The sequence below is a fragment of the Brevibacterium sp. S111 genome, assembly GCF_004745075.1.
Lineage (GTDB): Bacteria > Actinomycetota > Actinomycetes > Actinomycetales > Brevibacteriaceae > Brevibacterium.
This window is the reverse complement of the sequence record NZ_RHFH01000003.1, coordinates 1-57,671: the sequence shown is the minus strand read 5'-3', so window position 1 is coordinate 57,671 and position 57,671 is coordinate 1. Positions and strand designations below refer to the sequence as shown.

Below are 57,671 nucleotides of genomic sequence, written 5' to 3'. Positions count from 1 at the left end.
CTGGGCAGGTTCCATTCCGCTCCTCTTCGTGCTCGATCTGGTCGTATGAATCAGCAGAACGGGAACAGCGGCCCCGGCCACGCCCAGTCGGGCTCCCGGATCCTCATCATCGCCGACGACCTCACCGGAGGAAACGCCTGCGGTGCGCTCTTCGCCGAGGCGGGTCTGCGCACGATGACCATCACGGGCACCGGCCGGGCCGTCTCCATCACTGCGGCTCTGGATGAGTACGATGCCATCGTCGTCAACGCCAACAGCCGGCATCTGCCGCCGGCCGAAGCGCAGGCGATCACCGAGGAGATCATCCGCGCCGCCGGTGAGGTCGACATTCTCTCGTGTCGAATCGACACGACTCTGCGCGGCAATGTCGGCACCACCGCCGAGGCGGCCCTGCGCACACAATCGGACCTGCAGACCGCACGTCGGTCGCTCGAACCCGAGGCGACGAGCACCGGTGGTCGGGCTGCCGATCGTGTCGTCGGCATGTGCATTCCGGCCTTCCCCTCCTCGGGACGCGTCACCGTCGGCGGCCGGCAGCTCATGCATGGTCGGCTGCTCGAAGACACGGAGCTGCGCCACGACGTCCGCTCCCCCGTGACGACCTCGCTTGTCGCCGACGTCCTCGCGACCGGAACCGACCTCGAATGCCGCACAATCGACCTGTCGACCGTGCTCTCCGGCCGGATAGCGATCCGCTCCGCGCTCCTTGGCGCAATCGCTGCCGGAACCGAGGTGATCATCGTCGATGCTCTCACCACCGAGCACGTCGATCTCATCGGGGACGTCGTCGCCGAACTCACGCGCGAGATCGCGAACAGTCCGGCCGAAGCGACGGCAGGCAGCGCACGGGCGGCGGCCGGGCTGAATGCCGGCGAAGGGCTCCGGTGGGTCGCCATCGACCCGGGTCCGGGCACCCTGGCCCTGGCGCAAGCGCTCCTGCCCGACCGCACCGGCAGCATCCTCTTCGGCGTCTCGGGGTCGGCCACCGAAGTCACCCGCAACCAGCTGGCCGAACTCTCCGAAGACCCTTCCGTCACCGTCATGCGAGCAGTCCTCGACTCCGAGGGTCTGCCCGACGTCGAGGCCACCTGTGCCGCCGTCGGCTCCGTCACCTCGGCGCGTGCGATCATCGTCGCCACCGTCGTCGATGCCACGGACCTGCGCGAACTCAGCGACGAGCAGTCTGAGCTCATTCCGCTGCGGCTGGCCCGCATCGCCTCTGAGGTCATCGACTCGCACGCCGTTGCCGGCCTGTACACCACGGGCGGAGACGTCACCGCTGCGGTGCTGAGCGAACTCGGCGCTGTCGGGATGGAGATCGATGCGGAGATCATCCCCCTGGCCGTCGGCGGGCGCATCGCCGGTGGCTCAGCCGCGGGGCTGCCGATCGTGACGAAGGGCGGGCTCATCGGCGACTCCTCGACTGCCGCGATGTGTCTTGACCACCTGAGCACCGTATCCCGAACCACGCGTCCCTGACCATTGATATCCCGATCCGTCCACAACAACACTGAGGAGTACGACATGACCCCACCAGCACTCGCCGTCACGGTAGGCGACCCGGTCGGAATCGGACCGGAGATCACCGCCCAGGTCCTCGCCGAATTCGCCGGCCGCGACGATCAGCATGGAATCGCCGTCGCCGATCTGTCGGTGATGAAGCGCGCCGTCGAGGTGCTCGGCCTCGATGTGGAGCTGCGCGCCATCTCCGACTGGTCCACTCCATCCGCCGGAGAAGGAGTCATCGACGTCTTCGACATCGGAGTCCTCGGCGATGACCTGCCCGATTGGGGCGTCGTCGATGCCCGTGCCGGTCGGGCCGCGGTCACCGCCATCGAGCTCGCGACCGAAGCGGCGATGGCCCAGCAGATCGCCGGCATCGTCACCGGCCCCATCAACAAGGAGGCCGTGTGGGAGTCCGGGTCGAAGCACCTCGGGCACACGGAGATGCTCGGCGAGCTCACGGGAGTGACGAAGCAGGACACGATGTTCGTCGTCGAGAACACGAAGGTTCCCGACCACAAGCTGCAGATCTTCTTCGCCACCCGTCACATGTCGCTGCGCAAGGCCCTCGACGCGCTTACCGTCGACACCCAGGTCGATTCGATCGAACGCGCCCACCGGGCCCTCCAGCTCTACGGAGTCCCTTCGCCGAGGCTGGCCGTCGCCGCTCTCAACCCGCACGGTGGTGAGAACGGGGCCTTCGGGGATGAAGAGATCGAGATCCTGCGCCCCGCCGTCGAGAAGGTCAACAGCGCCGGAGCCTTCGAAGTCGCCGGACCGGTTCCTGCCGATTCCGTCTTCCACCAAGGACTGACCGGACGGTACGACGGCATCCTCTCCCAATACCACGATCAGGGCCATATCGCGTCGAAGACCTGGGACTTCGACGGGACGATCTCGGTCACCGTGGGGCTGCCGATCCTGCGCACCTCGGTCGATCACGGCACTGCCTTCGACATCGCCGGGCAGGGGCTCGCCGATGCGGGAACCATGCGCTCGGCCTACCGGGCTGCCATCGGCTACGCGCCCTTCGTCGACGGCATCCGAGCGGAGTACCTGCCGAGCTGAGGAGTGCATCATGGCGATTCGCACAGGCACGCAGAAGAGGCGCGAGGAGATCCTCGCTCTGCTCAAGACCGGCTCGTGGACGATCTCCCGTCTGGCGCGAGAGCTCGACACCTCTGAGTCGACGATCCGCAGGGACCTGCGCGACATGGACGACGCCGGGGATGTCATCCGCACCATCGGCGGTGCCACCGCCGCCGGTTACGTCGAGCCACCGCTGGGCCAGCGCATGGAGCTCCAGGCCGAGGCCAAAGACGCGATCGCCACATGGGCTCTGGCCCGGTTGAGCGATCCGAGTGTGCGCACCATCTTCCTCGACGCCGGGTCGACCACGGTGCGTCTGGCCGAGCGCATCCGCAGTCGGGGCGATCTCACCGTGGTCACCCGCGGTTTGGAGATCGCTCTGGCGCTGGCCGTGCCGATGGGCCCGAAGGTGATCATGGTCGGCGGCGAGGTCTCGACCAAGTCGCATGGAACGACGGGGGCGCTGAGCGATCATGCCCTCGGCAGGATCCACGTCGATATCGCCTTCCTCGGCGCTGATGCCGTCGATCCTGCCAAGGGGCTCGGCGAACCCACGCTCGACGAAGCTCATACCAAAGAGCTCATCGCCGAACACGCCCGCAGCGTCATCGTGCTTGCCGACAGCTCCAAGGCCGACCGCGATGTGCCGGCCTGGGCACCCATGCCCGAAGGCTGGGTCTGGATCGATGAGGACGGACCGCGCACTGTGCCATGACGGCTGTCAGCCGAGCTCGAACGCGGTGCCACCCAAAAGGAATGGTGCGGCTGAGCTCCTCGGCGGCAGTCGAGAGGCAGCCGCGCAGCCGCGTCAACCTGTGAAGGACATGGTCAGTCGCCGCGAATTGAGGAAGAAAGCACCAAGACCGGCGCCGATGAGCGAAGCACCGATCGTGACGACCCAGGACAGGTGCCAGCCCCCGGCCGCCGCGGCGATCGAGGTGAGCACGACCGGTCCGATGAAGTTCGCCGCGTTGTAGACCTGGATCATCAGCCCCATCACCGCAGAGGCGGATCCGTCTGCCGGCGCCGCATCCACGGCGATCCGGGTGACGGTCGCCGGGATCAGCGCGGCGACTCCGGAGAACACCACGGCCGCCGCCAGCTGGATCCAGACTCCCCCGGACACAGCTGACCAGTCCGGAGCGAAGATGACCACAGTGGTGATGACCATGCTGGTCATACCCGTCATCACCATCGCGCGAGGTCTCACGCCGCGATTGAGCATCTGTCCGGCGATCACATTGCCCACACCATTCACTCCGCCGACGACGGCCGTGGCCAGGCCGACGACGAGGCCGCTGTGCCCACCGACGATGTCCGGCAGGAATCCGATGATCGCACCCCACTGCAGCGTGTAGCAGGCGAAGATCAGGGACATGATCCACGGCATCAGCGTCTTCAGGGTGTGTCCGATCTTCGACAGCGCCGGCCCGAGATCAACCGAATGCGTCGAATCGCCGGGCACCGTCCGCAGACTGATGGGGATCATCGCCGCGGTGAGCACCCCCATGACCATCCACCAGAACTGCCAGTTCACCCAGCCCATGCCATCGAGGAGAACTGTGGAGACGAGCACGGCGAGGAACACGGCGATGCCCTGGAACGCCGACCACCATCCCATCGCCACCGAGGCCCGGTCCTGACTCGTGTTCTGACGGATCAGTGGTGGTGCGACGAGGGTGACGAGCAGGAATCCGATGCCTTCGAAGCCGCGAGTGGTCATCAGCTGCCAGGTCTGCTGCGAGAGGGCACCGACGAGTGAGCCGAGCGAGAGCATGGACAGCCCCACGAGCATCGTCGTGCGCAGACCGATGCGTTCGGAGAGGATGGAGCCGCTCAGTCCCAAGACCATCGCTCCGACCTGGACGATCCCCAGCAAGGTCCCGGATTGGACCAGGCTCATCCCGAGATCCTGGCGGATGAAAGTCAACGCGCCGGGCAGCTTCCACACATGCATCGCCGCGACGACGCCGCATGCCACGATCGCGATCCAGGTCCGGTCGTTGCCGGGCACTGGCGAAACGGCATCGGTCCGGTGAGGAAGAGTGGGCATGGGGAATACCCTACTCGGCTCGGTTCTGCTCCTTGGCGTGGTCCTGCTCTTTGGCCATCTGCCTGACATAGATCGGCGCGGCGAGCAGCGACGGCAGCATGACGAAGGCCACCGGGACGGCCGTGATGACGATCGCCGACTGCAGGGCGTCGACCCCGCCGTCGCCGAGGCTGATGAGCACTGCGGCGGTGATGCCGATGAGCAGCGCCCAGGTCGCCCGCAGCTTCGGAGACGGCTCACCAGTCCGCATGCACGACTGCGACATGGCAAACGACATGGAGTCCGTGGTCGTCGCCACGAACGTCATCGTCAGAAGGAGGAATCCGAGGCTGATGAGCAACGACAGCGGCAGGTTGTCGCTGATGGCCATCACTGCGGCGGGCAGTCCTCCGTCCGTCAACGGTCCGGAGATCGACCCGGCGGACTGCTGCTCGAGGAAGATGCCGGTTCCTCCGAGGACTGTGAACCAGAAGGTCGTCGCGATCGGAGGCAGAACAGTGGTGCTGATGAGCAGGTCCCTCACGGTGCGCCCCTTGGAGATGCGGGCGACGAAGATCGACATCAGCGGCGCATAGCCGAGGAACCAGCCGAAGAAGAACACCGTCCAGCCCGAAAGCCACTCGGTGTCACCGCGATAGAGCGTCATGCTGAAGAAGTCGGTCATGTACAGAGCGAAACCGCCGAAGAAGCTCTTGATGACGAACCAGGCCGAGCCGAGCACAAGGACTGCGGCCATGAGACCCAGAGCCATCCAGACGTTGGCGCTTGACAGGAATCTGATTCCTCGGCTGACACCGGAAAAGACGCTGACCCCGGCAACGGCCGTGAGCACAGCGATGACGACCAGCTGCACCGGGTAGATATCGGGAATGCCGAACAGGGAGTTCAGTCCGTAGGAGACCTGCAGGCCGAGGAAGCCCACGGGACCGATCGTTCCGGCAGCCACGGAGATGATGCAGACGACGTCGACGACGGCGGCGATGGGTCCGGTGGCGGCACGCTTGCCGAGGACGGGGTAGAGCAGGCTGCGCGGGCGCAGCGGCATGCCCTTCTCTGCGGCACGCATCATCACGATCGTTCCCAGTGAGCCGAGGATCGCCCAGGCGAGGAACCCCCAGTCGATGAAGCTCGTGGCCAGTGCGGCGGCCACGGCGTCGAAACCGCTGCTGCCGCTGTCGGTGAAGTACGGCGGGGTCGTCGCGTAATGGTACATCGGTTCGGCCGCCGCCCAGAAGACTCCTCCGGCAGCGAGCAGGGTCGTCATGATCATGGCGATCCAGCTGAAGCGATTGAAATCCGGCCGTTCCTGACTGCCCAGCCTCGCCTTGGCCCAGGGGGTGAAGATGAGGACGAGAGCGATGAGGAATGTCGCCAGCAGAAGGAACTGCCAGTACATGCCGAAGATGTCCGCGCACGCAGCGAATGCGGTGCCGACCCACGATGACATCTGCTCGGGGAGGATGAGTGCGAAGACGACGAAGAGCCCGATGATGCCGACGCTGGCGCCAGCCACGGGAAGGTCGATGCGTCCGCGCGTCCTCACCTCGGGAGCCGCACCGTCCTCGACCGCGGCCGGCGGCGTCTCCTGCTCGACTGATCGCGGCTCTGCTTCGGTCCTGTCCATGTCTCTGCTGCCTTTCGGGCTCCACCGAACCGCTGTTCGAGGTGGGGCCGCACGTTGCCATCGATCGTTCTGCCGGGATTCGCAGCGGCCCAGTCTAGGGCCTGCGTTTCGCATTCGGGCAACGAAGGCGCCGTGATGTGTCCCTCACTCCGGCGTTTTCAGACGACTGTCAGGACGAGCTTGCCTGCCGTGCGATTGGTCTGCAGCTCCTCGTGCGCCCTGGCCGCTTCTTCCAAGGGGAACGTGCCGGCGATCGAGGCACGCAGCTGACCGGTTTCAACGAGATCGGCGATCGCCGTCATTCCTGCATGGTCGGCTTCGACGAGGATGTTCTCGATGCGCATTTCCTGCGCTGCGGCCTGCTCGGACATGCCCTCCAACGGGATCGGAATGGTCGAGACGAGGATTCCGCCTCTTCTCATCGTCTGCAGCGAACGCGGCTGGTACTCCCCACCGATCGTGTCGAGGACGATATCGATGTCCTGCGCTGCCTCGGCGAAGTCGACCTCGTGATAGTCGATCACCTCATCCGCGCCCAGATCACGGACGAAGCCGTGCTTCGGTGCGCTCGCAGTTCCGATCACATAGGCGCCCCGGGCCTTCGCGATCTGCACAGCCAGATGGCCGACTCCTCCCGCAGCGGCATGGATGAGGACTCGGTCGCCTTCTGCCATCTCGGCGGTGTCGACGAGAGCCTGCCACGCAGTCAGAGCCGCAAGGGGGATCGCCCCGGCCTGCACATGGTCGATGCCCTCCGGCTTCGGGACGAAGGCACGGGTCGGGGCGAGGACGAATTCGGCATGGGCCCCCACACCGAAGGGATACGGCAGCATGCCGAAGACTTCGTCGCCGGGCTTGAACAGGGTGACTCCGATGCCCACGGCCTCGACGACACCGGAGACGTCCCAGCCGAGGACGAACGGCGGTGCTGGGAGGAAGGCACGGTGGCCTCGGTGCTTCCAGTCCGTGGGGTTCATACCAGCGGCGTGGACGCGGACGAGGATCTGGGATGGGCCCGGCTTCGGGACGGGCAGCTCGACCTCATGGAGGACTTCGGGGCCTCCGAGCTCGTCCTGGCTGATGGCCCGCATCGTGGCCCTGTCAGAGATGACTGATGTATCCGCGTTCGTTTCCGTCATGGCCCCATCTTCCCGCGTCTTTCGGGCGAGCGCCAGGGGGCGTCGACCGGTTCGAAATCGCTGCGCGGGCGAAGGTTCCGTCCGAGCGCCGGGGAGATCCGATGTCGATGCGAAGCACCAAAGCGCGAACACTACTCCGTACTTCGCTCAGCACGAAGTCAGCCATGAAAGAGACTTTGTGTCAAGAGAATTCAGATAACGATAACTGAAGAGTTTCCTGGGAAACCCCGTGGGGGCGCCGATTCCCCGTCGGCAGAGTATTTCCCCAGGTCAGACGCTCACATTCCTCGGAGGTCGACGTAGACACGCCGCCGGCTTGACAGACCCGGCACGTTGAAAGGCCCCGTCGATGCTCGTAGCGTTCGTAATCGCTTCTCTCTTGAGGGCCACCTCGATGATGGCCCTGCACGATCGGAGGATCTTGTGAGTAACCCCAACACACATCCTGACGCCCAGGCCCCTGCCGAGGCAGACCTCAAGACGGTGCGCAAAGCCGTCGGCGCCTCAGCGCTGGGCAACGCCACCGAATGGTTCGACTACGGCCTCTACGCCGTATCCATCGTCTACATCACCGAGCACTTCTTTCCCGGCAGCCACGGCCAACTTCTGGCGCTGCTGACCTTCGCCGTCTCCTTCATCTTCCGCCCCCTCGGCGGCATCGTCTGGGGACCGATGGGCGACCGACTCGGTCGCAAGCGCGTCCTGGCCCTGACGATCCTGCTCATGGCCGGATCGACCTTCTGCATCGCACTGCTGCCCAGCTTCGCGACGATCGGCGTCGCTGCACCGATCATCCTCGTGCTGCTGCGCGTCATCCAGGGCTTCTCCTCGGGAGGCGAGTACGGCGGAGCCGCGACTTTCATGGCCGAATACGCACCTGACAAGCGCCGCGGCTTCTTCGGCAGCTTCCTCGAATTCGGCACTCTGGCCGGAATGGCCGCCGGTTCGCTCTTCGTCCTGCTCCTGCAGCTGGGCCTCAGCGAAGAATCCATGATGGCTTGGGGTTGGAGGATCCCGTTCGTCTTCGCCGGTGTCCTCGGCGTCGTCGGGCTCTACATGCGTTCGCAGCTCGATGAGTCCCCCGTCTACGAGGAACTCGACAACGCCGAACAGGGCAAGTCGGTCAAGGAAGTCTTCCGCATTCTGTTCACCGACCACTGGAAGCAGCTGCTCATCCTCGGCGGAATGGTCGTCGCGGTCAACGTCGTGAACTACACGCTGCTGTCCTATATGCCTGCCTATCTCCAGGGGCCCGTCGGCATGGGATCGAATGCCTCGCTGACCGTGATGTTCTTGGCTCAGGCGTTCATGATGATTCTCATTCCCTTCGGCGGAATGCTCTCCGATAAGGTCGGGCGCAAGCCCGTCTGGTACTTCTCCCTCATCGGACTCTTCGTCGCAGCGATCCCGATGTTCATGCTCATGGCCAACGGCTTCGTCTGGGCCCTCGTCGGCCTGGCGGTCCTCGGACTCCTCTACATTCCGCAGATCTCGACGATCTCGGCGACGTTCCCGGCGATGTTCCCCGGTCCCGTGCGCTTCGCGGGCTTCGCGATCTCCTACAACGTCTCGACCGCACTGTTCGGCGGCACCGCGCCATCGGCGGCCGAGGCGCTCATCGGCGCCACGGGCAACACACTCATACCGGCCTACTTCGTCATGGGCGCCTGCCTCATCGGCTTCATCGCGGCGCTGTTCATGAAGGAGACCAAGGGCGCTTCACTGCGCGGATGCGGTCTGCCCGAAGAGGGCGCCGACATCGTCTTCGATGAGCCTGTGCTCTCCGGAGCGAAGTGATCGACGCGTCGACCTGACGAATCGCCTACGCCCGACCCGACCGACGGCGCTGCAGCGGAAATCTTCGCCTGCAGCGCCGTCGGTCATCTGAGTCCAAGGGGCCGGAGTGGTCTCGGTCCGCTGCCTATCGGGACCAGTTCGTCGCCGAAGAAGCCCCGGTCAGACGTCCACGGCTCAATCCCCGGCGACTTCGAGGATGACCTTGCCGCGGACAGAGCGTTCGTCGAGTTCCCTGAGCGCAGAGGCGGCGCCCGTCAGCGGGTAGGTCGCATGCCTGAGCGGGTTGAGGCGTCCGGCCGCCAGGTGCTCCCCCACAGCCTCCCACTGCTCGTGGATATAGGTCGGGCTGCCCCAGGTCGCCGCACCCCAGGCGACGCCGTCGACGGAGATGTTCTTGAGCAGCAGTCGGTTGACCTTGATCGAGGGGATCTCCCCAGCCGTGAAGCCGAGGACGAGCAGGCGTCCGAACGGGGCGAGTACGCGCGTGGAGTCAGTGAAACGATCTCCCCCGACCGGGTCGAAGACGAAATCGACGCCCTTCGGGCGGATCTCCTTCGTCGCATCCTTGAAGCCCTCGGCAAAGACCACATGGCTCACACCGAGTTCACGCACCGCCTCGGCCTTCGCCTCGGTCGAGACGACCGCGATGACGTCGAGCCCCATGGCCAGACCCAGCTGCACTGCCGCCGAGCCGAGACCGCCGGCGGCGCCATGGACGAGCAGGCTCTGACCTGGCTGCGCATTCGCTCGCACCCGCAGCGCGAAGTCGGCGGTGAGCACGTTCATCGGCATGCCGGCCGCATCGGCGAGCGTGACAGCGTCGGGGACCTTCACCGTGGCTTCGTCACCGGCGACGAGGTATTCGGCGAACGTGCCCGACCCCGTGATCGCCGCAACCCGGTCGCCTACGGAATAGCGGGAGTCCGGCCCCACCTCGACGACGACTCCGGAGGCCTCGGATCCGAGCGTGAAGGGCAGGTCGTGCTTGACCTGGTACATGCCGCGAGTCTGCAGCAGCTCAGGGAAGGTCACCCCGGCATACGCAACCTCGATGAGCACCTGTCCCGGTCCCGGGACCGGACGCTCCACCTCGGCGAATTCGACATCGTCGGGACCGGTCAGAGCGGTGACGCGAATGGCTTTCATAGTGTCCTCACTGTTGCTTGGTCACACACGGGGCCACCCCGGCCTCGGTGTCGGTGATCACTTCACCTCTATCACATCGGAGGCAGTGACCGTGATCACTTTCACCGCTTGACTCCCTCGCGTGGTTTGAATACTGTGAACTCAACTGAACGATTGTTCACTCGGGAAGGTCAAGGATGACGCAGGAACCGGCAGGATTCGATGCCCAGCGCATCGGCAGATGGATCGAACGCAGGTTCGGCATCAGCGACTACGACGTCGAAGTGATGTCCGTCGGGCGTTCGAACCTCACGTTCACCATCACCGTCGACGGTCGACCCCGCTGGGTGCTGCGCCGCCCGCCCTTGGGCCACGAGGGCGGCAGCGCACACAACGTCGCCCGCGAGGGCCGGATCATGGCGGCCCTGTCCGACAGTGCCGTCCCGGTGCCGAATGTCCTCGACATCGTCGACGATCCCGAGGTCCTCGACGTGCCGTTCGTCTTCATGGACCACTGCCCCGGTTCCCCGCTCAACACTCCCGCTGACTGGGCGGAGCTGCCGGAGACGAACCGACGCGACTGTGCCTTCGCAATGGTCGACGCACTGGCGGCCATCCACGCTGTCGACATCGACGCGGTCGGCCTGTCCGATCTGCGACGACCCGGCGGACTCATCGAACGACAGCTGCGACGCTGGCTGGGACAGGTCGAGGCGATCGCCATGCGCGAGACCCCAGCCATCCACGAGGTCCACGATGCGCTGCTCGAGGCCATGCCCGATCCGGCCGGGTCCCCGGTGGGAATCGCGCACGGAGACTTCAAACCCAACAACATGATCTTCTCCCCGACCGGCGCGGTCAATGCCGTCGTCGACTGGGAACTCACCGCCATCGGTGAAGTGCTCACCGACCTCGGCTATTTCGTCGCAATGCTCACCGTCCCCGAGGAGTACACGAGCATCTGGGTTCCGCGGGCCTCAGACGGGTTTCCCACCACGGCCGAACTCATCGACCGCTATCAGGAGGTCAGCGGCCACGAAGTCCACGACGTCGGCTACTACTCCGCGTTCGCGATGTGGAAGCTCGCCTGCATTCGCGAAGGCGTCTACACCCGCCTGGCGACGGGGAAGATGGGCGACCTCGACCTCGATCCCGAAGTCGCCGGCGAAGGCGTCGAAGACCTTGCCCGCCAAGCCCTCGAACTCCTGGAGAGATCATGACCTCGCACGTGTCCGGTCAGTCAGTCATCGTCACCGGTGCCGCTGGTGGGATCGGTGCCGCCCTGGCCGCCGAACTCATCGACCGCGGTGCCGCGGTCGTCCTCGCCGATCTCTCCCCCAGCGTCGCTGACACCGCGGCCGCGCTCGGCAGCAGCGCTCACGCGTGGACCGGGGACGTGTCTTCGGTGGCCGGGATCAGCGAGCTCATCGCCTTCGCCGATGACCGCCTCGGCGGGGTCGACGCATACTTCGCCAATGCCGGGATCATCGGTCCGGGGATGCTCGGGGACTCCGATGAGGACTGGGACACGATCATCGATGTGAACTTACGTGCTCACGTCCGTGCCGCCCAGGCCCTGGTTCCCCGCTGGCAGGAAGCCGGTTCGGGGTATTTCGTTGCGACTGCCTCCGCGGCCGGTCTGCTCACGCAGATCGGGTCGGCCGCCTATTCGGTGACCAAGCACGCCTCGGTCGGGTTCGCCGAATGGTTGGCCATGACGTACCGCGAGGACGGAATCCGCGCCTCGGTGATCTGCCCGATGGGCGTGAACACGAACCTCCTCGATGCCGCAGGAACCGACGGGGGTGCAGCACAGAAGGCAGTGACCTCAGCGGGGACTGTGCTCGAAGCCGACGAGGTGGCGACCATCGTCGTCGACGCGGTCGAAGACGAGCAGTTCCTCATCCTCCCCCACCCCGAAGTGCTCGAGATGTACCGGATGAAAAGCAGCGATTACGACCGGTGGCTGCGCGGCATGTCGCGATACCAAGCACGTCTCAACGACCTCTGATCCTCACCGAACCCGACGAACCACAACGAAGCAGAAGGAGCCCACGTGTTGGAAACGACCGAACGGGGACGCGAATATCAGGAACGCCTCACGGCGTTCATGGACGAATTCGTCTACGCAGCCGAACCGATCTACCACGATCAGATGGCCGCCGCGGCCAGTCCGCACACGCAGCCGCAGATCCTCGAGGACCTCAAAGCCGAAGCGAAGAGGCAGGGACTGTGGAACCTGTTCCACCCGCACCCCGAATGGGGCCCGGGGCTAACGAACCTCGAATACGCGCCCCTGGCCGAGATCACCGGTCGCAGCATCGAGATCGCGCCGGAGGCCATCAACTGCAACGCCCCGGATACCGGAAATATGGAGGTCTTCACCCTCTTCGGCACCGATGAGCACAAGGAGAAGTACCTGCGCCCTCTGCTCGAGGGCACGATGGCCTCGGCCTTCGCGATGACCGAACCGGCCGTGGCCAGTTCCGATGCCACGAACGTCGAGATGCGCATGGACCGCACCGACGAGGGCTTCGTGCTCAACGGCCGCAAGTGGTTCGCCTCCAACGGCATGCACCCGAACTGCCGTGTGCTCATCGTCATGGGCAAGACCGATCCCACCGCCGAGGTGCACCGCCAGCAGTCCATGCTCGTCGTGCCCATCGACGCCCCCGGGGTGAATGTGGTCCGCAACCTTCCCGTCTTCGGCTATGCGGACCGGGAAGGGCATGCCGAGATCGTGTTCGAGGATGTGCTCGTGCCGTTCAAGGACATCCTCAAGGGTGAGGGCGAAGGCTTCGCCATCAGCCAGGCCCGTCTGGGTCCCGGACGCATCCACCACTGCATGCGCGCCATCGGGGCCGCCGAACGCGCACTCGAGCTCATGGTCAAGCGTGCCGAGGAGCGAGTGACCTTCGGTGAGAAGCTCTCGAGCCGGGCGAACATCCAGGACTGGGTCGCCGAGTCCCGGATCGAGATCGATCAGGCCCGACTGCTCACCCTGCATGCCGCGGACATGATGGACAAGTACGGCAACAAGGTCGCGAAGAACGAGATCGCCGAGATCAAGGTCGTCGCCCCCAGCATGGCGCTCAAGGTCATCGACCGGGCCATCCAGGTCCACGGCGGAGGCGGCGTCACCGACGACTTCCCGCTGGCGAGGCTGTGGGCGCACATGCGCACACTGCGTCTGGCCGATGGCCCCGACGAGGTGCACAAGCGGTCGATCGCCCGCAATGAATTCAAGAAGTACCGCGGCTGATTCCACGTCGGCCGCGATACAGTGAAACACCACCGGGCCCGCCTGATGATGTGCGGGCCCGGTTACGCCGAGAAAGGATGTTCAATGACGAACAGTTGGTTCGACTCCCGCCCCTGGCTGACCACCTTGGGAGATGTCGCTCAGGAACCGTATGTGCTCCCGGACTCCACCCCGCTGGCCGACCTGGCAGCGACCGTGGCGGCCCACGGGGATGCCGAGGGCATCAACTACTACGGATTCAGCCTCACCTGGGCCGAATTCGACCAGTGGTCGACCGCCTTCGCCGCTTTCCTCACCGCACACGGCATCGGGCCCGGTGATCGCGTGGGCATCTACGATCAGAATTCTCCCGCCTTCGTGGTCTCGACCTACGGGATCTGGAAGGCTGGCGGCACGGTGGTTCCTCTCAACCCGATGTATCGCGGGGAACTGACACACATCTTCGCCGATTCCGAGATCAAAGGGCTCGTCGTCTCTCAGGCGGCTTACCTTGACAGGGTCAAGGACTACGCAGCGGATCTCCCCCTCGTCGTGCTCAACGACGACCGGAATTTCCAGACCGAAGGGCCGGAAGCGATCTTTGGGATGTTCGCTCAGATGCCGCGTTTCGCAGATCTTCCCGCCGAAGACGGCCGGTTCGAGTTCTCCGCGGTCGTGTCCGACAACCTCGACACCGACTTCACCCCGCACTCCCCCGAACCGTCCGACCTCGGGCTCATCGCCTACACGTCGGGAACGTCCGGAAGGTCGAAGGGCGCTGCGGCAACGCATGCGAACATTTCGAGCAACTCCCGGTACTGCCTGCGCAATACCGACCATGAAGTCGGCGACGGATTCGTCTCCCTCGCCCCGCTGTTCCACATCACCGGCTTCATCTGCCAGTTCCTCGCGGCCGTGGCCGGCGCTGCTCGGTTCAGCCTCAACTACCGGTTCGATCCCGGTTCGCTCATCGACCTGTGTGCTCGAGAGAAGCCGTCGTATATGGCCGGTCCCGCCACGATCTACACGGCGATGCTGGCGCATCCGAACTTCGCAGCGGAGAAGTTCGCATCGTTCAAGTCGCTCATGTCCGGAGGCGCACCGCTGCCGGAGGGGCTGGTGAATAAGTTCGAGGAACGCGCGAAGATCTATGTCGGACAGGGCTACGGTCTGTCCGAGACCTGCGCGCAGGTCGCTACCGTCCCCCACGGCTTCAAGGCGCCGGTCGACCCTGACAGCGGCAACCTCGCCTGTGGCCTCCCCCAGCCCGACGCGATGATCCGCATCCTCGACGACAATGGTGAACCAGTCGGCCCGGATGAGGTCGGCGAAGTCGCGATCTCCGGTCCGCAGGTGGTCTCGAGCTACCTCAACAATCCGCAGGCCACTGCCGAGCAGATCCCGAACGGCGAGCTGCACACCGGTGATGTCGGTTTCATGAACGAGGACGGCTGGCTGTTCATCGTCGACCGGAAGAAGGACATGATCAATGCCTCGGGCTTCAAGGTCTGGCCGCGTGAGGTCGAGGACGTCCTCTACATGCACCCGGCTGTCCAGGAGGCCGCCGTCGTCGGTATTCCCGACGACTACCGCGGAGAGGACGTCGCGGCCTTCGTCACCCTGCAGCCCGGCGCCGAGGCGACCGCGGAGGAGATCATGACGTTCTGCCGCACGAAGCTCGCCTCATACAAGGCTCCGCACCAGGTGAGCTTCATCGATCAGCTGCCGAAGACGAGTTCGGGCAAGATCCTGCGCCGAACCATTCGGGCCGATGCCGTCGAAGCCGCCGAGGCGGCGCGCAAGGCGGCGACGAACTCGAAGTGAGGCTGCGCGGCTGAGCAACCGACGCTTCGGAGGAGAGAGGAAGGGCCGCTCGCCGGATCCCGCTCCAGGAATTCAAGACAACCGGTGCCGGTCAGGGGATGCGGGAAGCGGGGTACCGGTCGGCTTCGCTGATGATCTCTGGGCTCAGGTCCTCGTCGTCGACGATCCCCACCGTTTCCCACCGTCCGTGGACCGGGCACTTCTGGTACCGGTAAGCACCGAGACGGATTGACTTGAACGACACCAAGGGGATCCAACGTGTCCGGTAGTACCCGCCGCCTGAGTAGCGGACGATGACTTCGTCTTTGTAAGTCTTCTCAACCATGGCCTCAGATTCACGCATGGCAGCTGTACAGCTGAGGGGGAAAGCAGGCTGTTTGCCGACGTCAGGCGGGAGTGGCCGACCTCAGGTCAGGCTGACGGTCTCCGCACCGCCGATGCTCCCGAAACGGTCGGGCTGGCAGGTGAGCAGGATGACCTGCGCGTTGCGGCCGACATTGCCGAGGATGACGTTGAGCGCGGCCAACCGCTTCTCATCGGAGAAGCCGAACGCGTCGTCGAGGATGACCGGAGCACCCGAGCTTTCGTCGACAAGCGTGGCCACGGCGAGTCGGCCGATGAGAGCCAGCTGCTCCTTCGTCCCGCCCGACAGCGAGTCGAAGGCGACCGTGCGGCCGTTGAGTGTGCGAGAGACGATCTCGAGGTCCTCGGAGATCTCCACCGACAGTCCTTGACCGAAGATCACCCGGCCGAGGCGTTCGATCTGCTCCTTGAACGGGGCCACGTACTTCCGCTGCGCTTCCTCCTTGTGCGCGAGCACGGTCTCCTTGAGCAACCGGATCGCTTCGGCTTGACGACGTACTCGGTTGAGGTCCGATCGCAGCGATTCGAGCTTCTCCTCCGCCGCTTTGAGCTGATCGTAGATGCCCTCCCCGGCCCGGTCATCGATGAGTGCCGAGAGACGGTCGACTTCCTGCCGGTCGGAGTCCTGCTGCTTCTGTTTGCTCTCGAGCAGCTGAACGGCATTCTGCAGCCGCATCTCCAGGGTCTCCGGATCCGCCGCCTCGTATCGTGCACGAGCCGACGCCGCAGCAGTCGCAAGTTCCTCCGAATGCTCTGCTGCGCTCGTGACCGCGACCTCGAGTGCCTCGTCGGAATTCGCTTCTCGCTCAGACGCGAGTCGGGTGGTGAGGGTCTTCCGGGTCGTCGACGCCTGCTCGAAGTGGGCATGGGCGCGAACCGCCGCGACTCGCGCCTCGTCCCGATCGACGCGAGTGCGATCGAGCGCCGCCCGCGCGGACTCGACGGCTTCCTGTGCACTCTCACCGTGTGCTGTTGCCCTTTCAACGGCCTTTTCGAGGTCTTCGACGGAATCTTCGTCGCCGTTGTTCTCGTCTGCCGAGTCACCGGCCAGCAGTTCGGCTCGAGACAGCGCCGCATCGAGTCCGGCTCGGTCGTCGTCGCCGATGAGCACACGCAGGGTGGAGTTCGCTTCGGCCAGAACCGCTTCTGCTGCGGTGCGCACATCGGCGCGCTCACGCGCCTCGGCGAGGGTGTCGACCCCGAGCCGGTCGAGTTCGGCATCGAGCGCGGTCTGCGCGGAATCGACCGCCCGGTCGAGCTCGGCCGGTGACTGGCCGGGGCGCACAGTGATGTCGGCGGCCTCATCGATGATGATCCGCATGTCTTTGACGACGGCGAATTCTTCGGTCGAGTCTGCTGACAGTGCTGTGCCGTCGATGCTGACGCTCCTCGCGCCGAGACGGGTGGCGACGATCTGCGCGGCAGCGGCAGTCTTCGTCTTCTCCGCGATCCGCACCTCGGTGACGAGGCTGCTGAGACGGTCGAAATCGGCGGCGGTGACGGAGATCGATCCGATGTTCGCCTTCGCCTCGGTGGCCTTCTGCTCCTGTTCGCGGATGTTCCTCAGACGTCGGCGCAGTTCGCTGACCTCGCGGCGGGCGCGGGCTCGAGCGAGGTTTGCCGATGCCGTCTTCGATTCGTTTCGCGCCTCGTCGAGCGTGTTCTGCTTCGCTTCCAGCTCGTTCTGTGCCTCTGCGAATTCGGTGTCGTGTTCGCTTTCGGCACTCACGGCTTTGTCACGGTCCGCTTCGGCAGCCTGCAGGGCTTTCTGCGCGGCCGTGGTCTCGGTGATGAGTTCCTGACGACGGTCCCTGGCTTCGACCGCTCGCTGCTCTTCGCGCTGCGCGGACTCTGCCGACTCGCGGGCTCTGTCGAGTTCGGCCTTGAGTCCGGACAGCGCTTGGGAGGCTTCTTCGGCTTCTGCCCTTTCGGTGACTGCCGCCTTCAGCTGCTCATTCACGCTGTTCAGCCGGTCAGTGGCGCGTGCATGCCGGTCGATGAGCGCATCCATGTCCTCGCTGCGGGCGACCAGGTTCTCATACAGCTCCTCGGCTGCCGGGAATTCCTCGCCGAGCCTCTTCAATTCGCCGGTCTCTTTGCCCCTGGCGGTGAAGTGTTTGCCGTATTCGGCCTCGACCCGGTTGAGGAAGGCGTCGTGGTCGGCCGGTTCTTCTCCCGATTCGTTCAGTGCACCGTGCAGGGCTTTGATCTCGGCCAATGAGGCTTGAGCCAGGCTTCTGCCCTGCGCGACGTCGAGGGCGTCGAGCAGATCCACGTCGACGGTGTCGTCGAGGATGGCGAGGAACCGTTCGTGGGCTTCGTCGCCGCTGAGCTGTTCCGGGACGGGGCGCAGGATGTTCAGCTCGGTGAAGGACTGTTTGAGCCAGCGTTTGCTGTAGCGGACTTCGTATTCGCCGGTCGTCAGGTGCAGCTCGACTTCGGGGCCGACGTCGGAGCCGACGGGCTGGGTGTCCTTGACGCTGGCTTTGCGGGAGCTGGCTTTGTCTTCTCGCAGCTGGGTGATGGCCTGGTGGATCGAGGATTTGCCGATCTCGTTCGGACCTTCGACGATCGTCACCCCGGAACCGAATTCGACGGTGGCCTCGGCGATGCCACGATAGTTGACGAGGCGGATCGAGTGGAGTCTCATGAGTTGCTCCTGGCGAATCGGTAGAGCAGGCCGAGTGCGTCCTGGGCCGCCAGGGCTGAGTCGTCATCGGCCGTGGCGCGAGCGGAGAGCTCGTCGAGCGTCTCCTGCAGGTATCCGCTCAGTCCCAGGTCGGCGAAGTCCTCGTCTGCGGCGATGACGGCGAGATCAGTGTGCCTCTCCCACCAGGAGACGAGGGCGAAGAGGTCGGTGAAATGCTCGAGGATCTCATCGAGCCTGGCTTTCGCGGCCGTCGGCAGAGTGCCGCGCAGGACGAGCCACACCGCGGTCTTGTCTTTGTCGGCCACAGCGTTGAGTCGCTGTTCGAGCGCGTCGACATCGTCGGCTGAGTTGAGATCGGCTTCGACGACTGTGAATGTCCAGGTGCCGAGCGCGATCTTTTCGACCTCGGCCTCATGGGTGTCCGGGTCGATGTCGACGAGGAGGACATTGCCGGGGTCGTCTTCACGGCGCGAGGTGACTTCGGGGGCACCGGGGTACCAGATCCGTTCGGCGACCTCATAGGTGGCGTGCCGATCGCCGAGGGCGATGAACTGGGCACGGTTCTCGCGCAGCAGGGTCCGCAGATGGTCGGTGTCGATGGTCGCGACGGAATCCCGGTCAGGATTGAGAACGCTCACGGCGCCGTGACCGGCGATGATGCGGACGGAGCCGGGGGCCACCTCGGTGAGGTCTGCGGCAGCGGCGGCGACAAGATCGCCCTGGGGGTGTTTGGAGAACCACGGAGCTCCGACGATCTCGGTTCCCGGGATCACTTCGAAGGGCTCACTGTCCCGGAGCACATGAACGTGGGCGGGCACTCTCCGCGTGAAGGCCGAGGAGTCGTAGATCGACGCTGCGTCCAAGGGGTCATGGTTGCCGGGCAGCAGGACGACGGGAACCGGGCACGAGGCGAGCGCTTCGAAGGTGCGGGCGATGATGGCCCGATCGAGCTGATTGGTTTCGAAGACGTCGCCGCAGACGAGGACGAACTCCGCTCCCCTCTCCGCGGCGAGCGCGCCGATGCGCGAGACGGCATCGAGTCGGGCGCGGTGGAACCGCGGGCGGGCCTCCGCGCTGAGGAAGTGTGCCGTCATGCCCAGCTGCCAGTCCCCCGTGGCGATGAATCTCATCTGCACCTCCTCATCTCATCCCCATCCTACGGGCGAGTTCCCACCATATCTTTCACCTCTGACATAAGTGACTCATAGCACGCTCGCGGTGCCGTCCCACCGCTTTCACCTCGGCAAACGCGAAATCATACCGCACCAACGGACGGCGACTGCGCCGGCCTGAGGACCTCCGCAGACGCGAACCCGCGACCGCACGCAGCTAATTAGGTTAGGCTAAGCATTTGTGAACGTGACTGCATTGACCGCCTCAGGGCTGCTCCTGAAGTATGACCGGACCGAGGTCGTCCACGATGTCAGCCTGTCGATCGTCCCCGGACAGGTGACGGCCCTCCTCGGCCCCAACGGCTCGGGCAAATCGACCGTGCTGCGCTCTTTGGCTCGCCTCCACCCGATCGCCGCGGGCGATGTCGTCATCAGCGCCGCTGGCAATGCCGCCGGTGCCGAAACCCGCGGCGCCGAAGTAGGCGCAGCTGCCGAAGCAGGCAGCAGTGCCGCCGCCGGTTCCACCACCGACGCTGCCGCCCTGACGGCCAAGGAATTCGCCCGGACCGTCACCCTGCTCTCGCAGTCGCGCCCGCATCCGAGCGGAGTCAGCGTCCGTGAAGTCGTCACCTTCGGTCGGCATCCGCATCGGAAGCGCTTCGCCGGGCTCACGGATGCAGATCGCAGCGCCATCGACCGGGCACTGTCCCTCACCGGTACCACGGACATGGCCGATCGGCCCGTCGATCAGCTCTCCGGCGGCGAACTCCAGCGCGTGTGGCTGGCCACCTGCCTGGCTCAGGACACCGGCGTGCTCCTGCTCGACGAACCGACCAACCATCTCGATCTGCGCTACCAGGCGGAGATCCTCGACCTCATGCGCGAACTCGCCGACGACCACGGCATCGCCGTCGGCGTCGTCCTCCACGACCTCGGGCATGCCGCCACGGTGGCCGATCACGTGGTCCTGCTCGATCGGGGACGCATTCGCGCGGCCGGCACCTGCGAGGGCGTGTTCACCGCCGAAGTCCTCAGCGAGGTCTACGGCCTGCCCATCTCCACTCGCATCGACGACGACACAGGGCTGGTCAGGGTCGAAGCCCTCCACCGGCGACGCCGCCGCGCTGCCGTCTGAACCCAGGCGCCCCCAGCCGAATCACCTCACCGACCGAAAATCGAGACCGTCCGATCATTCATCGGCTCACCAGAGAGAAGACCATGACGACAACACCCCTGCCCCGTTCCGCATTCGCTGCGTTCGCCTCGGCGACGGCAATCTGCGCCCTCGCTCTGACCGGGTGCGGGACCACGCAGACCGACGCCCCCGCGGACGCGCAGTCGCAGTCCTCAGCCTCGTGCCAGGACGACTCGACCACCACCTCGACGGATCCGGTCACGGTCACCGATGACACCGGCCACGAGGTCTCCCTCGACAAGCCGGCGACGAAGGTCGTCTCGCTCGAGTGGCAGTACACCGAGGATCTGCTCACCCTGTGCGTCGACCCTGTCGCAGCGGCCGACGTCAAGGGATTCACCACGTGGGACACTGCAGAGGCGCTGCCCGAATCCACCACCGACGTGGGCACCCGTCAGGAACCCAATGTCGAGTCGATCCTCTCGGCCGACCCGGATCTCGTCATCATCGAGACGGCGAACCGCAAGGACAAGATCGTCGGGCAGCTCGAGGACCAGGGAATCCCCGTCATGGCAATGGCCGGTGCGAACGGAGACGACCCGGTCAAATACATGAAGGACACGTTCACCACCGTTGCCGAGGCGACCGGCCGCACCGAACGCGCCGAAGCCGTGCTCAGCGACTTCGACACCGAACTCCAGGATGCGAAGAAGACCATCGCCGAGGCGAAGCCGGAGACCACGGAATTCGTCTACTTCGACGGCTGGGTCAACGGTTCGAACGTTGCGCTGCGTCCCTTCGGGCAGGGTTCGCTCATCGGTGAGCTCGGCGAGGAACTGGGTCTGAAGAACGCGTGGACCGGCGAAGTCGACCCCGCGTACGGGCTGGGACAGACCGACATCGAGGGCATCGCGAAGGTCGGCGAGGCGAACTTCTTCTACACCGGCACCGAGGACCCCGAGTCCGAGGACTACGTCGACTTGCTGAAGAAGAACGACATCTGGGCGAACATCCCTGCCGTCAAGGAGGACCGCGTCACCGCTTTCCCGGCCGGAATCTGGACCTTCGGCGGACCGAAGTCCTCCGAACAGGTCCTCAACGCCTACGTCGACGCGCTGACGAAGTAGTCCATGACCGCGACCGCACCCACGATGACCCCGCACGCAGGCCGGGAACCGGCGGCGCCGACCGTTGCCAGTCGGCGCGGCGGGGTCGTCGGTGCGTTGTCAGCCGCCGGGGTTCTGCTCGGGCTCATCATCGTCCTCGCCCTCCTCTCGATCTGGCACATCACCCAGGGCACCTCGGGAATCGGCGTCCGGGATCTGCTGGCCTCCCTCATCGGGTCGGATTCTCCCCTCGCCGAGGCGGGACCCGGTGTCCGTGACATAGTCCTCGGGTCGCGGCTGCCGCGCGTGGGGGCGGGCATCCTCGTCGGAATCGCTCTCGGCATCGCCGGGGCGCTGTTCCAATCCCTGGCGCGCAACCCCTTGGCCTCTCCGGATACCCTTGCGGTCACCGGCGGATCCTATTTCGCTGTCACCGTGGTCACCGCCTTCGGGATCAGCATCCCCATGTGGGCCTCGGGCGGGGTCGCGTTCCTCGGCGGTCTGCTCGCTGCAGCCCTCGTGCTCGGACTCGCCGGCGGTGCGGAGTCGTCGACGACGCGTCTGGTACTGGCCGGAACGGCGACGGCGATGGCCCTGCAGGCGGGCACCTCGGCGCTGCTCATCCTCTTCTCCGAGGAGACGACGAGTCTCTTCGCGTGGGGTTCAGGAACCCTCAATCAGCTCGATGGCACCGCGGCCCTGCGCAGCATCCCGGTCATCGCGCTCATCCTCGTCGCGGCGATCGCCCTGTCCCGGCGTTTGGATCTGCTCGGACTCGGCGATGATGCGGCCTCCGCGTTGGGAGTCTCGGTCCGATCCACTCGGGCCATCGGGATCCTTCTGGCCGTCGTCCTCACCGCTACGGCGGTGACCCTGGCCGGACCGATCGGCTTCGTCGGGCTCTGCGCTCCCGTCATTGCCCGGCTGCTTGCCAAGGCCTTCCCGATCCTCGCCCGGCATGCCGTGCTCATTCCCGCGGCCGGGCTCATCGGGGCGATCATCGTCATCCTCGCCGATGCGGTGCTGCGGGCGATCATCGGCGCCACTGCCGCGATCACCCTGCCGTCCGGGGTGACGACGACGGTCCTCGGCGCCATCGTGCTCGTCCTCCTCGCCCGGACGCTGCGCGCGTCGACACCCGCGCAGGCGACGTCGGCGGCACGGTCGACGGTGATCGGCCCCCGTCGGGCCGGTCTCGTCATCGGTGCCGGTGCCGTGCTGCTCCTCGTCGTCTCGATTCTCGGGCTGCTCGTCGGGGAACGGCTCTACCTCCTCGGCGACGTCCTTCTGTGGCTGCAGGATCGGGCGGCGCCGGTCATCGATTTCGCGTTCGATTCGCGGTCTCCGCGGGTCGCGGCGGCGCTGGCCGCAGGTGCCGCTCTCGGGCTTTCGGGCACACTCGTCCAGGCCAGCGCCCGCAATCCTCTGGCCGAACCCGGTCTGCTCGGCATCACGGGCGGGGCCGGTCTGGGCGCGGTCATCGTCGTCACCGTGATCCCGGGTGCAGGGGTCGGGCTCGTCTCCGCTGTCGGCATCGCCGGTGCACTCGTGGCCTTCGCGATCGTCTACGGCCTGTCGTGGCGGGGCGGGATGAACACCGACCGTCTCGTGCTCGTCGGCATCGGCCTGTGGTTCGGATTCACCGCGCTGACCACGTTGTTCCTCGTCCGCGCGAACCCCTGGGACACCCCCGCCCTGTTCACCTGGCTGTCCGGTTCCACGTACGGCCGGGTGTGGGCCGATGTCGCGCCCGTCGCCGTGGTTCTGCTCATCGCGATCCCGGTGGCATTCGTGTGGACTCGAGAGCTCGATCTGCTCGCCCTCGATGACGACACTCCCCGACTGGTCGGTGTTGCCCGCGAACCGGTGCGCTTGAGCGTGCTCATCATTGCCGCCGTCCTCGCGGCCGTGAGCGTCTCGGCGGTCGGGGTCGTCGGGTTCATCGGTCTCGTCGCTCCGCACGCCGCCCGTGCTCTCGTCGGCAGCCGACATCTGCGAGTCGTACCCACTGCGATGATCCTCGGCGCGGTGGGGCTCGTCGTCGCCGACGCACTGGGTCGGACCGTCATCGCTCCCGCACAGATTCCGGCCGGGCTCATCGTCGCCCTCATCGGTGCCCCCTACTTCGTGTATCTGCTCGCCCGCTCGCGCGCCTGACCCGACCCGACCGCACCCTGTGCCGCCGGTCTGCATCGGCGGCGCGCAGGTTCTCAGCCGTCAGTCAGCCCCTGGGCTTTCTCTGTCGTCGGTCAGCCTTCGGGCCCGCCCTGTCGGGCCCAGCCGGCCGATTGTTCACGGACGAAGTCACGCAGGCGGGTCACCACGCGGCCGGGCCGGCGCACCGCCGAGCACAGGGCGATCTCCCGGACGTAGCCGGGCCCCCGCAGCTCCACCTCGGTGATGGTGTCCACCGGACGTCCGGCGCGCGGAATGAGCGCCACACCCATCCCCCGGCCGACGAATTCGCGGATCGTCGAGAATTCCGTGACCTCGATCTTCACCTGCGGGACAAAACCGGCGGCTGCACACCATCGGTCGGTCAGCGTCCGCAGGTTGTAGCTCGCGGGAGTGGAGATGAATTCCTCGCCCGCCAGCTCGGCCACGGTGGTCTGCTTCCGCTCGGCCAGAGGATGGACGGCAGGCACGGCGGCGACGACCGATTGGCTGGCGAGGATCTCGTGCGGAACCTCCGGCGGGGCCGGGATGATGATCGCCAGGTCGAGGGCACCGCGTTGCAGATCGGCGACGAGTTCGGCTCCGTGGGCCTGTTTGAGGTCGAGCCGGATGCCCGGATGGGCCCGGTTGAAAGCGGCCAGCAGGTCGGGGACCTCACCGGCGCCCATCGTCAGCGGGAACCCGAATCGGATCGTCCCATGCTCGGGATCGGCCACCTCGGCGGTGTCGGCCAGTGCCGTGTGGATCTCACGCAGGGGTGTGCGCACCGCCGCAACAAGATCCCTGGCCGCGTCGGTGAGACCGATGGCTCTGCCCCGCGGGACGGTCAACGGCACGCCGAGGCGGGACTCGAGGCTGTGGATGCGCCGGCTCATCGTCGACTGCGGGATGCCGAGCGACGCGGCCGCGTCGGTCAGATGCCCGTCCTCGTCGGCCAACGCGACCAATTCCCGCAGCGCCGCCAGCGGGACACCGCGAGGTTCAGATGACTGTTCCATATTCGGATCATATAATTCCAACCGCTCATTGGACGGATGATTCCGGGAAGCGCATGGTGAAAACATGACAACGCACACCGCCTCTTCCACGTCCCTTCCCGCCGCCGACGTCGTGCTCATCGGCGGCGGCATCATGTCAGCGACCCTGGGCTCGATGCTCGCTCTGCTCGAACCACAGTGGCGCATTCTCATGCTCGAACGCGCCGAGGACCTCGCCGCAGAGAGCAGCGATCCCTGGAACAACGCCGGAACCGGGCATTCGGGCTTCTGCGAACTCAATTACATGCCGGATCCCGACGACGGGTCGAAGGCGGCCTCGATCGCCGAGCAGTTCCACCTCTGCCGGCAGTGGTGGGCGCATCTCGTGCGTCTGGGCCTGCTGGAGCCGAATGAGTTCATCCATCCGTCCACGCATATGAATCTCGTCTTCGGCGCCGAGGATGTCGCCTACCTGCGTGCGCGGGTGACGACCCTGCGCGCTGACCCCCTGTTTGCGGACATGGAGTACACCGAGGATCCCGAGGTCATCGCCGAGTGGGCGCCGCTGACCATGGACGGGCGACCGGATACCGGTGAGCCGATGGCGGCCGCTCGCCATCCTCGAGGCACGGATATCGACTTCGGCGCACTCACTCGTGCACTGACGAGGATCATCGCATCGGCCTCCGGTGAGGTGCGCACCGGTCACGAAGTCAATGGGCTCAACCGCACCGGGACTGGCTGGCAGATCACCGGTGCGTCACCGGCCGGGAGATTCCGGGTGCGGGCGAAGACCGTCTTCGTCGGAGCCGGCGGGTTCGCCCTGCGACTTCTGCAGAAGGCGAAGGTTCCTGAAGTCCGCGGCTATGCCGTCCTTCCGGTCGGGGCCGCGTTCTACCGGTGCTCGACACCGGCCGTGGTCGCCCGGCACCAGGCGAAGGTCTACGGTCAGGCCGATGTCGGTGCCGCACCTCGATCGACGAGTCGTCGACGGGCGGGAGCATCTGCTCTTCGGCCCGTAAGCGACCTTCAGCACGAAGCTGCTCAAGCACGGTCGACTCACCGATTTCTTCACCACACTGCGGTGGGACAATCTGCACGTCCTCGCCGCGGCCGGTGTGCAGAATCTTGATCTCGTCGCTTTCCTCGTCAAGGAGCTGGCGGCCGGTCCCACCCGAAAGTTCGCCCAGCTGCGACGGTATTTCCCCCAGGCGCGTCAGAACGAATGGACGCTCATTCCCGCAGGGCAGAGAGCACAGCTGGTCAGACCGGATCCCACACGGATCGGGATCCTCCAGCAGGGCACGGAACTCGTCGTCTCTGCCGACGGGTCGATCTCGGGTCTGCTGGGTGCGTCCCCCGGAGCATCGACGGCGGTGCCGATCATGCTCGATCTGCTCAAACGAGCCTTCCCCACCCAATGGCACAACGCTTGGAAGACCGTCCTGTCCGAAGCCATCCCGGACAGGGACCGCACCGACTGGGACGCCGAGGCGGTCGCTCGTACGCTTGCCGACACCGATGCGCCCCTCGGGTTGGACCGGGTCGGTGGGTGATCGACATGAACACGGTCGCAGGCCGACCGCGAAAGCGCGGATTCGGCGGTGGAAGAGGCAATTGCACATGACTCCGTTTCGCCCGGTGCGACGTTGGCGGAAGCCCACAGCAGAAACCCCACAATGTTGTGGCAAGTTGAATTGCACAACCGGCGTTTCAACTCTAGTGTGACCTACAACACTGAACGTTTGGGAGATCACAATGAAGCGTCTGACCCGCAATTTCGTGGCAATCTGTTCGACTCTCGCGCTGACTGCGGGCCTTGCCGCCTGCAGCGGCGGTTCTGACGACTCCGGGGGCGCCGGCGACACGATCGTCGCGGAGACAGCGTTCAATCTCAAGACGATCGACCCTCATCGACAGTTCGAGTTCACCGGCTCCACCATTGACAATGCCGTCTACCAGACGGCGCTCGAGTTCGAAGACGGTGACCTGACCAAACCGACCGACGGTCTCTGCTCATTCGAGATGTCCGATGACGACAAGGAGATGACACTCACCCTCAAGGACAAGGATGCGAAATTCTCCAATGGTGATCCGGTCACGGTCGATGACATCGTCTTCTCCTTCGAGCGGCTCCAGGGCATCAAGGGCAACCCCTCCTTCTTCCTCGATGGAGTGAAGGTGAAGAAGGTCGATGACGAAACTGTGAAGCTGATCAGCAAGGATCCCAATCCGGCCTTGCCTTACATCCTGCCGAACGCTTCGATCGGCATCGTGAATTCGAAGGTCGTCAAAGACAACGAGGGAACGACGGATGAGAACGACGGTGCCGAACAGTTCCTCAACGAGAACTCCCAAGGGTCGGGACCGTACAAGGTTGAGAAGTACGATGCCGACAGCCAGGTGGTGCTGACGGCGAACGAGCACTACAGCGGCCCGAAGCCGAAATTCAAGCGGGTGGTTCTGCGCAACGTCTCCGCCGAAACCCAACTGACCGATATCCAGTCCGGTCAGGCTCAGGTTGCCTACGATCTCAACGCGGATCAGGCGAAGCAGATCGACGAGTCGATGGGAAAGATCTCGAGCCTGCCGTCGACACGCAGCCTCTACATCTTCAACAACACCGATGAGAAGCTCGGCGGGCCCGCCGCCGATCCGAACTTCCGCAAGGCTGTGATGGCCGCGATCGACTATGACAAGCTCGTCGATCTCGCGGGAGAGGGATCGCAGCGCATGGCCAGCCTCGTGCCGAACGAATTCGTCGGCGCAGTATCGAAGGACGACGCTCCTGAACGTGACCTCGCCAAGGCAAAGGCCCTTCTGAAGAAGGCCGGTTACGACGGGGAGAAGATCCCCTTCCACTACCCGAGCGATCAGGCCGTCAACGGCGTTGATCTGGCTCAGCTGGCGGAGACCCTGCAGGCACAGCTGAAGGAAGCCGACATCAACCTCGATCTCAAACCTGCGCCGAGTTCGACTCAGCTCGACGGGTTCCGCTCGGCCAAACAGCCCATGGGCATCGGCACCTGGGGCGCCGACTTTCCCGACCCGACGAACTACAACGTCTTCATCCCCGGCGGAAGCGTCGCCGAACGAGTCAACTGGGGAAAGGACGCCGATCCCAAGTTGGCAGAACTTGCAGCAGAAGCGTCGAAGGCCAAAGACAGTGACCGTGACGCTGCCTACAAGAAGCTGTACAAAGCGACCACCGACACCGGAGTGTGGATTCCTCTGGTCCAGCCGGTCGACACCGTCGCCGTCGGGTCGAGCATCCAGAAGTTCGTCTCCAACGCTGACACCTCATTCGACTTCGCGAAGGCCGAGTGAGGATGGCGGGAGCCTCCACTGTGCCACAGGGCACCCGCGATGCGGCTCCGCCCGGCCCTGTTGAAAACGACGCGGCGCAGCGGATCGAACCGCCCAAGCTCCACCCTCTGCTGCGCTTCATCCTCATCCGGATCGGAATCTCAATCCTCCTGATCTGGGGAGTCACCGTGGTGACGTTCCTGCTCACCAACCTCGTCCCCACCGACCCGGTCGCGGCGATCCTCGGCGACCGAGCGGCGGCGGACCCGGAGATCGTCGCTCAGACACGGGAAAAGCTCGGACTCGACCAGCCGCTCATCGTCCAGTACTTCACGTATCTGAGCAATCTTCTGCACGGTGATCTGGGAGTGTCCAACCAGACACGCACGCCCGTGCTGGAGTCGATCGGCCAGGTCTTTCCTGCTTCTATCGAACTCGGCATCGGCGCCATCCTCATCTCGGTCGTTGTCGGTCTGCTCCTCGGACTCCTCAGCGCTCTCAGACAGAACACGATCGTCGACCATGCAATTCGCACACTCAGCCTCATCGGCATCTCGGCACCGACCTTCTGGATCGCGACCGTCGCCTACTTCGTGTTCTTCTTCAAACTCCGGGTAGTCCCCGGCGCCGGCCGACTCGACCCGTGGATCACTCCGCCGCCGAAGGCCACTGGGCTCTACACCGTGGATGCGCTGTTCTCCGGACAGATGGCGACCTTCACGAACGCTCTCGGACATCTCGTTCTGCCTTCGTGCGTGCTCGCACTCTTCACCATCGGACTGCTCACCCGATTCAGTCGATCCAGCGTCCTCGACATCATCAGATTCGACTACGTCACCGCGGCGAAAGCCAAAGGGCTGCCAACCCGCACGGTGGTGTTCAAGTACATCTTCCGCGGAGCGCTGGTCCCGATCATCACCGTCGTCGGACTCGCGTTCGGGTCCCTGCTCTCCGGTGCGGTCCTCACCGAAACGGTCTTCGCCTGGAACGGACTCGGCCAGTATGCGTATCGCGGAGCGACGACGCTCGATCTCCCCGTCATCATGGGAGTTGGCCTCGTCATCGGCATCGTCTACATTCTCGTCAACTTCATCGTCGACCTGATCTACGGCTTCGTCGATCCGAGAGTGAGGGTGCGATGAGTATCGGTTCTCCCAAACACCCCGCCACCGGATCGACCCGCACCGAGGCAGCCACCGGGGACCCCCTCGGCCCGGTAGTGAAACGCTGGCAGTTCCGGTTCCCGAAATCGCTGCGCACCCCGCTCGGTTTCGTCGGAGCTGCCATCCTCGTCATCTGGCTGATCCTCGCGATCTTCGCACCGCTTGTCGCACCGTTCGATCCACTGGCGCAGGACTTCCCTCGGCTCACTGGGCCGGGGGCTGAGAACATCCTCGGCACAGACACCCTCGGGCGCGACGTGTTCTCACGCATCGTCGTCGCCGCCAGGACCACTCTTCCTGCTGCTGTGTTCGTCGTCATCTGCTCTGCGCTCCTCGGCTCGGTGCTCGGTGCGATCGCCGGCTACTTCGGCCGCGCCGTCGACGAGATCATCATGCGCATCGCCGACCTCGTCTTCGCCTTCCCAACAATCATCCTGGCCATGGTCATCGCCGCCGCGCTCGGACCCGGCCTGAAGAATGCGATCATCGCGATCCTGCTCGTTTCGTGGCCGTCTTACGCCCGCGTCACCCGATCCCTGGTGATGACGGCGCGCAGCAGCGAATATGTCATCGCCGGACGTCTCCTCGGATTCAGCGCAGGCAGGTCCCTTCTGCGTGAGATCGCTCCGAACGTCATCTCACCGGTGATCGTCCTCGCCACTCTCGATGTCGGTTCCGCCATCCTGACCATGGCTGGACTGTCGTTCCTGTCTCTGGGTGCGGTCCCACCGACACCGGACTGGGGTGCCATGATCAGTGAAGGCGTTTCGCAGTTCGCTGCGTGGTGGATCGCGTTCTTCCCCGGCCTGTGCATTCTCACTATCGTCATGGCTTTCAATTTCATCGGAGACAGTCTGCGTGACAGCCTCGATCCGCACACTGCCCAGGAAGTGGGTGAGACGACCTCATGAGCATGATCAGCATCAACGGCCTCAACCTTTCCGTCACCACAGGCAAGACGACCGCACACATCCTCAAAGATGTCTCATTCGATCTTGAAGCAGGCCGCATCACCGGCGTCGCCGGAGCTTCGGGATCCGGTAAGACTCAGACCGGGTTGGCCATCATGGGCCTCTCCCCCGCCGGGGCCGAACTGAGCGGAAGCATCGACTTCGACGGTGTTGAGCTCGTCGGTATGCCCGCGAAACAGCACAATCGTCTCCGCGGGGTGCAGCTGTCCATGGTGTTTCAGGATCCCGCCTCAGCGTTCCACCCCATGCTCACCGTCGGCGATCAGATCACCGATCATCTGCGACATCACCAGAAGATGCCGAAGAAGAAGGCCCTTGCGAAAGCCGTCGATATCCTCGGTCGGACGAAAGTTCCGCATCCGGACGAGGCAATCCATAAGTATCCCCACCAGTTCTCCGGCGGCCAACTCCAGCGAATCGCATTCGCCTCTGCAATCATCTGCGATCCGAAGGTCCTCATCGCCGACGAACCGACTACAGCGCTCGACGTCACGGTGCAGGCCGGCATTCTCCGACTGCTCAGGGAGCTCTGCGACGATCTCGACCTCGCGGTGCTTCTCGTCACCCACGACTTCGGGGTGCTGTCGTCGGTGGCCGACACCATCGTGGTGATGCAGAACGGCGTCGTCGTCGAGACCGGCGACCGAGAAACGGTGATCACCGCGCCTGAGCACGAATACACTCGTTCACTCATCGAATCACTGCCGGGAGCGGAGGTCGCCCGATGACATCGACCGATGACACCCCAACCGAGGCGGACGAGAAGCACCGTTCGGCTGAAACACCTCTGCTCGCACTCGATTCCGTATCGTGCGAATACAAGCTCGACGGCGGGGGTCGCTTCCGCGCCGTCGACGGTGTCTCACTGCAGCTGGGCCGCTCCGAAGTCCTCGGGCTCGTCGGGGAATCGGGCTGCGGCAAGTCCACTCTGGCGAAGCTCATCTGCGGATTGGAGAAGCCGGCCGGAGGACAGATCTCCTTCGACGGCAGTCCTGTGAGGGCACTGGGGCTGAAGAAGCGCGACACGCGCCTGTTGGGCATTCAGATGGTCTTCCAGAATCCCTATGCCTCGCTCAATCCCCGTCGGCGAATTCGCGATCAGCTCGAAGATGCGCTGGCTCTGGACCCTTCCGGGCGCTGGAGTGTCGAATCACTCCTCGACGCGGTCGACCTTCCGTCCGACGCAGCACAGCGCTACTCCCATTCGTTCTCCGGCGGGCAGCGGCAGCGCATCGCGATCGCCCGAGCTCTGGCGGCGGGGCCGAAGGTGCTCGTCGGTGATGAACCGATCGCTTCCCTCGACGCCTTCCTGCAGGCCCGAATCGCACGCATGATGCGCGATCTCGCGATCAAGTCCGGGGCGTCGATGATCTTCATCAGTCATGATCTGTCAGTCGTGCGTGACATCGCTGATCGCGTCGCCGTCATGGAAGCCGGGCGCATCGTCGAAGTCGCCCCGACCGATCAGATCTGGGACAGCCCTCAGCACCCGTACACGACGAAGCTGCTGGCTGCGATTCCCCAGGTCGACGGCAAGGGAATCATCCCCGGATAACAGCTGCAAGGAGAAGGCGGAACATGGTCACATTGCTGCGCGGTGCCGATATCTGCGCCCCGGAACGACTCGGTAAGCAGGACATCCTCATCGAAGGGCAGCAGATCACCTTCATCGGTGATCTCCCCGCCGAGGCGCTCGATGGTCTTCCCAACGCCACCGTCATCGATGCCCAGGGGCTCACAGCCACTCCAGGCTTCATCGACCCTCATGTCCACATCTCCGGTGGCGGAGGCGAAGGCGGCTACGCCAACCGCACCCCCGAGATCGTGGTCAGCGACATCGTGCGCGCCGGAGTCACCACCGTCATCGGCTGTCTGGGAACCGACGGAGTCACCCGCAGCCACGCCGACCTCCTCGCCAAGGCCCGAGCTCTCGAGACCGAAGGCATCTCCACCTTCATCTATACGGGCAGCTACCAGGTCCCGGCACGGACCCTGACTGGTGCCGTCGTCGATGATGTCGTCCTCATCGACAAAGTCATCGGTGTCGGCGAGGTTGCGATCTCGGACCGCCGTTCGTTCCAACCCACCGTCGAGGCTCTGGCCGAGCTCGTCAGCCAGTCTCATGTCGGTGGGCTGCTGTCCGGCAAGGCCGGAATCACCCACTTCCACGTCGGCCCCTACACGACCCGCCTGGCCCCGCTGCATCGGCTCATCGACGACTATCCGATCGCACCGCAGGCCATCTACGCCACCCACATCACCCGGTCCCCTGAGCTGCTGGCCGACGCGGTCGATCTGGCTGCCAAGGGCGCCATGGTCGATATGACGGCCTCGTCGACGACGACGCAGTCTCTGCAACGCTACATCGATCTCGGCGGGGACCTCAGCCGTCTCACTCTCTCCTCCGATGCCAACGGCAGCCTGCCGGAGTTCGACTCCGACGGACGGCTCATCGGCATGGATGTTGCCAAGCAGACGACTCTGTATGAGCAGGTGTGGGCGTGTGCCGACCTGCCCGGTCTCGACCTGTCTCAGGCCATCTCCCTCGTCACCTCCAATACGGCAGATGTCCTCGGCCTCGAGCACAAGGGACGCCTGCGTATCGGAGCGGATGCCGACATCCTCCTCACCGATGGCAGCCACACCATTCAGCTCGCCTTCGCCCGGGGGCGAGAGGTCGTTCGCAACGGCGCCCCGCAGATCCGAGGAACCTTCGAATGAGCCACAAGCACGACACGACGACTTTCCCCGACGACATCGAGGAGAAGCGCCCGTCCTTGGGCTGGTCACTGGTGCCCCTGGTCGCGATGCTCGTGCTGCTGGCTGTGGGCTACGGCGTTCTCGGACTCGCGCCCGAACCGCTTCTGATCCTCTCTGCGATCATCGCCGGCCTGGTGGCTCTGCGGATGGGGCTGGGCTGGGAAGAGATGCTCCTGGGGATCAGGGAGAAGCTCGATACTGCGATGCCGGCGCTGCTCGTGCTCATCTCCATCGGCATTCTCATCGGCACCTGGATGATCGCCGGCACCATTCCGATGATGATCTATTACGGCTTGGGCCTCATTAGCGCACAGTTCATCGTGCTCATCGCCTTCGTCATCTCCGCGATCGTCTCGGTCATCACCGGCACGTCGTGGGGCTCGGCGGGAACCGTGGGCGTCGCCCTCATGGGAATCGCCGCGGGCTTGGACGCACCACTGGCGGCGACCGCCGGAGCGATCGTCGCCGGTGCGTACTTCGGTGACAAACTCTCGCCGCTCTCGGATACGACGAACCTGGCTCCGATCGCTGCCGGCACCACCTTGTGGGAGCACATTCGGCACATGCTCTACACCACGATCCCGGCCACGGTCGTGGCGCTGGCGCTCTATCTGTTCGTCGGCATCAATCAGCAGTCCGGTGGAACCGATTCGGATCAGATCACTGCCGTCACGGGAACCTTGGACAGTCTCTTCTCCTTCAATGTCCTCCTGCTTCTGCCGATGCTCATCGTCCTCGGCGGAGCGGTTCTCAAACTGCCCACTCTTCCGACGATCATCGGTTCCTCACTGGTTGCCGGGGTCCTCGCGGCGATCTTTCAGAAGGTCAGTCTCGAATCGATCTTCGCCTCCACCGTCGACGGGTTCACCCCGGACATGCTCGAGGTCGGGTCCTCGACCCTGAAGAATCTGGACCCTCAGGTCGTCGAGTTGGTGTCCCAGGGCGGCATGGCGTCGATGACCGGTGTCATCCTCATCGCGTTCAGTGCATTCGCCTTCGCCGGCATCATGTCCAAGTCCGGTGCTCTCGAGACCATCATCCGGTCCCTGCTGAGGTTCGTGAAGCGCACAGGTGATCTCGTCCTCTCCACGGTGCTCTCATGCATCACGATGGCCGTTGTGACCGGCAATTCCTATCTGTCGATCATCGTCCCGGGGGAACTGTTCAAAAAGGCCTATGCTGATCGGGGCTTGGACGCGAAGAACCTCTCACGCACGCTCGAGGACTCCGGCACGGTCGTCGTTCCACTCATTCCCTGGTCCTCGGCAGGCGTCTACATGGCCGGTGTGCTGGGTGTCTCCGTTCTCGACTACGCCCCGTGGGCGGTGTTCTGCTACGTCGGCTTCGCCTTTGCCATCATCCTCGGGTACACCGGATTCGGCATCGCCAAACGCCACGGGCCAGTGCTTCGCTCCTAGGCAGGCGAGACCTGGGTGGTCCTCATCGATCCCGCCGGCCATGCGTTCTGCATCTCTGACGGAAAGAACTGAGGCTGGCCCATCGGTGCGTCCCCGCGGGGACGCACTCACCCCGAAGTCAGCTTCTCCACCCGCACGATGTAGTGGGAGGAGTCGAGGCCGTCGACAAGGATCGTCGCCGAGTATTTGTCGTTGCCCCCGGTGACCACCCAGTTGGGTTTGAGGATTCCGCTGGGTGCGGCCGCCTCCTCGATGGTCATTCTCATGCCCAGTTTCACCGTTTTCAGGACTTTCGTGCGCACCAACGAGCGCGCTGTTCGCCTCACATCGTCGGGACCGGGTTGTGGGCCTGCCTGGTCGGAGGATTCGAAGGAATCCAACCACTCTGCCACGACCACCGTCTCACCCCGAGGAACGAAGTCCGCGAGGTACCCCTTGCCTGAATAGGCATTGACCAGGACGTTCATTCGCTGCCCGGGACTTGTCTCCGCTGGAACAGGGGCGGCGAACCCGGACCGTTCGGCTCGCCGGAAGATGCTGCGCGTGCGGGCGCTGAGCACCGTCCACCAGAAGGGGTGGAGGACCTTTCGGACCTCGGCGGTCGCATGGGGCAGCTTGCGCTCGAACACTGCGCGAGCCTCGGCGGCGGTGATGTTCGGCGCCAGTCTCAACGCCGATTCCGGGACGATCAGCTCAGACTTCTCTCCCCCGCCGGGCAAACTGTCCGGGTGCTCACGCATCCTTGGGCACCTGCGCGGCGAGCGCATCGTTCTGGCCGGTGAGCATATGTGCGGGGATGGCACCGATCTTGTCGGTCTCCTTCAGTGCCGCAACGACGTGAGCCGGGACAGGATGCGATTTCTGCGTGGACAGGGACACGAAGATGAGGGCAAGGGTCGAGCACACGATCCCGACGCCCATCGGGTCGACGCCGGTGACGTCGACGAGTCCGGTCAGCTGCCATACGACGGAGGACACGGTACCGAGAATCATCGAGGAGATCGCTCCGGGCACGTTCGCCTTCTTCCACCATGCGGCGGCGATGTAGACGGGGACGAATGCGGCACCGAGCACCGTGGTGGAGAAGATGACCACCTCGGCGACGGCCGGCGGATCGTTCACGGCCACAAGATAGCCGATGATCGCGAGCACGAGCACGGTGAACCGGGAGACCCACACGGACTGCTGATCGGACATGTCCTTCTTGACGAAGCGCTGGAACAGGTCCTGGCTGGCGATCGTGCCCGACTGGAGCAGCAGCGCATCGGCAGTCGACATGATCGCAGCCATGATGCCGGCCATGACGATGCCCACGGCGAAGTCCGGCAGCACGGAGTCGGCGACCTGGAAGACCGCGAGCTCCGGATTGTCCAGGGTCGGCAGGAGGATGAGCGCCATGACGCCGACGATGTAGGGCGCGGGGATGAACAGGAGGTTGAAGCCCGTGGCGTACATGCTCGCCGTCCGGGCGACCGAGGGCCGCTTCATCGCCATGTGGCTGACGTTGACGTGCGGCCAGCCCATGTAGCCGATGGAGAAGACGAGGACAGCGCCGACGATGACTCCCCACTGCACGGATTCGATTCCATCGGGACCCCACATGGTCAGCAGATTCGGGTTGATCCGTCCGACCTCCTCGTTTCCTGCGGTCCATCCGCCCACCGCTTGGAGGGTGGCGATGAGGATCCAGACCATGCCGATGAGCATGATGATCGCCTGCACGAAGTCCGTATAGGCCACGGCCAGGTATCCGCCGAGGAAGGTGTAGAAGACGATGACACCGACGGCGATGAGCAGCGCCCAGGCGTAGGGGATCCCGGTGACCATCTCGAGGCCGCGACCGCCGGCGATGAACTGGCTCATCACGTAGAAGAAGATGCAGAACAGCGCCACCGGGGCCGCGATCGCGCGGATCCACTTCGACGGGTACCGGTGTTCGAGGTATTCGATCGAGGTCAGCGAGCCCAGTATCTGGGAGAGTTTGCGCATCCGCCGGCCGAGGATCGACAGGTTGAGCACACCGCCGCCGATGTCGCCCATCGCGTACCAGAGTGAGAAGTAGCCCTTCGTGTACGCAAGCGACCCCGCACCGAGGAACATGTAGCCCGACATCGACGAGGACTGCAGACGAAGAGCGGTCACCGCTGGTCCCAGACTGCGACCGCCGAGCAGGTAGCCTTCACTGCCCTTCGACCCGATCTTGAGCGTCCACACTCCGATGCCGGCCATCGCGACGAAGTAGATGACGAGGAACCATGTTTCGATATTCATGCCAGTCCCCCGTTCTCTCCCGCCGAGGCGGCTCCGCCATCGGTCGCAGATCCGCCCTTCGCGCTCGCCCGAGTGTTGGCCAGTGCCGCGTCCTCGGCGACGTCCTCGGCTTTCCAGCCGCGGGAGAGGACAACGAAGACGAGGGTGTAGATCACCCAGATCGCGGGAATGCCGAAGATGATGACGACCGTCGCCGTCGGAAGACCGAACACATTGACCACCTCGTTGTGACGCAGGGAATCGAGAACCTGTGAGTGAGGTTACAACATTGCCCCGTCTCGACCGCACCGGGGGTCCGAGTTCACATGCTGGGAACGGGCAGGAGCTGTCATTCCACGGTGATCGTGACGACGTGTTCGACCATGCCGTGGATGCGCAGCTGCCAATCCTCTGCGTCGATCGACGGCGGGATGAGAGCGGTGTCGATGCGGTAGAAATCATCGTTCGCGGGGCGTCAGGCCGGAAACGTCGAGTTCGACTCCCGTCGGGATCGCCGGCGCGCGCCCATCCGGCCGATGAGCGCCCCGAACCCGGCACCGCCTGAGGCGATGCCGACGATAAGGGCGAGTTTGTCCTGGGTACCGAAGCGTCCGATTGCAGTCTCTCCCCTGCTGCTGCGTCCTCAGGCGAGCCGGCGACGCAGACGCACGGCCGCCTCGGTGAGGGTGCGAATCCGTTCGTCGCGGGCCGCTTCCGGCAGGTCCGCGGAGGAGTGCAGACCATGTTCGAGGAGCACGACGACCTGATCGGCGAGGTTCTGGTCGCCCAGCCGCGGGACCGGGCGTGCCTGCGATCCGAGGGCAGAGAATTCGGTGAGAGCGGAGCGGATGGCTTCGCGACGGCTCGCGGCCGGTGGGGCCGCCTCGTCGAGTTGAGTGCTCGTCAGAGAGATGATGCGGATGCGCAGTCGGCGCACCTCGGTCTCGAGCTCTGCCGCTGCTGTGGTCATGCGTTCATGATAGTCCTTCTGCCCCGGCGGGACGCCGAAGGGCGGATCCCCCATCGGGGAATCCGCCCTTCGGTCAGTCAGCTCTCGACTGCATGTGTGAGGTTCCTGCGGTCGGCGTCGACTCAGTCTCTGAAGTAGGAGATGAGGCGCAGAATCTCGATGTAGAGCCACACGAGGGTGACCATGAGGGAGAACGCGCACATCCAGGAGTACTTCTCCGGGATCTTGTGCTTGACGCCCTCTTCGATCATCTGGAAGTCCATGATCAGCGTCATCGCGGCGAGCACCGTGGCGAGGATGCCGATGATGACGCCGAGTGGGAATTCCATTCCCATGATATGGATCGGCATGCTGCGGGCACCACCGGTGCCGGTGAACAGCGAGACGCCGAGGTTGATGATCGAGAAGATCGCGTAACCGCCGACGGCGATGAGCAGGAACTTCTTCATCTTCGAGCCGTAGCGCACGCCCTTGAACTTGAATAGTGCAAGCATCACACCGAAGACGCAGAGCGTGGCGAGCACGGCCTGGATGACGATGCCAGGGAACATGTTCTCGAACAACGAGGAGATCCCGCCGAGGAAGACACCCTCGAATGCGGCATAGCCGATGATCAGGCCCTTGTTCGGTTCCCTCTTGAAGGCATTGACGAGTCCGAGGACGAGGGCGATGAGCATCGCAGGGAACGCCAGGGCCGGCACGAACCAGCCGACGGCGGCTCCGGCGACGAGGATGGCGAAGAGCACACCGGTCTTCATCATCACGTCGTCGTAGGTCATCGCCCGGTCGGCGACCTGGGGTCCGGCGTTGCGATTCTCGGCGGCCGGCTTGTTGAACAGGTCGTTGAGTTCCTGGTCGGACATGACCGGCTGATTGCGGCCGGCCTGGGCTCCCTGATTGATAGCCCGGTTCATCATGGGGTTACTCACGGTCGAGATCCTTTCGATCTGAGCAGAATGTGCACAGCCGAGAGGCTGCACTGACGATGTTTCACGGTCACAGTCTAACGGGACGGTCTGGACGGGAACTGTGGATTCCAGCCCGCGTCGCCCGACGTTGCATGATCGTGATCCTGTGGCGGGCAACGCTCGCAGCGGCTGCAGAATTCCCGTGTTCGGGCTCAGCCCATGTGCGCTCAGCCCATGTGATAGTGAGTGGCCGCTCCCGGACCCCAGGGAATGCCGGTCGCCCACCAGATGAAGAACAGCAGTCCCCACAGGATGAACATCGCGAACGACAGCGGGATCGTGAAGGAGAGCACTGTGCCGATGCCGGCGTCCTTCTTGTACCGCTGTACGAACCCGAGGACCACGACGAAGTAGGGGCTCATCGGGGAGATGATGTTCGTCGTCGAGTCGCCGATGCGGTAGAGCGCCTGAGTGGTCTCCGGGGCGATCGACAAGAGCATGAACATCGGCACGAGCACGGGGGCCATGAGCGTCCACAGTCCCGAACCGGAGGTGAGGAAGAGGGCGCCGACGGCCACGAGCAGCCAACCGCCGAGCAGGATGATGAATGGTCCCGTGTTGAGGGCTCCGAAGATCTCGGCACCCTTGATCGCCAGGATCTCGCCGAGGTTGGACATCTTGAACAGGGCGAGGAACTGGCTGGCAGCGAAGAACAGGACGATGACGGGCACGAAGGGCAGCAGCCCCTTGCTCATCATCTCGGGAATGTCGGCGGTGCGCTTGATCGATCCGGTCGCGTAGCCGTAGACGATGCCGACGATGAAGAAGCCGAAGCCGATGATCGCGGCGATTCCGGCCATCAGACCCGATTCCGGGCCGAAGCCGCCGGCTTCGTCGCGGAGGAACGACCCGGCCGGCCAGGCGAGAGCGAAGAGCACACCGGCGCAGACGATGATGCTGATGACGGCGATGACCATGCCGCGCTTCTCGTTGCCGTCGAGTTCCATCTTGACGTCGAAGCTGTCGTCTTCGGTCTCCTCGTCGAGTTCGATCTGGTCGGCTCGTTTGGACAGGAGCAGCTCGGTCACCAGTGTCACGGCCGCGGCGACGACGAACATCGAGACGAAGTTGAAGTAGAAGTTCGCGACCGGGCTGACCGTGTAGTCGGCGTCGATGATCTGCGCGGCCGAAGTCGACAGGCCGCCGAGGATCGTGTCGAGCGAGTTGACCATCGGTGCGGCCGAATATCCGCCCGAAGTCGCCGCGTAGGCGACGAGGCAGCCGAGCAGGGGGTTGCGGCCGACGGCTTTGAACGCGAGCCCGCCGAGCGGAATCATGATCATGTACGAGGCGTCGGAGGCGATCGACGAGGCGGTTCCTGCCAAGGCGACGATGAAGGTGATCCACTTCGGGGAGGCCCCGGCGATCGTTCCGCGCAGCATCGCCGGGATGAGCCCGGACTGTTCGGCCACGGCTACGCCGATGAGCACGATGAGCACGAGCCCGAGCGGTGGGAAGGTGACGAAGTTGTTCGTGGCACCTGCGACGATCTCGCGCAGCGAATCGGTGGCGAAGAGGTTCGTCACCGTCACCTTCTCGTCCGTGGCCGGGTTGACGGCGCTGAGTCCTGAGGCCGAGAAGATCGCCGAGAGGATCATGACGATGACGGCCAGGGACAGGAACAGCCAGAACGGGTGCGGCAGCTTGTTGCCGGCCTTCTCGATGATGACGAGCAGGCGCATGAGCCAGTTGAGCTCGGACTTGCCTCTCTTCTTCTCGTCGGCGGCGGGGGTACTCGACATCGGGTCTCCTCGGTCTCGGTGGCACCGGTCGGTGCTGGCCAGTGAGGCACATGTGAGTGCGATCACTTCGAGGAGACAAGTGTCCTGGACAAACGTCGTTGCGTCTCGTCGATCTCATATTCCGGATACAGGGTCGGTGCCCCGTGTCCGTACCGCGGCGGCTGAGCCCTCACCGAGGCGGGGAGGAATGGCGGAGGGCGCCGATCGCAGGATCTGCGATCGGCGCCCTCATCGGCCGAATGGCGACTGAGTACCCGCGAACGGGTGGGGCCGCCTCGGCGATATCAGCGTTCGAGGTCTCCGCGGATGAACGCTTCGACCGCTTCGTGGGCGGCGTCGTCGTCCTGCTGTTCCGGGGGCGACTTCATGAAGTAGGAGGATGCGGAGATGAGAGCTCCGCCGATGCCGCGGTCGAGGCCGATCTTCGCGGCACGCACGGCATCGATGATGACGCCCGCGGAGTTCGGCGAATCCCACACCTCGAGTTTGTACTCCAGGGACACCGGCGCGTCGCCGAAGTTGCGGCCCTCGAGACGGACGAAGGCCCACTTGCGGTCGTCGAGCCATTCGACGTAGTCGCTGGGTCCGATGTGGACGTCACGGTCGGACAGCTGTGCCGAGGTGTTCGAGGTCACGGCCTGGGTCTTCGAGATCTTCTTCGACTCGAGGCGCTGACGCTCGAGCATGTTCTTGAAGTCCATGTTGCCGCCGACGTTGAGCTGGTAGGTGCGGTCGAGGACGACGCCGCGATCTTCGAACAGCTTCGCCATCACCCGGTGGGTGATGGTCGCGCCGATCTGGGATTTGATGTCGTCGCCGACGATCGGGACGCCCGCGGCACGGAACTTCTCGTCCCACTCCTTGGTTCCGGCGATGAAGACGGGCAGGGCGTTGACGAAGGCGACCTTCGCGTCGATGGCGGCCTGAGCGTAGAACTCGACGGCCTGCTGGGAACCGACGGGAAGGTAGCACACGAGCACGTCCGCTTCGGCGTCCTTGAGTGCCTTGACCACGTCGGCCGGGTCACGATCGGATTCGACGATCGTGTCGCGGTAGTACTCTCCGAGCCCGTCGAGGGTCGGCCCGCGCAGCACCTCGATGCCGGTCGGTTCCACATCGGTGAGTTTGATGGTGTTGTTCTCGCTGGCGGTGATCGCCTCGGCGATGTCGACGCCGACCTTCTTACCGTCGACGTCGAAGGCGGCAACGAAATCGATGTCACCGACGTGATAGTCCCCGAACTCCACGTGCATGAGGCCGGGCACCTTCGTCCCCGGGGCCGCGTTCCGGTAGTACTCCACACCTTGGATCAGGGAGGAGGCGCAGTTGCCCAATCCGGCAATCGCGACTCGTATCGATTTCGTTGCCACATCTCTCCTTTGTCTTTTCGGGTCTCACCGGGCGGCAGGACTGGTCCCACAGACGGTTTCCCCAAGCAGGTCCTCATGATTGCGGGCCCGCCCATCCATAATAGTGACCCCGTCAAAATGCCGAGCATCGGCACCTGATCGCGGCAGCCGTCGTCTCAGCTGACGACCAGCGGTTCGAGGATCAGGTCCGGGTGATTCTTCTGCACACCCTGCAGCCGCCACCGGTCGGAGAACAGTGCGAGCAGCTCTCCGTCCGAACGGTGCAGCACCTCGACCGAGCGTTCCCGGGCCAGTGTCGGCACGCATTCTGGTGTGGTGCGACGGGCCAGCGAGAAATTGAGCCGTTCGAGGGTGCACGGGGCGTTGAACTCATTCGTCATCCGGTCTTCGGCGACTTCGAACTGCATGGGGCCGACCGCACCGAGCACCGGCGCCTGATCTCCGCGCAGCTCCGAACGCAGCACCTGGATGACGCCTTCGTGGTCGAGCTGTTCGATGCCGCGGCGGAACTGTTTGTACTTCGAGGAATCCTTGGCCCGGATGACCATGAAGTGCTCGGGAGAGAACGTCGGGATCCCTGGGAACTCGACCTTCTTGTCGAGGTAGAGGGAGTCTCCCACACGCAGGGCGGAGGCGTTGACGAGGCCGACGACGTCACCGGGGAAGGCCTCATCGACGACGTCACGGTCGCGGCCGAAGACCTGCTGCGCATACTTCGTGGCGAAGGGTTTGCCGGTGCTCGCATGGGTGAGGACGCTTCCGCGTTCGAACACTCCGGAGCAGACGCGGATATAGGCGAGCCGGTCGCGGTGGTTCGAGTCCATTCCGGCTTGGACCTTGAAGACGAACCCGGAGAACGGGGCGTCCACGGGACGGGGCTCGTCATCTCTGTCCAGGCGCGCCTCGGCGGCGGGGGCGAAGTCGACGAGCATGTCGAGGAGTTTGTGGATGCCGAAGTTGAGGACTGCGGAAGCGAACATCACCGGGGTCGTCTTGCCGGCGAGGAAGGTCTCCTGGTCGTGGTTCTGGTCCTCCATCTCCAGCAGATCCGATTCGTCGACGGCTGTGGCCCAGGCATCGCCCTCGAGCTCCGCGGCGGCGTCGGCGGGGAAGCTCTCCTCACCGGCGATGGTCGCACCGCCGTCGGTTCGGGTGTACTTCGTGTATTCGCCGGTGGTCCGGTCGAGGACACCGCGGAAGTCTCCCGACTGACCGACGGGCCAGGTGATCGGGGTGGGCAGGAGACCGGTGCGCTGCTGGACTTCGTCCATGAGCTCGAGCGCGTCGAGGCCCGGCCGGTCCCACTTGTTGACGACGGTGATGATCGGAATGTTGCGGTGAGCGCAGACCTCGAAGAGCTTCATCGTCTGCGTCTCGAGGCCCTTCGCCGCGTCGATGAGCATGACGGCGCAGTCGACGGCCGAGAGCACCCGATAGGTGTCTTCGGAGAAGTCGGCGTGACCGGGGGTGTCGACGAGGTTGAACACGGCGTCGCGGTACTCGAACTGCAGCGCTGCCGAGGAGATCGAGATGCCGCGGTCCTGCTCCATCTGCATCCAGTCGGAGACGGTGGCGCGGCGGCCGGCCTTGCCGTGGGTGGCTCCCGCCTGCCCGATGGCGCGTGCGTGCAGGGCGAGCGCCTCGGTGGTCGTCGATTTGCCCGCGTCGGGGTGGGAGATGACAGCGAACGTGCGGCGGCGGGCCGCCTCGTGTCGGATGTCCTTGTCGGAATACTGGCCAGAAGTCACCAAAATATCCTATCGTTCTTCTTCTCCGTCCGGCGTGTCCGTTCAGTCACAGTGGCCGGGGCTGAGGTTCGCGGAAGGGCGGAGCGTCCAGCGTCTTGTCGGATTCTGCCCATATGCTGGTGGCGATGTCTGAGGAATTCGTTGAATATGCCGGCCGTTCGGAACCGAAGGAACGCTGGCTCAAGGCCCTACCGCTGATCGTCGCGGGCGTGCTCGGTGCACCGCTGCTTGCGTTCGCCATCATGTTCTCGCTTCAGATCGCCCAGGTGACGAAGTACATCTTCGATATCGGCACCTCCGGGTGGGAGGCCGCCGGCCTCGTGCTGCTCAGTCTCTCCGGAGCGTTCTGCGTGGTCTTCTGGATCGGGTTCCTCTTCATCGGCACCCGTCGCCGCACCTGGAAATGGCGCACCTGGTGGGCGGTCGCCGCGTTCCTCGCCGCTGCTGTCGTTCCGATGTGGGCTGCTGTCGACTGGCTGATCCATCCGGCGGCCTGACCGCCGGCCCGCCGCCTGACCGCCGTCCCGCGGCTTGTCCGCCGGCCCGCCGCCTGACCGCCGTTCCTCACCGCTGCGGGCACTCCGCACTCCCAGCGGCACCTCCTCCAGCTGACGGCCGGTCCAACGACTCGCGGCACCTCCTACAGATCCGCAGTCCATCAGTCACCGCTGGCGCCGAAACCACCCGGTGCACCGAGGTGTTTTGCCGCGAACGGTGACGGATGGCCACATGCGGCAACCGCAACTGCCTCAGAGACGGCCGGTGTCAGAGCTGGGCGAGAGCCTTCGCGATGCGCTTCTCCGACACCGGGTGTGCGGTGCCCAGCGAATTCGCGAACAGTGAGACTCGCAGCTCTTCGACCATCGTGACGACCTCGACCCACGCAGCGGGCAGAGACACGACGAGCTGCGACCACTCGGCCTTCGCCAGCGGCGGGAAGCGGTTGCCGATCTTCTTGACCACATCATCGCCGCAGCCGGTCACGCGGTCCATGAGCTGCTTGTCGCGGATCGGTGAATCCTGCATTCCGCCGATGCGCACCACTTCGGCCTGCACCCAGCGGGGCAGCTCGCGCAGCATCTGCGGAGTCATCGCCGCCACTGCCGCCGCGCTCGTCCGCGATCCTCTCCATGCCTTCACATCGGCGAGGTTGGACAGGATCGTCAACGAGGAGACCTTCGACACGAGCTTGTCGAGCTCGGTTGCCGCGTTGAGCGCTTTCAGCAGCGACGGCAGCAGCTCGACGCAGCTCAGCGGCAGCTGGGCGTGAACGTCCGTGCGCAGTCGCGCGAATTGCTCCGCCGTGGACACCCACGAGGACTCCGCCGGACCCAGCCTGTCAGCCACGAGTCCGCGGATGCCGACGCGGATGAGGCCGGTGAGCAGTTCGTCTGCGGACTTCTGGTGACCGGCGAGGATGAGCTTCTCCTCGGTCGTCAGCCCGTCCTGGAGGTATTTGAGCGTGTCACCGGGGTGCAGTGACAGCAGTGTGATGAGTGCTTCTCGGGTGGCGATCCGGGCTTCGAGTGCGGTGTCGAAGGCCACGAGGTCGACGGATTTCGACCGATCGGCCAGTCCGGGGACGGCACCGGCCGCTGCCTGGTCCGGGTCACCGAGTTCGCCGAACGACCACTCCGTCTGCCCGGTCTTCGGTGTGAACGAGGTCTGCTTCTGCCGCGCCTTGCGCACCTGCGGTTTGGCTCGAGTGCTCAGTGCGGCGAGATCTTCGCCGAGCCCGACGGTCTTCGTCCCGTCGACGACACGGAACGTCAGCCGCAGATGAGCGGGGATCCGCGTGCGGTCGAAGTCGGCGGCAGTGACCGTGATCGGCACCAGATCGTGCAGGCCTCCCCCGCCGGCACGCTCGCTCAGATGCGCGGCGAGCACTTCCGGCAGACTGCCTTGGTATGGGGTCAGTGCCGGCAGAATCTCGCGGGCCACGTCGGGCGCGGGAACGAAGTAGCGGCGTTTGTTCTTCGGCAGCGACCGGATATAGGCGGCGACGAGTTCTTCGCGCAGCCCCGGCACCTGCCAACTGAAGTCTTCGACGTCGACGGCGGGAACCGCCTCGGCGGGGATTTCGACGGTCACCCCGTCGTCGGTGCTTCCGGGGTCGAAGGAATAGCGCAGCTTGGCCCGGGTGCCGTCGGCCAGTTCCCATTCCATCGGGAAATCCGAGGCCACCGAGGCGGTGAGCTCTTCGCTGTCATCGCTGAGCAGCACCGAGGTGGTGAGGTCGAGCAGGTGGGAGTCCCGTCGCTTCTGCTTCTTCCACCACGATCGGAAGTCCGCCGCCGAGGTGATCCCCTCCGGAATCCGTTCATCGAAGAATTCGAAGAGGGCATCGTCCTGGTCGAGCACGCGGCGGTTGCGTGTGCGCGAAGCCAGTTCTTCGGCATCGTCGATGACTGCGGCATTGTGGTCGAGGAACCCGAAGCGTTCGTGCCAGTCGCCTTCGATGAGTCCCTTGCGGATGAACATATCGCGGGCGGCCTCCCGGTCGAACTGCCCGTATCCGACGCGGCGGTCATTGACGAGTGTGACTCCGTAGAGCGAGATCTTCTCATAGACCATCGAGGCACCGGCCTTCGTCGACCAGTGCGGATCCGAATGCTGTCGGGTCACCAGATCACCGGCGGCCTCAACAACCCAGTCCGGGTCGATCGCCGCGACCGTGCGGGCCCACAGGCGGGAGGTCTCGACGAGTTCGGCGGCCATGACGAAGTCCGGGTTGACCTTGAACAGTCCCGACCCCGGGAAGATCGCGAAGCGGGTGCCGCGAGCACCCTGATAGTCCTTGTGACGTTCGGAGCGGGAGCCGATCATCGTCAGCAGCCCGGTGAGCAGGGACCGGTGGATCGCAGCGGCATGCGGGTCGAGCTTCACGGCGGCCACCTGTTTGCCGGTCGCCCCGGCAGAGCCGGTGAGCCCCTGCTTCTTGGCACTGCGTTTGGCCGCACTGAGTTCGGCGAATCCGATCTTGCCCGACCCAGAGCCCGCAGAGCCCCGGCCGGACTGGCGGCCGGCTGGGTCAGCCTGCGACTCATCGTCCGTCGGCTGCCACACGGACTTCTCGATGCGGATCCCCGCCGAGCCGAGCAGCGAACGCAGCTGTCCCACGAGGTCCTGCCATTCGCGGATGCGCACGAAGTTGAGGAATTCGGTCTTGCACCGGCGGCGGAACTTCGACGACCCCATGTCGGCCTGCAGGCTCTGCAGGTAGTTCCACAGGTTGAGGTAGGACAGGAAGTCGCTGCCGCGATGGGTGAACCGGGCGTGTTTCTCATCGGCGGCGGCACGCACCTCGGCGGGGCGTTCTCGCGGGTCCTGGATGGACAGAGCGGCGACGATGACGGTGACCTCTCCCCCACATCCGGCTTGCGCACCGGCGATGACCATCCGGGCCAGTCGGGGGTCGATCGGGAGCACGGTGAGTTTCCGACCGATCTCGGTGACGTGGATTCTGCCCGTGCTGTCGCTGGTCAGGGCCCCGAGCTCGGTGAGCATCGTTCGGCCGTCACGGACGGCCCGGGCCTCCGGAGGGGTGAGGAACGGGAAGTCGAGGATCTCCTGGTCGCTGGAGGCGAAACCGAGCGACGCCATCTGCAGGATGACGCTGGCGAGGTTCGTGCGCAGGATCTCCGGATCAGTGAACTCAGGTCGGGATTCGAAGTCCTCTTCCGAGTACAGCCGGATGCAGATGCCTTCGCTCGTCCGCCCCGACCGGCCCTTGCGCTGGTTGGCACTGGCTTGGGAGATCCGCTCGATCGGCAGCCGCTGCACCCGGGTGCGGTTGGAGTACCGGGAGATGCGGGCGGTGCCGACATCGATGACGTATTTGATGCCGGGCACCGTCAGCGAGGTCTCAGCAACGTTGGTCGCCAGCACGATGCGAGGACGCGCATGCGGTTGGAAGACCTTCTGCTGTTCCCCGGCAGAGAGACGGGCGAACAGCGGCACGACCTCCCAGCTGCTCATTTTCGGACGCCTGCGCAGGTGGTCTTCGAGCGCATCGGCGGTATCGCGGATCTCGCGCTCGCCGGAGAGGAAGACGAGGATGTCGCCGGGGGCTTCGGCGGCGAGCTCGTCGACGGCGGAGATGATGCCTTCGGTCTGCTCCTCGACTCCCGTCGCGTAGTTGCCGGAATCGCCGGGACCCTCCAGGTCATCATCGTCAGCGGCCGGGTCATCCCCGAGCGGACGGTAGCGGACCTCCACGGGGTAGGTCCGACCCTCGACAGAGATGATCGGAGCGTCATCGAAATGGGCGGAGAACGATTCCGGGTCGATCGTCGCCGAGGTGATGATGACCTTGAGGTCGGGGCGCCGGTGGAGAACCTCCTTGAGGTAGCCGAGGAGGAAGTCGATGTTGAGGCTGCGTTCGTGCGCCTCGTCGATGATGATGACTTCGTAGTCGCGCAGCAGCCTGTCGCGGGAGAGTTCGGAGAGCAGAATGCCGTCGGTCATCACCTTCACCCGGGTGGAGTCGGCGACCTGCGCGGTGAAGCGCACCTGGTAGCCGATGGTGTTGCCGAGTTCTTCGTCGAGCTCGTCGGCGATGCGTTCCGCCACGGTCCGGGCAGCGATCCGCCGCGGCTGGGTGTGTCCGATGAGTCCGTCGACGCCGAGTCCGAGGTCGAGGCAGATCTTCGGCAGCTGGGTGGTCTTGCCCGAACCTGTCTCGCCGGCGATGATGACGACCTGGTTGTCCCGGACCGCCTCGGCGATCTCGTGTCTCGCGGCGGTGACGGGCAGGTCTTCGGGGTAGGTGACGGCGACCGGGTGTGCCGTGCGGGCGTCCCTGAGCCGAGCCCGGCGCTGCTGGTGGTGTGCGGCCGTGGACTTGCGTCGCTGCTGCGAGCGCCCACGTCCGGTGTTCCGGCGCCGAGGCGGCTGCTGAGGGTTCGTGTCCGTTGGCGTGGTCGACGGGGACGGGTTCTCTTCTGCCATTGCGTCTCCCAGCTTAGCGTCATCCCCGCCGAGGCGGTGCGGAGCCGGGCACGGTCGTCAGCTGCTCTGCCCCTGCGGTTGGTCTGCCCCTGCCCCGGCTCGAAACCGGTCGGCGATGCTCCGCAGCACGGGCTTCATCGCGGCATCGTCGCTCATGTCGGCAGCCGTCCATACCCACCGCACACGGTCTACCGCTATCCTCGAAGTGTGAGTGACCATAATTCTGCCGAGGACTCCCGCAGCCGCATCGCCCGCCGGGTCTTCCCGGACGGAGTCGACCCGGACCCCCGTTTCACCCTGGCCAACGAACGGACCTTCCTGTCCTGGATCCGCACCGCTCTGGCCTTCATCGGCGGCGGAATCGCGGTCGAGGCCTTCACCTCGGAGATCTTCTCGACCACGCTGCGCGCCACCTTGTCGATCGTACTCATGGTCATCGGCTTCGTCCTCGCCGCCGGCGCCGCTTTCCGGTGGCACCGCATCGAATCGGCGATGCGGCGCAAGACCTCTCTGCCGCTGCCTCTCATCATCCCCATCGTCAGCCTCGCCACGGCGCTGGGTGCCGGTCTGCTCGTCCTGGTCGTCGCCGGTCTGCTGTGATGGCCTCCCGACCGCCCCGTCCGCAGCCGCACTCCGACCCGGCGCTGCAACCGGAGCGCACCACGCAGTCGTGGCTGCGCACAAGCCTGACGATGACGGTCGTGAGCCTCGTCTTCATGCGGTTCGTCAATGTCTTCCAAGGCTGGTCGGTGGCGATCTTCGTCATCTGCATGGGCCTGGCGATCGTAGCGATCGCCATGCAGGTCAGGCGCTACCGTCTGGGTTCCGTCTCGATCCGATCCGAGCGCGGTCGTCCCACCCCGTGGGCCGTGGCATTCCTCACCACCGCGGTGTGCCTCATCGCGGCGCTGAGCATCGCCTCGGTCATCAAGATCTCCCTGAGCTGAGCCGCGGGCCCGCCCTGGGGCCGACCAGCAGACTCGCTCGACTGGGCCCGTATCCTCGCGAGGCTCGCCCGACTGCATCCGCATCAGAGCGACGCAGCGTGACCGTCTCCGATCGATCCGGTGTTCCTCGTTGTGAGACCGCAGTTCGGGTCGCGGATCCACCTGCATAGACTTGAGCACATGAAGGATGCACGCGAAGTCTCCACCGCCCCACTCGTCGCCGTCGGTCTCATCGGCGGCTTCCTCACCGCCCGCGAGACCGGGATCCGTCCGCTCGGCGGCGTCGTCCTCGCTGCGGCCGGTGCCTATGCCGCCCGCTCCTGGTATGTGAAGAAGGGGTGGCCGGCAGCGACCGGGCTCGCCCTGACCTACCTCGGCGGCTTCGGTGCCTCGCATCCCTTGGCGAAGAAGATCGGCGCCTGGCCGTCAGTGCTCGCCGTCGGAGCCGTCAGTGCGGCCGCGTCCTACCTCGTGTCCGATATCGCCGAGGCGGACTGACCGACACGCCGGCCGCCGATCACGGCTCGATCGACCGGCACACCGATTGACCGACCGACTCAACGACCGACCACCGGGTCGCAGGAAGCGAGGACCCCGAGTAGCCCATGCTGGCTGTGTTCGAAGGTTTCGCCGTCATCGCCGGAGTCATTCTCACCGGATTCGTCCTCGGACGGTCCGGCGTCCTCGGACCCCACGGTCAGCAGGTCATCGCGAAGCTCGTCTTCTACGCGGGCACCCCGACGCTGCTCTATGTCACCGTCGCCGACACCGACCTCGGGCTGATCTTCAACACGGCTCTGTTCGCCACCGGCGGTTCGGCCATCATCGTCGGTCTCCTCCTCTTCGTCCTCACCCGCTGGATTCGCCGACGCAGCACCGGTGAGGCGATGTTCTCCGCCTGGGCGACCAGCTACGTCAACATCGGCAACCTCGGCATCCCGATCGCCGCCTACGTCCTCCACGACATCGGCTACGTCGCTCCCGTCCTGCTCTTCCAACTGCTCGTGCTCGCACCGATCGGCATGGCCGTCCTCGACGGGGCGGGGAAGAAGCAGGTCGACTCCCACTGGTACACCACGGTCCTCCAAGTGCTGAGAAACCCGATCGTCCTCGGCGCCGCAGCCGGTGTGGCCGCCTCGGCGACGGGCTTCGAACTGCCGCGGTTCATCTTCGAACCCATCGACATGATCGGCGCCACTGCCGTACCCGGAGCGCTGCTGGCCTTCGGCATCTCCCTCAAGGACGGGTGGGCCCTGCCCGTCAAGGGCACGCGCTCGCAACTGACATACATCACCGTCGCCAAATTCGTCGGTCAACCGCTCATCGCTTGGGTCATCGGCGGTCCTCTGCTCGGCTACGAGGGAGTCGACCTGTTCGCGATCGTCGTGACTTCGGCCCTGCCGACCGCGCAGAACGTCTACATCTACTCGATGCAGTACCGGCAGTCCGAGGCGCTCATGCGCGACGCAGTGTTCATCACCACCGTCCTAGCGGTGCCCGCCCTCGTCATCATCGCCGCCCTGCTGGGTTGAGGTTCGTCCGCCCGGGAATACGCCCGGCTGCGGTGAAATCGGCCGCCGTGGCGTGTCCTGCCCCGCTCAGCCCCTCGGGTCGCTGACAATGGGGGTGTGTCCAGAGACGAGAAGAACGAGACCGACGACCTCCTGAGCAGGCGGATGAGTTCAGGGTCTGCCAGTGCTGCCGAGAAGCAGTCGCAGGCCCCTCTGGAGGTGGCCAATGATCCCTCGACCGACACCGAGGCGTTCGATCCGATCACGGATCCCATCGCCGAGGATGCCCCCAAGCATTCCGCGGACGCCATGCCCTCGACGGGCCCGGTGAGGGTGGCTCCCGCCCATTCCGCGAATCCGCACTCTCAGCCGACGACGAACACGCGGGCGACTGATCGCACCGCATCGTCGAGCACCGCCTCGGCGACATCGACCGATACCGGCGCCACACGTGAGGTTCCGGAGAACGCACGCACCGCGGTGATGAGCGAAGCGGATTGGGCCGCCGTGTCGAAGGCGGCGACGTCGACCGATGCGCGGGACCCCGAAGTGCCCGAACGCCGCCGCTCGGTCCTCGATGTCATCGGCACGATCTGGATCATGCTCGCCACCCCCTTCGTCCTCTTGGCGTTGGCGGTCCGCTTCGTCGCCTCGGGCATCTTCCTCAAGATCGAATACTTCCGCCCTGGGTTCCCGGCCGATCAGTTCGGCTTCGGTTCCGCCGACCGTGAACACTACGGGACGTATGTCGTCGACTACCTGCACAACTTCGACTCTCGGCGCTACCTCGCCGATGTCGTCATGCCCAATGGTGAGCCGGTCTTCATCTCCGATGAGCTCAGCCATATGGCCGACGTCAAGGGCCTCATCTCTCTGCTCTACCTCGTGGCGTTGGTCGGGATCATCGGATCCGTCCTCTTCGGCATCTACATGTGCCGTCGCAACGGGATGGGCATTCACGCCGGAGTGCGCCTGGGATCGATCTTCAGCATCATCGCCATGGCCGCCGTCGCTGTCGTCGCCGTACTCGGCTGGGACAGTTTCTTCCGCGGATTCCACAAGGTCTTCTTCGCCGACGGCACGTGGGAATTCTACGCCGATGACTCGCTGATCAGGCTGTTCCCGCCGCAGTTCTGGGTCGATGCGGGAATCGTCGGCGGCGGACTGTTCGTCCTCCTGGCGATCATCCTCTTCTTCACCAGCTTCACCGGGCACAAGAAGCGCCGTGCTCTGCGCAGGGCACGCAAGGAGGCCGCAGACGCGTGAGTCTCTGCTGGTGAGCCGGACACGGCTGCGGCAGGTGACCGGCGACGGACGGGCCTCAGACTCAGATGGTCGGCTGCAGATGAGCGTCGACAAGCGACAGTGCGGGTGAGAGTCCCGCTCCACGGTTCCGGCCGGGTGGTCTTTCCCCTTCCACCCGGCCGAGTCTCTGTCCGGGACCAGTCATCGACGTCGGGGACTAGTCGTCGACGGCGTCACGTCCGCGGCGGACGAGCAGCGGATCGGCCTCGAAGACGACCGAGGTGTCCTTGTCTTCGTAGTCGAACTGGTTGAGGAAGTAGCGCATCGCATTGAGTCGAGCGCGCTTCTTGTCGTTGCTCTTGATCGTGATCCACGGGGCATGATCGGTGTCCGTGCGGCGGAATGTCTCCTCCTTCGCTTCTGTGTAGTCGTCCCATCGGTCGAGGGATTCGAGGTCCATGGGTGAGAGCTTCCACCGCCTGACCGGGTCGATCTGTCGGATCGCGAACCGGGTCCGCTGCTCCCGCTGGGTCACGGAGAACCAGAATTTCGTGACGTGGACGCCGGAGTCGATGAGCATCTTCTCGAACACAGGAGCCTGGTCCATGAACGTCTCGTATTCGTCATCGGTGCAGAAGCCCATGACGCGTTCGACGTTGGCCCGGTTGTACCAGGAGCGGTCGAACATGACGATCTCCCCGTTCGTGGGCAGGTGGGAGATGTAGCGCTGGAAGTACCACTGTCCGGCCTCCCGGTCCGAGGGCTTGTTCAGCGCCACGACGCGGGCGGCACGCGGGTTGAGGTGTTCGGTGAAGCGTTTGATCGTCCCGCCCTTGCCAGCGGCGTCCCGGCCTTCGAAGACGATGACGTGTTTGGCGCCGGTGTCCTGGCCCCAGTACTGGAATTTCAGCAGCTCGACCTGCAGTCGGTATTTCTCGAGTTCGTACGTCTCACGATCCATCTGCTCCCCGTACGGGTACCCTTCACGCCAGGTTTCGACGGCGCGGCCCATCGGGTCGATGAGGTGAGGATCCGTGGTCTGACTGTCCTCAACAGCGTAGCCTTCGAGGCGGAGTTTGTCGATGTACTCCCGCAGATTCTCTTGGAACAGGTTGTTCACGAGGTCCTTCCCTTCCGATGGCGCCACGGTGTCGTGCCTCGTGCACGCTAACGCGGCGAGGTGAATATCAGGTTATGCGATCGATGTCCCGTCTGGGGATGATACCGATGCCCAGCAGGGGTGCGAGCGCGATGAGCCCGAAGGACAGCGGGTAGCCGAAGACGGTGACGAGTGCGCCGAAACCGGGGCCCAGCAGCGCCGACATGACGAACTGTCCCGTGTTCTGTGCACCCATCGCCTTGCCCGACCAGCGGGGGCCGGCCGCCTCGGCGACCGAGGCGAAGGCGAGCCCGTTATCGGCCACCGACACCGCCGAGGCGAGGATGAACACGATGGCCGCGGCGACGGGCAGCTCCTTGAGCGAGAGGACGGCGATCGCCGCGACACAGACGACAGCGGCGATCGCGACGATGCGCATGAGCCCGACACGCGAGCCGACGCGGTCCGAGAGTCCGCCGACGAGCATGCGCCCCAGGGCTCCGACGATCTGCGCGGTCGCGACCACCGCGCCCGCGGTTCCCGCACCGATGTCGTGGACGGCGATGAGCCACACGAGACCGTAGGTGGAGAACGCGAACTGCGGGACGACGAGGAGGGCCGAAACCGCATGGATACGCCACAGGAAAGAATCGCTGCGGTAGGGATTGAGCATCGAGGCGGAGTCCCCGCTGCCCTCCCCCGCCGAGGCGGCCCCCGGCCGGTCGGGGTCACTCCGAGACACGACCGGTCCGGCTGGGGCGGGGCTGCCTGGTTCAGTGGCGCGGTCGAGGACGGCCACCTCGGTGCGGGTGGGTTCCTGCTGGGGCGGGTTCCGCACGAGGGCGAAGCAGATGAGCGCGAGCGCACCGGTGACGGCCGCGACGTACCAGAGGTAGGCGGGGAAGCCGCCGGCCGCGGCGATCGGTGGGATGGTCACGGCCGCGACGCTCGTGCCCAAGGGCTGGGACATCTGCCGGATCCCCATGGCCAGCCCGCGGCGGTGGCGGGGGAACCAGCCCGTGACGACACGGCCGCTGGCCGAATTCACCGACGCGGCAGCAGCGCCGGAGGCGGCGATGACGAGGACCATCCAGATCGGTGAGTCGACGACGAGGACCGCGGCGGCCGAGAACACTGCGGTCAGTCCGATGCCCAGGGTCATGGCCAACCGCTCCCCGTAGCGATCGGCGAAGGCACCCCACGCGATGAGGGTGAGGATGAGACCGAAACTCGGGGCGGCGGCCACCGTCCCGGCTTGGGTGAGTGTGAACCCGAGGTCGGAGTGCATATACGGGATGAGGAATGCCGGCCCCGCAATCGCGATCGTCGCCGCCATCTGCGTGAGGACACCGATGATGAGGATCACCCAGGCCTGCCGGCTCGGTCCGTTCATCGTCATTGGTTCAGGCTAGCCGCGGCCTCGGGCCGTGCGCGGAATGTCTCAGATCGCGGTGGCATCGGTTTGCCGATAAAGTGTGTTCTGAGCATTCCCCCCTATAGCCCAATCGGCAGAGGCAGTCGACTTAAAATCGATTCAGTCTGGGTTCGAATCCCAGTGGGGGGACCCTACAAAATGCATCTGACCTGCAATGATGCTTTCCAAGCGGATGAGCTGATTCCGATAAGGAGTCGAGAACCCCACGGTTACCCATCTTTTTCGTTTCGGTTCTTGCCGAATCGATCGAGGATCTCCGACATGTCGGGAGCCGCGGTCGCCTTCTTCACATAGTGCTTCGCAGTGACTGCTGTACCCGAGTGACCAAGCACAGCAGCAGCCGCTTCGAGAGTCGCTTCGGCGTCGATGAGTGTGGCTACGGACTTCCGGAATACATGCGGCGAGATCTGGCCGTCACTTTCGATATCCTTGAGCGCAGCTCTCAGCGTTCGCCGATAGTTGTTCGGCCATTTCCAGGTGCCTTTGCCGGATGGAAAAACCGCGTTCGATTCAGTGGGAATCGCCTCGACACTGCGGCGAAGCAGCACCTCCACGGCAAACGCAGGCAGAGTGAGAATCCGGAACCCACTCGAGGTCTTTGTATGCGATTGCCGGAGAAGCCCTTTCTTCTTGAGGTAAACCAGCGTGCCCGAGACCGTCAAGGTTGGCTGGTCCCCGAGGTCGACATCACCCCATCGCAGCGCAAGAACTTCGGAGATTCGAAGCCCGGTTGCCAACATCACATCGACGACATCGAGCAAATCACTCCCCCGCCGCGGTCCGCGGTAACCCACCCCGTCTTGCCAGGCGCGCAACCCCTCACGAAGCGCCCCGACCTCATCGACACTCATTGCCGCGACGGGCTTCTTCGGCTTCGAAGGAAGACGTACGTCCCGCACCGGATTCGACCGGACAGCGTCGTGACGAACCGCAAGCTTGAACATGCCGTTGAGCACTGACCTCGCGGTCTTCGCGTTCCCCGGCGTCACTACTGCAAGATTCCGGAGGAAGCGATCAACCCTGGACACAGTCACTTCCATGAGCATGTATTCGCCCAGAGCCGGCAATACATGCCTATTCAGGCTGTCCGTGTAACGCTCAACGGTCTGAGCCGTGCAGTTCTCAGTGAGGTCCGGGTCGGCTAGCCACAACTTCGACAGCGCGGTCACTGTGGTGCTTCCGGCTATCGAGTCGCCCGCGGAATCAACCTCGCTGCGCAGAGCCCTGAGGAGGTTGCGCTCAGCTTTGGCCCCAGACGCACCATAGGCTTCACGCTGCTTCGTCTTACCGGTGAAATCACGAAACCGTGCCCGCGCACGCCACCTATTCTCAGCAATCTCTTTTCGGGTAATCCTGCCCCACGTTCCGAGCTCCAGACGCGGTCTAGGCATTCCCATCACCATCGTCGGTGTCTTCAAGGTGCACCGTATGCTCGACTATTCCGTACTCTTCAGCCATCTTGGCGTTTGCCGCTCCATCCCCACCTGCGAGGACTTCGGCAGCTTGATCGAGCAAGCCCATGTCGCGGGCACGCTGGATGCGTCGGGAGGCTGTAGCTCGCGAGACGTTGAGCGCTTCAGCCGTCGTTGAGATCACCGGGCGTCCCTTGCCGTACCACTTCACCAGAGTTGCCACGGTGGCCGCCTCATAGATGGTGTCGTCACCAAGCACTTGACCGCCGGGCCTCGGGACCCGCCCGTTGAACTCCGGAGAATACTCCCGAAAGTCGCCGACACCTGACCGGTCAGCATCATCAATCGCCGACAGGATGTCATTGATCGCGATTTTGGAGAGGCCGCCGGTGCCGATTGCCTGGCCCCCTTCCGGATCACCAAGCAGCATTCCCGTGATTACAAAGTCCCCGTGCTCAGACTGCGCAACACGCACCCAAAGCGGAAACGGCACGCCGGAAGCATCGATGCGGTGCCAAAGGTCCGCCTGCCCTTCGGTGCGACCTATTGCCTTCCCCCAATCGCCATCAACCAAACCTTCATTCTCGGCGGGGGTCACGACTGGTACGGGGCGTCGGTCAGCGAAATTCATGGAACCCAGCCTAGCAATTTCACCAATCATCGGCAATCAGTGCAATCCTCTGATAAGATTGTTGCATCGATAGTTTTCAAACGCTGCAACACGAGGAGATGGTGACCGTGACAGCATCGACGAGCGATACACGGTGGCTGACGGCGGAAGATCTTGCTGCCGAGCTGCGGATCCCGAAGCAGACGATTTACAAGTGGCGCGTCGAAGGGTTCGGACCGACAGCACATAAGATCGGTCGCCACCTTCGCTTCTCTCGCGAAGACGTCGATGACTGGTATTCGACGATGCAAGAAGACGCCGACTCCGAATGAGGGCCTCATCCAGCGTTCGCGCTGGCCGAGCAACCAATCGATGCGGCCGTCGACAAACAACTGCGGCAACTGGGGCCGCAACCTCACAACCACCCGCCGGAGGAGGAAATTCAGTGACTGAGAACTTTGACAACACGGATCCTGAACCCCAGAACGATGGGGGACGCAATATTTGGAAACGACTCGATCTGCTGTTGAGCTTCGCCGAGAGGCAGACACGCGACGCCAACCATGACGATCCGAACTCGCTCTTGTGGGCGCTGAACTACCTCTGGGAGGTCGAGTCACTGCTTCAGCAGGAGCTCGACTACGCGGTCATATCTTTGAAGGAGTTCTGGCGCTATCGGTCCACAGACATCGCGGCGGCGATGGGCACAAAGTGGGAACATGACCGCAGTCATCTGATCATCGCAGTCCCAGACAATGGACTGTGTCAAGTTGTTTCGACAGGAGAACACTATTTCCTCAAGCAGCCCGGTCGGCTGCCGATGATTCCGTCTCGGTGCGATCGAAGAACGACTCCATCGCCCGGGCAGGGATCTCATAGCCCA

Annotated in this window: 50 protein-coding genes and 1 tRNA gene (1 of these 51 running past the window's edge); 30 read left to right on the top strand and 21 right to left on the bottom strand. The window is 64.7% G+C overall.

From position 1 onward, the window contains the following. The 4 genes in view from EB836_RS04495 to EB836_RS04480 are tightly spaced (at most 45 nt apart) and all read left to right on the top strand, a layout consistent with a single transcriptional unit that may run on beyond the window. Positions 1–49, top strand: the 3' portion of a protein-coding gene (locus EB836_RS04495) for an SLC13 family permease (protein ID WP_205683303.1). Its footprint begins 1,415 nt before the window's first position; the window shows 49 of its 1,464 coding nt (coding positions 1,416–1,464); its start codon lies off the left edge, out of view; the stop codon is at positions 47–49. Beyond that, positions 46–1,479 carry a four-carbon acid sugar kinase family protein gene (locus EB836_RS04490; RefSeq protein WP_135538000.1) on the top strand — a complete coding sequence of 478 codons (1,434 nt, stop codon included), beginning with the start codon at positions 46–48 and terminating at the stop codon, positions 1,477–1,479. Before EB836_RS04495 ends, EB836_RS04490 begins: the two co-directional genes overlap by 4 nt. A 45-nt stretch (positions 1,480–1,524) precedes the next feature. After that, complete coding sequence (gene pdxA, locus EB836_RS04485) at positions 1,525–2,571, top strand: 4-hydroxythreonine-4-phosphate dehydrogenase PdxA (protein WP_135537998.1); 1,047 nt, start codon at positions 1,525–1,527, stop codon at positions 2,569–2,571. A 10-nt stretch (positions 2,572–2,581) separates the two neighbouring features. Further along, the gene (locus EB836_RS04480; protein ID WP_135537997.1) at positions 2,582–3,307 is read left to right on the top strand and encodes a DeoR/GlpR family DNA-binding transcription regulator; all 726 of its coding nucleotides are present in this window, start codon (positions 2,582–2,584) and stop codon (positions 3,305–3,307) included. A 93-nt stretch (positions 3,308–3,400) separates the two neighbouring features. Here EB836_RS04480 and EB836_RS04475 read toward each other — a convergent pair whose 3' ends face one another. The 3 genes from EB836_RS04475 to EB836_RS04465 form a co-directional block, all read right to left on the bottom strand. Then, entirely contained in the window at positions 3,401–4,645 is a 1,245-nt protein-coding gene (locus tag EB836_RS04475) for an MFS transporter (RefSeq protein WP_135537995.1), read from the bottom strand. Between the two features lie 10 nt (positions 4,646–4,655). Continuing rightward, on the bottom strand, positions 4,656–6,269 hold the full coding sequence (locus EB836_RS04470; RefSeq protein WP_135537993.1) for a BCCT family transporter: 1,614 nt from the start codon (positions 6,267–6,269) through the stop codon (positions 4,656–4,658). A 158-nt stretch (positions 6,270–6,427) separates the two neighbouring features. Next, positions 6,428–7,408, bottom strand: coding sequence for an NADP-dependent oxidoreductase (locus EB836_RS04465; RefSeq protein ID WP_205683302.1), 981 nt, complete (start codon positions 7,406–7,408; stop codon positions 6,428–6,430). Between the two features lie 423 nt (positions 7,409–7,831). Here EB836_RS04465 and EB836_RS04460 point away from each other — a divergent pair, with 423 nt between their 5' ends. Further along, positions 7,832–9,205: an MFS transporter gene (locus EB836_RS04460; RefSeq protein WP_135537991.1), complete on the top strand. Its 1,374-nt coding sequence runs from the start codon at positions 7,832–7,834 to the stop codon at positions 9,203–9,205. A gap of 174 nt (positions 9,206–9,379) precedes the next feature. On the opposite strand, the gene EB836_RS04455 is transcribed toward EB836_RS04460, so the two are convergent. Then, positions 9,380–10,351: an NADPH:quinone oxidoreductase family protein gene (locus EB836_RS04455; protein WP_135537989.1), complete on the bottom strand. Its 972-nt coding sequence runs from the start codon at positions 10,349–10,351 to the stop codon at positions 9,380–9,382. A gap of 176 nt (positions 10,352–10,527) precedes the next feature. Between EB836_RS04455 and EB836_RS04450 the strand changes: the two genes are divergently transcribed. The 4 genes from EB836_RS04450 (at position 10,528) to EB836_RS04435 (ending at position 15,395) form a co-directional block, all read left to right on the top strand. Continuing rightward, positions 10,528–11,550: a phosphotransferase family protein gene (locus tag EB836_RS04450; protein WP_135537987.1), complete on the top strand. Its 1,023-nt coding sequence runs from the start codon at positions 10,528–10,530 to the stop codon at positions 11,548–11,550. Then, entirely contained in the window at positions 11,547–12,341 is a 795-nt protein-coding gene (locus EB836_RS04445) for an SDR family oxidoreductase (RefSeq protein WP_135537985.1), read from the top strand. Before EB836_RS04450 ends, EB836_RS04445 begins: the two co-directional genes overlap by 4 nt. Before the next feature lie 45 nt (positions 12,342–12,386). Then, positions 12,387–13,592, top strand: a complete 1,206-nt coding sequence (locus tag EB836_RS04440; RefSeq protein ID WP_135537983.1) for an acyl-CoA dehydrogenase family protein — start codon at positions 12,387–12,389, stop codon at positions 13,590–13,592. A gap of 84 nt (positions 13,593–13,676) precedes the next feature. Then, positions 13,677–15,395 carry an AMP-binding protein gene (locus tag EB836_RS04435; protein ID WP_135537981.1) on the top strand — a complete coding sequence of 573 codons (1,719 nt, stop codon included), beginning with the start codon at positions 13,677–13,679 and terminating at the stop codon, positions 15,393–15,395. A 91-nt stretch (positions 15,396–15,486) separates the two neighbouring features. Here the strand turns inward: EB836_RS04435 and EB836_RS04430 are convergent, their stop codons facing one another. From EB836_RS04430 to EB836_RS04420, 3 genes are all read right to left on the bottom strand, one after another. Continuing rightward, positions 15,487–15,720 (bottom strand): hypothetical protein, encoded by a 234-nt coding sequence (locus EB836_RS04430; RefSeq protein ID WP_135537979.1) that lies wholly within the window; start codon positions 15,718–15,720, stop codon positions 15,487–15,489. 81 nt (positions 15,721–15,801) lie between these two features. Then, entirely contained in the window at positions 15,802–18,408 is a 2,607-nt protein-coding gene (locus EB836_RS04425; protein ID WP_135537977.1) for an AAA family ATPase, read from the bottom strand. Beyond that, the gene (locus tag EB836_RS04420) at positions 18,405–19,538 is read right to left on the bottom strand and encodes a metallophosphoesterase (RefSeq protein ID WP_135537975.1); all 1,134 of its coding nucleotides are present in this window, start codon (positions 19,536–19,538) and stop codon (positions 18,405–18,407) included. Before EB836_RS04420 ends, EB836_RS04425 begins: the two co-directional genes overlap by 4 nt. Positions 19,539–19,767: 229 nt before the next feature. Between EB836_RS04420 and EB836_RS04415 the strand changes: the two genes are divergently transcribed. From EB836_RS04415 to EB836_RS04405, 3 genes are all read left to right on the top strand, one after another. Then, positions 19,768–20,655, top strand: a complete 888-nt coding sequence (locus tag EB836_RS04415) for an ABC transporter ATP-binding protein (protein WP_135537973.1) — start codon at positions 19,768–19,770, stop codon at positions 20,653–20,655. A gap of 83 nt (positions 20,656–20,738) precedes the next feature. Further along, entirely contained in the window at positions 20,739–21,782 is a 1,044-nt protein-coding gene (locus tag EB836_RS04410; RefSeq protein ID WP_135537971.1) for an iron-siderophore ABC transporter substrate-binding protein, read from the top strand. Positions 21,783–21,785: 3 nt separating this feature from the next. After that, on the top strand, positions 21,786–23,918 hold the full coding sequence (locus tag EB836_RS04405) for an iron ABC transporter permease (RefSeq protein ID WP_240689596.1): 2,133 nt from the start codon (positions 21,786–21,788) through the stop codon (positions 23,916–23,918). A 92-nt stretch (positions 23,919–24,010) separates the two neighbouring features. Here EB836_RS04405 and EB836_RS04400 read toward each other — a convergent pair whose 3' ends face one another. After that, positions 24,011–24,934, bottom strand: a complete 924-nt coding sequence (locus EB836_RS04400; RefSeq protein WP_135537970.1) for a LysR family transcriptional regulator — start codon at positions 24,932–24,934, stop codon at positions 24,011–24,013. A 64-nt stretch (positions 24,935–24,998) separates the two neighbouring features. Here EB836_RS04400 and EB836_RS18630 point away from each other — a divergent pair, with 64 nt between their 5' ends. The 9 genes from EB836_RS18630 (at position 24,999) to nhaC (ending at position 34,531) form a co-directional block, all read left to right on the top strand. Next, entirely contained in the window at positions 24,999–26,045 is a 1,047-nt protein-coding gene (locus EB836_RS18630) for a malate:quinone oxidoreductase (RefSeq protein ID WP_346763071.1), read from the top strand. Continuing rightward, positions 25,954–26,469 carry a malate:quinone oxidoreductase gene (locus EB836_RS18620; protein ID WP_346763076.1) on the top strand — a complete coding sequence of 172 codons (516 nt, stop codon included), beginning with the start codon at positions 25,954–25,956 and terminating at the stop codon, positions 26,467–26,469. Before EB836_RS18630 ends, EB836_RS18620 begins: the two co-directional genes overlap by 92 nt. Positions 26,470–26,671: 202 nt before the next feature. Next, a complete protein-coding gene (locus tag EB836_RS04390) occupies positions 26,672–28,240 on the top strand; it encodes an ABC transporter substrate-binding protein (RefSeq protein ID WP_135537968.1) in 1,569 nt (522 codons plus the stop codon). Between the two features lie 20 nt (positions 28,241–28,260). Further along, complete coding sequence (locus tag EB836_RS04385) at positions 28,261–29,361, top strand: ABC transporter permease (protein ID WP_240689595.1); 1,101 nt, start codon at positions 28,261–28,263, stop codon at positions 29,359–29,361. Continuing rightward, entirely contained in the window at positions 29,358–30,293 is a 936-nt protein-coding gene (locus EB836_RS04380; RefSeq protein WP_135537966.1) for an ABC transporter permease, read from the top strand. The genes EB836_RS04385 and EB836_RS04380 overlap by 4 nt, the downstream gene beginning before the upstream one ends. Beyond that, positions 30,290–31,081: an ABC transporter ATP-binding protein gene (locus EB836_RS04375; protein WP_135537964.1), complete on the top strand. Its 792-nt coding sequence runs from the start codon at positions 30,290–30,292 to the stop codon at positions 31,079–31,081. Before EB836_RS04380 ends, EB836_RS04375 begins: the two co-directional genes overlap by 4 nt. After that, positions 31,078–31,908 (top strand): ATP-binding cassette domain-containing protein, encoded by an 831-nt coding sequence (locus EB836_RS04370; protein ID WP_135537962.1) that lies wholly within the window; start codon positions 31,078–31,080, stop codon positions 31,906–31,908. The genes EB836_RS04375 and EB836_RS04370 overlap by 4 nt, the downstream gene beginning before the upstream one ends. A gap of 23 nt (positions 31,909–31,931) precedes the next feature. Next, the gene (iadA, locus tag EB836_RS04365) at positions 31,932–33,074 is read left to right on the top strand and encodes a beta-aspartyl-peptidase (protein ID WP_135537960.1); all 1,143 of its coding nucleotides are present in this window, start codon (positions 31,932–31,934) and stop codon (positions 33,072–33,074) included. Continuing rightward, positions 33,071–34,531, top strand: a complete 1,461-nt coding sequence (gene nhaC, locus EB836_RS04360) for a Na+/H+ antiporter NhaC (RefSeq protein WP_135537958.1) — start codon at positions 33,071–33,073, stop codon at positions 34,529–34,531. The genes iadA and nhaC overlap by 4 nt, the downstream gene beginning before the upstream one ends. 107 nt (positions 34,532–34,638) lie before the next feature. Here the strand turns inward: nhaC and EB836_RS04355 are convergent, their stop codons facing one another. The 8 genes from EB836_RS04355 to EB836_RS04320 all read right to left on the bottom strand — a co-directional run bounded on the left by EB836_RS04355 (position 34,639) and on the right by EB836_RS04320 (position 43,579). Continuing rightward, on the bottom strand, positions 34,639–35,271 hold the full coding sequence (locus EB836_RS04355) for a hypothetical protein (RefSeq protein WP_135537956.1): 633 nt from the start codon (positions 35,269–35,271) through the stop codon (positions 34,639–34,641). Further along, a complete protein-coding gene (locus EB836_RS04350) occupies positions 35,264–36,802 on the bottom strand; it encodes a sodium/proline symporter (RefSeq protein ID WP_135537955.1) in 1,539 nt (512 codons plus the stop codon). The genes EB836_RS04355 and EB836_RS04350 overlap by 8 nt, the downstream gene beginning before the upstream one ends. Continuing rightward, positions 36,799–37,014: a hypothetical protein gene (locus EB836_RS04345; RefSeq protein ID WP_135537953.1), complete on the bottom strand. Its 216-nt coding sequence runs from the start codon at positions 37,012–37,014 to the stop codon at positions 36,799–36,801. The genes EB836_RS04350 and EB836_RS04345 overlap by 4 nt, the downstream gene beginning before the upstream one ends. A gap of 410 nt (positions 37,015–37,424) precedes the next feature. After that, complete coding sequence (locus EB836_RS04340; RefSeq protein ID WP_135537951.1) at positions 37,425–37,751, bottom strand: hypothetical protein; 327 nt, start codon at positions 37,749–37,751, stop codon at positions 37,425–37,427. A gap of 122 nt (positions 37,752–37,873) precedes the next feature. Further along, on the bottom strand, positions 37,874–38,680 hold the full coding sequence (locus EB836_RS04335) for a Bax inhibitor-1/YccA family protein (protein WP_346763070.1): 807 nt from the start codon (positions 38,678–38,680) through the stop codon (positions 37,874–37,876). 206 nt (positions 38,681–38,886) lie between these two features. Next, complete coding sequence (locus EB836_RS04330) at positions 38,887–40,461, bottom strand: AbgT family transporter (protein WP_135537949.1); 1,575 nt, start codon at positions 40,459–40,461, stop codon at positions 38,887–38,889. 284 nt (positions 40,462–40,745) lie between these two features. Then, the gene (locus tag EB836_RS04325; protein WP_135537947.1) at positions 40,746–41,831 is read right to left on the bottom strand and encodes an inositol-3-phosphate synthase; all 1,086 of its coding nucleotides are present in this window, start codon (positions 41,829–41,831) and stop codon (positions 40,746–40,748) included. Between the two features lie 155 nt (positions 41,832–41,986). Continuing rightward, positions 41,987–43,579, bottom strand: a complete 1,593-nt coding sequence (locus EB836_RS04320) for a peptide chain release factor 3 (protein ID WP_135537945.1) — start codon at positions 43,577–43,579, stop codon at positions 41,987–41,989. A gap of 125 nt (positions 43,580–43,704) precedes the next feature. On the opposite strand from EB836_RS04320, the gene EB836_RS04315 reads away from it, so the two are divergent. Then, positions 43,705–44,076 (top strand): hypothetical protein, encoded by a 372-nt coding sequence (locus tag EB836_RS04315; protein WP_135537943.1) that lies wholly within the window; start codon positions 43,705–43,707, stop codon positions 44,074–44,076. Positions 44,077–44,344: 268 nt separating this feature from the next. On the opposite strand, the gene hrpA is transcribed toward EB836_RS04315, so the two are convergent. Beyond that, a complete protein-coding gene (gene hrpA / locus EB836_RS04310; protein ID WP_135537941.1) occupies positions 44,345–48,529 on the bottom strand; it encodes an ATP-dependent RNA helicase HrpA in 4,185 nt (1,394 codons plus the stop codon). 207 nt (positions 48,530–48,736) lie between these two features. Between hrpA and EB836_RS04305 the strand changes: the two genes are divergently transcribed. From EB836_RS04305 to EB836_RS04285, 5 genes are all read left to right on the top strand, one after another. Next, positions 48,737–49,129, top strand: a complete 393-nt coding sequence (locus EB836_RS04305; RefSeq protein WP_135537939.1) for a DUF202 domain-containing protein — start codon at positions 48,737–48,739, stop codon at positions 49,127–49,129. Beyond that, positions 49,129–49,476, top strand: coding sequence for a DUF202 domain-containing protein (locus EB836_RS04300; RefSeq protein WP_135537937.1), 348 nt, complete (start codon positions 49,129–49,131; stop codon positions 49,474–49,476). The genes EB836_RS04305 and EB836_RS04300 overlap by 1 nt, the downstream gene beginning before the upstream one ends. 180 nt (positions 49,477–49,656) lie before the next feature. After that, positions 49,657–49,974, top strand: a complete 318-nt coding sequence (locus tag EB836_RS04295; RefSeq protein ID WP_135537935.1) for a hypothetical protein — start codon at positions 49,657–49,659, stop codon at positions 49,972–49,974. 107 nt (positions 49,975–50,081) lie between these two features. Beyond that, on the top strand, positions 50,082–51,008 hold the full coding sequence (locus EB836_RS04290; protein WP_135537933.1) for an AEC family transporter: 927 nt from the start codon (positions 50,082–50,084) through the stop codon (positions 51,006–51,008). A 96-nt stretch (positions 51,009–51,104) separates the two neighbouring features. Further along, entirely contained in the window at positions 51,105–52,253 is a 1,149-nt protein-coding gene (locus EB836_RS04285) for a TIGR01906 family membrane protein (protein ID WP_135537931.1), read from the top strand. A gap of 196 nt (positions 52,254–52,449) precedes the next feature. Here EB836_RS04285 and ppk2 read toward each other — a convergent pair whose 3' ends face one another. Together ppk2 and EB836_RS04275 are read right to left on the bottom strand one after the other, a co-directional pair. Continuing rightward, positions 52,450–53,352, bottom strand: coding sequence for a polyphosphate kinase 2 (gene ppk2 / locus EB836_RS04280; protein WP_135537929.1), 903 nt, complete (start codon positions 53,350–53,352; stop codon positions 52,450–52,452). Positions 53,353–53,419: 67 nt separating this feature from the next. Then, positions 53,420–54,730 carry an MFS transporter gene (locus tag EB836_RS04275; RefSeq protein ID WP_135537927.1) on the bottom strand — a complete coding sequence of 437 codons (1,311 nt, stop codon included), beginning with the start codon at positions 54,728–54,730 and terminating at the stop codon, positions 53,420–53,422. 91 nt (positions 54,731–54,821) lie between these two features. On the opposite strand from EB836_RS04275, the gene EB836_RS04270 reads away from it, so the two are divergent. Next, positions 54,822–54,895 (top strand) — tRNA-Leu (locus tag EB836_RS04270). An 80-nt stretch (positions 54,896–54,975) separates the two neighbouring features. Here the strand turns inward: EB836_RS04270 and EB836_RS04265 are convergent. Together EB836_RS04265 and EB836_RS04260 are read right to left on the bottom strand one after the other, a co-directional pair. After that, positions 54,976–56,184: a site-specific integrase gene (locus EB836_RS04265; protein WP_135537925.1), complete on the bottom strand. Its 1,209-nt coding sequence runs from the start codon at positions 56,182–56,184 to the stop codon at positions 54,976–54,978. Next, a complete protein-coding gene (locus EB836_RS04260; protein ID WP_135537923.1) occupies positions 56,150–56,809 on the bottom strand; it encodes a hypothetical protein in 660 nt (219 codons plus the stop codon). The genes EB836_RS04265 and EB836_RS04260 overlap by 35 nt, the downstream gene beginning before the upstream one ends. 107 nt (positions 56,810–56,916) lie before the next feature. On the opposite strand from EB836_RS04260, the gene EB836_RS04255 reads away from it, so the two are divergent. Together EB836_RS04255 and EB836_RS04250 are read left to right on the top strand one after the other, a co-directional pair. Beyond that, positions 56,917–57,120 (top strand): helix-turn-helix domain-containing protein, encoded by a 204-nt coding sequence (locus EB836_RS04255; protein WP_240689594.1) that lies wholly within the window; start codon positions 56,917–56,919, stop codon positions 57,118–57,120. A 113-nt stretch (positions 57,121–57,233) separates the two neighbouring features. Further along, positions 57,234–57,671: hypothetical protein (locus tag EB836_RS04250; RefSeq protein WP_135537919.1), on the top strand; the 438-nt coding region annotated here is incomplete at its 3' end.

Bases quoted from the DNA above. Each gene is read 5' to 3' on its own strand.
- EB836_RS04490 (WP_135538000.1), top strand. From the start codon at position 46: ATGAATCAGCAGAACGGGAACAGCGGCCCCGGCCACGCCCAGTCGGGC.
- pdxA (WP_135537998.1), top strand. From the start codon at position 1,525: ATGACCCCACCAGCACTCGCCGTCACGGTAGGCGACCCGGTCGGAATC.
- EB836_RS04480 (WP_135537997.1), top strand. From the start codon at position 2,582: ATGGCGATTCGCACAGGCACGCAGAAGAGGCGCGAGGAGATCCTCGCT.
- EB836_RS04475 (WP_135537995.1), bottom strand. From the start codon at position 4,645: ATGCCCACTCTTCCTCACCGGACCGATGCCGTTTCGCCAGTGCCCGGC.
- EB836_RS04470 (WP_135537993.1), bottom strand. From the start codon at position 6,269: ATGGACAGGACCGAAGCAGAGCCGCGATCAGTCGAGCAGGAGACGCCG.
- EB836_RS04465 (WP_205683302.1), bottom strand. From the start codon at position 7,408: ATGACGGAAACGAACGCGGATACATCAGTCATCTCTGACAGGGCCACG.
- EB836_RS04455 (WP_135537989.1), bottom strand. From the start codon at position 10,351: ATGAAAGCCATTCGCGTCACCGCTCTGACCGGTCCCGACGATGTCGAA.
- EB836_RS04450 (WP_135537987.1), top strand. From the start codon at position 10,528: ATGACGCAGGAACCGGCAGGATTCGATGCCCAGCGCATCGGCAGATGG.
- EB836_RS04445 (WP_135537985.1), top strand. From the start codon at position 11,547: ATGACCTCGCACGTGTCCGGTCAGTCAGTCATCGTCACCGGTGCCGCT.
- EB836_RS04435 (WP_135537981.1), top strand. From the start codon at position 13,677: ATGACGAACAGTTGGTTCGACTCCCGCCCCTGGCTGACCACCTTGGGA.
- EB836_RS04430 (WP_135537979.1), bottom strand. From the start codon at position 15,720: ATGGTTGAGAAGACTTACAAAGACGAAGTCATCGTCCGCTACTCAGGC.
- EB836_RS04425 (WP_135537977.1), bottom strand. From the start codon at position 18,408: ATGAGACTCCACTCGATCCGCCTCGTCAACTATCGTGGCATCGCCGAG.
- EB836_RS04420 (WP_135537975.1), bottom strand. From the start codon at position 19,538: ATGAGATTCATCGCCACGGGGGACTGGCAGCTGGGCATGACGGCACAC.
- EB836_RS04410 (WP_135537971.1), top strand. From the start codon at position 20,739: ATGACGACAACACCCCTGCCCCGTTCCGCATTCGCTGCGTTCGCCTCG.
- EB836_RS04405 (WP_240689596.1), top strand. From the start codon at position 21,786: ATGACCGCGACCGCACCCACGATGACCCCGCACGCAGGCCGGGAACCG.
- EB836_RS04400 (WP_135537970.1), bottom strand. From the start codon at position 24,934: ATGGAACAGTCATCTGAACCTCGCGGTGTCCCGCTGGCGGCGCTGCGG.
- EB836_RS18630 (WP_346763071.1), top strand. From the start codon at position 24,999: ATGACAACGCACACCGCCTCTTCCACGTCCCTTCCCGCCGCCGACGTC.
- EB836_RS04390 (WP_135537968.1), top strand. From the start codon at position 26,672: ATGAAGCGTCTGACCCGCAATTTCGTGGCAATCTGTTCGACTCTCGCG.
- EB836_RS04380 (WP_135537966.1), top strand. From the start codon at position 29,358: ATGAGTATCGGTTCTCCCAAACACCCCGCCACCGGATCGACCCGCACC.
- EB836_RS04375 (WP_135537964.1), top strand. From the start codon at position 30,290: ATGAGCATGATCAGCATCAACGGCCTCAACCTTTCCGTCACCACAGGC.
- EB836_RS04370 (WP_135537962.1), top strand. From the start codon at position 31,078: ATGACATCGACCGATGACACCCCAACCGAGGCGGACGAGAAGCACCGT.
- iadA (WP_135537960.1), top strand. From the start codon at position 31,932: ATGGTCACATTGCTGCGCGGTGCCGATATCTGCGCCCCGGAACGACTC.
- nhaC (WP_135537958.1), top strand. From the start codon at position 33,071: ATGAGCCACAAGCACGACACGACGACTTTCCCCGACGACATCGAGGAG.
- EB836_RS04355 (WP_135537956.1), bottom strand. From the start codon at position 35,271: ATGCGTGAGCACCCGGACAGTTTGCCCGGCGGGGGAGAGAAGTCTGAG.
- EB836_RS04350 (WP_135537955.1), bottom strand. From the start codon at position 36,802: ATGAATATCGAAACATGGTTCCTCGTCATCTACTTCGTCGCGATGGCC.
- EB836_RS04340 (WP_135537951.1), bottom strand. From the start codon at position 37,751: ATGACCACAGCAGCGGCAGAGCTCGAGACCGAGGTGCGCCGACTGCGC.
- EB836_RS04330 (WP_135537949.1), bottom strand. From the start codon at position 40,461: ATGTCGAGTACCCCCGCCGCCGACGAGAAGAAGAGAGGCAAGTCCGAG.
- EB836_RS04315 (WP_135537943.1), top strand. From the start codon at position 43,705: ATGTCTGAGGAATTCGTTGAATATGCCGGCCGTTCGGAACCGAAGGAA.
- hrpA (WP_135537941.1), bottom strand. From the start codon at position 48,529: ATGGCAGAAGAGAACCCGTCCCCGTCGACCACGCCAACGGACACGAAC.
- EB836_RS04300 (WP_135537937.1), top strand. From the start codon at position 49,129: ATGGCCTCCCGACCGCCCCGTCCGCAGCCGCACTCCGACCCGGCGCTG.
- EB836_RS04295 (WP_135537935.1), top strand. From the start codon at position 49,657: ATGAAGGATGCACGCGAAGTCTCCACCGCCCCACTCGTCGCCGTCGGT.
- EB836_RS04290 (WP_135537933.1), top strand. From the start codon at position 50,082: ATGCTGGCTGTGTTCGAAGGTTTCGCCGTCATCGCCGGAGTCATTCTC.
- EB836_RS04275 (WP_135537927.1), bottom strand. From the start codon at position 54,730: ATGACGATGAACGGACCGAGCCGGCAGGCCTGGGTGATCCTCATCATC.
- EB836_RS04260 (WP_135537923.1), bottom strand. From the start codon at position 56,809: ATGAATTTCGCTGACCGACGCCCCGTACCAGTCGTGACCCCCGCCGAG.